At 50.2% G+C, this 57,671-nt stretch carries 50 protein-coding genes and 1 riboswitch (2 of these 51 cut by a window edge); of the genes, 23 read left to right on the forward strand and 27 right to left on the reverse strand.

Annotated elements, in window-relative coordinates:
* From pxpB to glyQ, 3 genes are all read right to left on the reverse strand, one after another.
* Positions 1 to 95, reverse strand: the 5' end (the start) of a protein-coding gene (pxpB, locus tag L2712_RS14995) for a 5-oxoprolinase subunit PxpB (RefSeq protein ID WP_248978247.1). Its footprint begins 565 nt before the window's first position; the window shows 95 of its 660 coding nt (coding positions 1–95); its start codon is at positions 93 to 95; its stop codon lies off the left edge, out of view.
* Between the two features lie 126 nt (positions 96 to 221).
* Positions 222 to 2,291, reverse strand: a complete 2,070-nt coding sequence (gene glyS, locus L2712_RS15000) for a glycine--tRNA ligase subunit beta (protein WP_248978318.1) — start codon at positions 2,289 to 2,291, stop codon at positions 222 to 224.
* Between the two features lie 12 nt (positions 2,292 to 2,303).
* Positions 2,304 to 3,209, reverse strand: a complete 906-nt coding sequence (gene glyQ / locus L2712_RS15005; RefSeq protein ID WP_248978248.1) for a glycine--tRNA ligase subunit alpha — start codon at positions 3,207 to 3,209, stop codon at positions 2,304 to 2,306.
* A 109-nt stretch (positions 3,210 to 3,318) separates the two neighbouring features.
* Between glyQ and L2712_RS15010 the strand changes: the two genes are divergently transcribed.
* Positions 3,319 to 3,888, forward strand: coding sequence for a DNA-3-methyladenine glycosylase I (locus L2712_RS15010; protein WP_248978249.1), 570 nt, complete (start codon positions 3,319 to 3,321; stop codon positions 3,886 to 3,888).
* 5 nt (positions 3,889 to 3,893) lie between these two features.
* Here L2712_RS15010 and L2712_RS15015 read toward each other — a convergent pair whose 3' ends face one another.
* From L2712_RS15015 to fadB, 9 genes are all read right to left on the reverse strand, one after another.
* Entirely contained in the window at positions 3,894 to 4,532 is a 639-nt protein-coding gene (locus tag L2712_RS15015; protein WP_248978250.1) for a hypothetical protein, read from the reverse strand.
* Between the two features lie 236 nt (positions 4,533 to 4,768).
* Entirely contained in the window at positions 4,769 to 7,951 is a 3,183-nt protein-coding gene (locus tag L2712_RS15020; protein ID WP_248978319.1) for an amidohydrolase family protein, read from the reverse strand.
* 229 nt (positions 7,952 to 8,180) lie between these two features.
* Positions 8,181 to 8,615 carry an MOSC domain-containing protein gene (locus tag L2712_RS15025; RefSeq protein ID WP_248978251.1) on the reverse strand — a complete coding sequence of 145 codons (435 nt, stop codon included), beginning with the start codon at positions 8,613 to 8,615 and terminating at the stop codon, positions 8,181 to 8,183.
* A 177-nt stretch (positions 8,616 to 8,792) separates the two neighbouring features.
* Positions 8,793 to 9,038: a sulfurtransferase TusA gene (gene tusA / locus L2712_RS15030; RefSeq protein WP_033538934.1), complete on the reverse strand. Its 246-nt coding sequence runs from the start codon at positions 9,036 to 9,038 to the stop codon at positions 8,793 to 8,795.
* Between the two features lie 150 nt (positions 9,039 to 9,188).
* Entirely contained in the window at positions 9,189 to 10,307 is a 1,119-nt protein-coding gene (locus tag L2712_RS15035) for a GGDEF domain-containing protein (protein ID WP_033538933.1), read from the reverse strand.
* Between the two features lie 101 nt (positions 10,308 to 10,408).
* Positions 10,409 to 10,873, reverse strand: a complete 465-nt coding sequence (ybaK, locus tag L2712_RS15040; RefSeq protein WP_248978252.1) for a Cys-tRNA(Pro) deacylase — start codon at positions 10,871 to 10,873, stop codon at positions 10,409 to 10,411.
* Positions 10,874 to 10,883: 10 nt separating this feature from the next.
* Positions 10,884 to 11,345 (reverse strand): GNAT family N-acetyltransferase, encoded by a 462-nt coding sequence (locus L2712_RS15045; protein ID WP_248978253.1) that lies wholly within the window; start codon positions 11,343 to 11,345, stop codon positions 10,884 to 10,886.
* A 169-nt stretch (positions 11,346 to 11,514) separates the two neighbouring features.
* On the reverse strand, positions 11,515 to 12,678 hold the full coding sequence (fadA, locus tag L2712_RS15050; RefSeq protein ID WP_088903470.1) for an acetyl-CoA C-acyltransferase FadA: 1,164 nt from the start codon (positions 12,676 to 12,678) through the stop codon (positions 11,515 to 11,517).
* A 21-nt stretch (positions 12,679 to 12,699) separates the two neighbouring features.
* A complete protein-coding gene (gene fadB, locus L2712_RS15055; protein WP_248978254.1) occupies positions 12,700 to 14,850 on the reverse strand; it encodes a fatty acid oxidation complex subunit alpha FadB in 2,151 nt (716 codons plus the stop codon).
* A gap of 279 nt (positions 14,851 to 15,129) precedes the next feature.
* Here fadB and pepQ point away from each other — a divergent pair, with 279 nt between their 5' ends.
* The 4 genes from pepQ to hemG (L2712_RS15075) all read left to right on the forward strand — a co-directional run bounded on the left by pepQ (position 15,130) and on the right by hemG (L2712_RS15075) (position 19,203).
* Positions 15,130 to 16,452, forward strand: a complete 1,323-nt coding sequence (gene pepQ, locus L2712_RS15060) for a Xaa-Pro dipeptidase (RefSeq protein WP_248978255.1) — start codon at positions 15,130 to 15,132, stop codon at positions 16,450 to 16,452.
* A 13-nt stretch (positions 16,453 to 16,465) separates the two neighbouring features.
* Positions 16,466 to 17,080 (forward strand): YigZ family protein, encoded by a 615-nt coding sequence (locus tag L2712_RS15065; RefSeq protein ID WP_248978256.1) that lies wholly within the window; start codon positions 16,466 to 16,468, stop codon positions 17,078 to 17,080.
* Between the two features lie 138 nt (positions 17,081 to 17,218).
* The gene (locus tag L2712_RS15070) at positions 17,219 to 18,676 is read left to right on the forward strand and encodes a TrkH family potassium uptake protein (RefSeq protein ID WP_033538927.1); all 1,458 of its coding nucleotides are present in this window, start codon (positions 17,219 to 17,221) and stop codon (positions 18,674 to 18,676) included.
* Positions 18,676 to 19,203, forward strand: coding sequence for a menaquinone-dependent protoporphyrinogen IX dehydrogenase (hemG, locus tag L2712_RS15075; protein WP_033538926.1), 528 nt, complete (start codon positions 18,676 to 18,678; stop codon positions 19,201 to 19,203). Before L2712_RS15070 ends, hemG (L2712_RS15075) begins: the two co-directional genes overlap by 1 nt.
* A gap of 21 nt (positions 19,204 to 19,224) precedes the next feature.
* Here hemG (L2712_RS15075) and L2712_RS15080 read toward each other — a convergent pair whose 3' ends face one another.
* A complete protein-coding gene (locus L2712_RS15080; RefSeq protein WP_033538925.1) occupies positions 19,225 to 19,530 on the reverse strand; it encodes an ArsR/SmtB family transcription factor in 306 nt (101 codons plus the stop codon).
* Between the two features lie 273 nt (positions 19,531 to 19,803).
* Here L2712_RS15080 and hemG (L2712_RS15085) point away from each other — a divergent pair, with 273 nt between their 5' ends.
* Both hemG (L2712_RS15085) and L2712_RS15090 read left to right on the forward strand, forming a co-directional pair.
* Positions 19,804 to 20,340 carry a menaquinone-dependent protoporphyrinogen IX dehydrogenase gene (hemG, locus tag L2712_RS15085; RefSeq protein WP_088905831.1) on the forward strand — a complete coding sequence of 179 codons (537 nt, stop codon included), beginning with the start codon at positions 19,804 to 19,806 and terminating at the stop codon, positions 20,338 to 20,340.
* A gap of 104 nt (positions 20,341 to 20,444) precedes the next feature.
* Positions 20,445 to 20,978: a thioesterase family protein gene (locus tag L2712_RS15090; RefSeq protein ID WP_033538924.1), complete on the forward strand. Its 534-nt coding sequence runs from the start codon at positions 20,445 to 20,447 to the stop codon at positions 20,976 to 20,978.
* Between the two features lie 305 nt (positions 20,979 to 21,283).
* Here the strand turns inward: L2712_RS15090 and L2712_RS15095 are convergent, their stop codons facing one another.
* Both L2712_RS15095 and L2712_RS15100 read right to left on the reverse strand, forming a co-directional pair.
* Positions 21,284 to 21,931, reverse strand: a complete 648-nt coding sequence (locus L2712_RS15095) for a glutathione S-transferase family protein (RefSeq protein WP_248978257.1) — start codon at positions 21,929 to 21,931, stop codon at positions 21,284 to 21,286.
* Between the two features lie 81 nt (positions 21,932 to 22,012).
* On the reverse strand, positions 22,013 to 22,918 hold the full coding sequence (locus L2712_RS15100; RefSeq protein WP_248978258.1) for a LysR family transcriptional regulator: 906 nt from the start codon (positions 22,916 to 22,918) through the stop codon (positions 22,013 to 22,015).
* A 185-nt stretch (positions 22,919 to 23,103) separates the two neighbouring features.
* On the opposite strand from L2712_RS15100, the gene L2712_RS15105 reads away from it, so the two are divergent.
* The gene (locus tag L2712_RS15105; protein ID WP_248978259.1) at positions 23,104 to 23,793 is read left to right on the forward strand and encodes a DNA-3-methyladenine glycosylase I; all 690 of its coding nucleotides are present in this window, start codon (positions 23,104 to 23,106) and stop codon (positions 23,791 to 23,793) included.
* Between the two features lie 202 nt (positions 23,794 to 23,995).
* Here the strand turns inward: L2712_RS15105 and L2712_RS15110 are convergent, their stop codons facing one another.
* Positions 23,996 to 24,742 (reverse strand): TorF family putative porin, encoded by a 747-nt coding sequence (locus L2712_RS15110; RefSeq protein WP_248978320.1) that lies wholly within the window; start codon positions 24,740 to 24,742, stop codon positions 23,996 to 23,998.
* A gap of 436 nt (positions 24,743 to 25,178) precedes the next feature.
* Between L2712_RS15110 and L2712_RS15115 the strand changes: the two genes are divergently transcribed.
* From L2712_RS15115 to L2712_RS15125, 3 genes are all read left to right on the forward strand, one after another.
* On the forward strand, positions 25,179 to 26,339 hold the full coding sequence (locus L2712_RS15115; RefSeq protein WP_033538920.1) for an efflux RND transporter periplasmic adaptor subunit: 1,161 nt from the start codon (positions 25,179 to 25,181) through the stop codon (positions 26,337 to 26,339).
* A gap of 9 nt (positions 26,340 to 26,348) precedes the next feature.
* Positions 26,349 to 29,498, forward strand: coding sequence for an efflux RND transporter permease subunit (locus L2712_RS15120; RefSeq protein WP_248978260.1), 3,150 nt, complete (start codon positions 26,349 to 26,351; stop codon positions 29,496 to 29,498).
* A gap of 121 nt (positions 29,499 to 29,619) precedes the next feature.
* On the forward strand, positions 29,620 to 31,461 hold the full coding sequence (locus L2712_RS15125; RefSeq protein WP_248978261.1) for a M14 family metallopeptidase: 1,842 nt from the start codon (positions 29,620 to 29,622) through the stop codon (positions 31,459 to 31,461).
* A gap of 48 nt (positions 31,462 to 31,509) precedes the next feature.
* Here L2712_RS15125 and L2712_RS15130 read toward each other — a convergent pair whose 3' ends face one another.
* On the reverse strand, positions 31,510 to 32,301 hold the full coding sequence (locus tag L2712_RS15130; RefSeq protein WP_248978262.1) for a class I SAM-dependent methyltransferase: 792 nt from the start codon (positions 32,299 to 32,301) through the stop codon (positions 31,510 to 31,512).
* Between the two features lie 268 nt (positions 32,302 to 32,569).
* Between L2712_RS15130 and L2712_RS15135 the strand changes: the two genes are divergently transcribed.
* Positions 32,570 to 33,280 carry a DUF4097 family beta strand repeat-containing protein gene (locus tag L2712_RS15135; protein WP_346347569.1) on the forward strand — a complete coding sequence of 237 codons (711 nt, stop codon included), beginning with the start codon at positions 32,570 to 32,572 and terminating at the stop codon, positions 33,278 to 33,280.
* Positions 33,281 to 33,372: 92 nt separating this feature from the next.
* Here the strand turns inward: L2712_RS15135 and L2712_RS15140 are convergent, their stop codons facing one another.
* The 4 genes from L2712_RS15140 to L2712_RS15155 all read right to left on the reverse strand — a co-directional run bounded on the left by L2712_RS15140 (position 33,373) and on the right by L2712_RS15155 (position 37,599).
* Complete coding sequence (locus L2712_RS15140; protein WP_248978264.1) at positions 33,373 to 34,194, reverse strand: phosphatase PAP2 family protein; 822 nt, start codon at positions 34,192 to 34,194, stop codon at positions 33,373 to 33,375.
* 75 nt (positions 34,195 to 34,269) lie between these two features.
* Positions 34,270 to 35,088, reverse strand: coding sequence for a phosphatase PAP2 family protein (locus L2712_RS15145; protein WP_248978265.1), 819 nt, complete (start codon positions 35,086 to 35,088; stop codon positions 34,270 to 34,272).
* Between the two features lie 161 nt (positions 35,089 to 35,249).
* The gene (locus L2712_RS15150) at positions 35,250 to 35,537 is read right to left on the reverse strand and encodes a GIY-YIG nuclease family protein (protein ID WP_346347570.1); all 288 of its coding nucleotides are present in this window, start codon (positions 35,535 to 35,537) and stop codon (positions 35,250 to 35,252) included.
* Position 35,538: 1 nt separating this feature from the next.
* Positions 35,539 to 37,599 (reverse strand): S9 family peptidase, encoded by a 2,061-nt coding sequence (locus L2712_RS15155; RefSeq protein ID WP_248978266.1) that lies wholly within the window; start codon positions 37,597 to 37,599, stop codon positions 35,539 to 35,541.
* Positions 37,600 to 37,737: 138 nt separating this feature from the next.
* Positions 37,738 to 37,923: riboswitch (FMN riboswitch) on the forward strand.
* 159 nt (positions 37,924 to 38,082) lie between these two features.
* On the opposite strand from L2712_RS15155, the gene ribB reads away from it, so the two are divergent.
* Entirely contained in the window at positions 38,083 to 38,736 is a 654-nt protein-coding gene (gene ribB, locus L2712_RS15160) for a 3,4-dihydroxy-2-butanone-4-phosphate synthase (protein ID WP_033538911.1), read from the forward strand.
* A gap of 344 nt (positions 38,737 to 39,080) precedes the next feature.
* On the forward strand, positions 39,081 to 42,296 hold the full coding sequence (locus L2712_RS15165; RefSeq protein WP_248978267.1) for an EAL domain-containing protein: 3,216 nt from the start codon (positions 39,081 to 39,083) through the stop codon (positions 42,294 to 42,296).
* A gap of 38 nt (positions 42,297 to 42,334) precedes the next feature.
* Here the strand turns inward: L2712_RS15165 and ftnA are convergent, their stop codons facing one another.
* On the reverse strand, positions 42,335 to 42,859 hold the full coding sequence (gene ftnA / locus L2712_RS15170; protein ID WP_033538909.1) for a non-heme ferritin: 525 nt from the start codon (positions 42,857 to 42,859) through the stop codon (positions 42,335 to 42,337).
* A 495-nt stretch (positions 42,860 to 43,354) separates the two neighbouring features.
* Between ftnA and moeA the strand changes: the two genes are divergently transcribed.
* Positions 43,355 to 44,602 (forward strand): molybdopterin molybdotransferase MoeA, encoded by a 1,248-nt coding sequence (gene moeA, locus L2712_RS15175; RefSeq protein ID WP_248978268.1) that lies wholly within the window; start codon positions 43,355 to 43,357, stop codon positions 44,600 to 44,602.
* Between the two features lie 11 nt (positions 44,603 to 44,613).
* The gene (gene moeB, locus L2712_RS15180; protein ID WP_428848621.1) at positions 44,614 to 45,381 is read left to right on the forward strand and encodes a molybdopterin-synthase adenylyltransferase MoeB; all 768 of its coding nucleotides are present in this window, start codon (positions 44,614 to 44,616) and stop codon (positions 45,379 to 45,381) included.
* A 118-nt stretch (positions 45,382 to 45,499) separates the two neighbouring features.
* On the opposite strand, the gene folM is transcribed toward moeB, so the two are convergent.
* Positions 45,500 to 46,207, reverse strand: coding sequence for a dihydromonapterin reductase (gene folM / locus L2712_RS15185; RefSeq protein WP_088903488.1), 708 nt, complete (start codon positions 46,205 to 46,207; stop codon positions 45,500 to 45,502).
* A 381-nt stretch (positions 46,208 to 46,588) separates the two neighbouring features.
* Here folM and L2712_RS15190 point away from each other — a divergent pair, with 381 nt between their 5' ends.
* A complete protein-coding gene (locus tag L2712_RS15190; RefSeq protein ID WP_248978270.1) occupies positions 46,589 to 48,160 on the forward strand; it encodes a BCCT family transporter in 1,572 nt (523 codons plus the stop codon).
* A 68-nt stretch (positions 48,161 to 48,228) separates the two neighbouring features.
* Here the strand turns inward: L2712_RS15190 and L2712_RS15195 are convergent, their stop codons facing one another.
* The 4 genes from L2712_RS15195 to L2712_RS15210 all read right to left on the reverse strand — a co-directional run bounded on the left by L2712_RS15195 (position 48,229) and on the right by L2712_RS15210 (position 52,715).
* Positions 48,229 to 48,948 (reverse strand): 3'-5' exonuclease, encoded by a 720-nt coding sequence (locus L2712_RS15195; protein ID WP_033538904.1) that lies wholly within the window; start codon positions 48,946 to 48,948, stop codon positions 48,229 to 48,231.
* 7 nt (positions 48,949 to 48,955) lie between these two features.
* On the reverse strand, positions 48,956 to 50,845 hold the full coding sequence (locus tag L2712_RS15200; RefSeq protein ID WP_248978271.1) for a putative nucleotidyltransferase substrate binding domain-containing protein: 1,890 nt from the start codon (positions 50,843 to 50,845) through the stop codon (positions 48,956 to 48,958).
* Positions 50,846 to 50,939: 94 nt separating this feature from the next.
* Positions 50,940 to 51,845, reverse strand: a complete 906-nt coding sequence (locus L2712_RS15205; RefSeq protein WP_033538902.1) for a substrate-binding domain-containing protein — start codon at positions 51,843 to 51,845, stop codon at positions 50,940 to 50,942.
* 24 nt (positions 51,846 to 51,869) lie between these two features.
* Positions 51,870 to 52,715, reverse strand: coding sequence for a formate dehydrogenase accessory sulfurtransferase FdhD (locus tag L2712_RS15210; protein ID WP_088905832.1), 846 nt, complete (start codon positions 52,713 to 52,715; stop codon positions 51,870 to 51,872).
* 295 nt (positions 52,716 to 53,010) lie between these two features.
* On the opposite strand from L2712_RS15210, the gene L2712_RS15215 reads away from it, so the two are divergent.
* The 6 genes from L2712_RS15215 to L2712_RS15240 all read left to right on the forward strand — a co-directional run.
* A complete protein-coding gene (locus L2712_RS15215; RefSeq protein ID WP_248978272.1) occupies positions 53,011 to 53,481 on the forward strand; it encodes a DUF3305 domain-containing protein in 471 nt (156 codons plus the stop codon).
* Entirely contained in the window at positions 53,481 to 54,068 is a 588-nt protein-coding gene (locus L2712_RS15220) for a DUF3306 domain-containing protein (protein ID WP_248978273.1), read from the forward strand. Before L2712_RS15215 ends, L2712_RS15220 begins: the two co-directional genes overlap by 1 nt.
* A 186-nt stretch (positions 54,069 to 54,254) precedes the next feature.
* Positions 54,255 to 55,925: a 4Fe-4S binding protein gene (locus tag L2712_RS15225; RefSeq protein ID WP_248978321.1), complete on the forward strand. Its 1,671-nt coding sequence runs from the start codon at positions 54,255 to 54,257 to the stop codon at positions 55,923 to 55,925.
* A 10-nt stretch (positions 55,926 to 55,935) separates the two neighbouring features.
* A complete protein-coding gene (locus L2712_RS15230) occupies positions 55,936 to 56,601 on the forward strand; it encodes a TorD/DmsD family molecular chaperone (protein WP_033538897.1) in 666 nt (221 codons plus the stop codon).
* Positions 56,602 to 56,772: 171 nt separating this feature from the next.
* Positions 56,773 to 56,973: a twin-arginine translocation signal domain-containing protein gene (locus L2712_RS15235; RefSeq protein ID WP_248978274.1), complete on the forward strand. Its 201-nt coding sequence runs from the start codon at positions 56,773 to 56,775 to the stop codon at positions 56,971 to 56,973.
* 50 nt (positions 56,974 to 57,023) lie between these two features.
* A protein-coding gene (locus L2712_RS15240) for a formate dehydrogenase subunit alpha (protein ID WP_088903494.1) crosses the window boundary here: on the forward strand, positions 57,024 to 57,671 show its start. It continues 2,202 nt past the right edge of the window; 648 of the gene's 2,850 nt are visible here — the first part of the coding sequence; it begins with the start codon at positions 57,024 to 57,026; the stop codon falls past the right edge of the window.

The following is a 57,671-nucleotide window of genomic DNA, read 5'->3' on the forward strand; positions in this document are numbered from 1 at the left end:
TTGGCTTGTAGCTCCCAAGATAGGTGCTCGAGGGGGGAGGGATCTAATACGAGAGCGCGTTCGCCTAGGGGATAGATTTGAGTCTGTAACGCCACAACTTAACCTGCGAGTGAATATGATGGATTTAGTCTAACCAGCTTGCGTCGCAATAGCCATTATTCCATGTCCGGACATAAAAAACGCATCCCTGAGGATGCGTTTTTTGTTTCACCGGCAGAGAGTTACTGCAGCAGCGAGATATCGGCGGCGTGCAGGAACTGGGCTCTTAATTTTGCCAGCAGCGCCAGACGGTTTTGCTTGAGTGCTTCGTCATCAGCCATCACCATCACATCTTCGAAGAAGGTGTCGACGCTTTCACGCAGGCTAGCCAGCAGGGCCAGTGCCTGTTGATAATCAGCATTGGCAAACAGGGGCTCAAGCTGAGGTTGTAGCTCGTTAAGCTTGTTGGCCAGAGCTTGTTCGGCGCTCTCTTGTAGCAAACTACTGTCGATATCGCTGGCGATATCACCCTCAACCTTGGCCAGAATGTTGGATACACGCTTGTTGGCAGCGGCCAAAGCGGCAGCTTGTTCCAGGCTTCTGAAGTGGGTAACAGCCTTGATGCGGCTGTCAAAATCGGCTGGCGAGGTTGGACGACGAGCCAGTACCGCCAGGATCACATCGACGCTGATGCCTTGATCTTGGTACCAGGCGCGGAAACGACCCATCAAGAACTCTAGTACCTGCTCTGCGGTGTCGGCATTGCTGAGGTTATCACCATGAAGCTCTTGTGCCTTGGCAATCAAATCGACCAGGTCTAGTGGTAAATTGTTTTCGACGCAGATACGCAAAATACCGATAGCAGCGCGGCGTAGGGCGAACGGGTCAGCAGCGCCTTTAGGGGCCTGACCAATACCGAAGATACCCACTAAGGTATCGAGCTTTTCAGCCAACGCCACAGAGATAGAGATAGTGGCGGTCGGTACAGTATCGCCTGAGAATTTCGGCTTGTACTGCTCTTCAAGTGCCAGTGCAACCGCCTCGGTTTCACCATCCAGGCGAGCATAATGCATGCCCATGGTACCCTGCAGATCGGTAAACTCCATCACCATGTTGGTCATGAGATCTGACTTAGAGAGCAGGCCGGCGCGTGCTGCCTGTTCGCTATCGGCGCCAATACCTTGTGCCACAAATGCGGCGAGGGCAGAGATGCGCTCGACTCTGTCTTTGATGGTACCGAGTTGCTGCTGGAAGACCACGGTTTCAAGGCTGGCGAGACGTGATTCCAGGCTATGCTTCTTGTCGGTTTCAAAGAAGAATTCGGCGTCGGCAAGGCGTGGGCGAACCACTTTCTCGTTACCCGCGATGATCTGTGCCGGATCTTTCGATTCTATGTTTGTCACGAAGATAAAGTGAGGCAGCAGGGTGCCGGCGTTATCGAATACCGGGAAGTATTTCTGGTCGCCTTTCATGGTGTAGACCAAGGCTTCTGCTGGCACGTCGAGGAACTTCTCTTCGAAGTTAGCGGTAAGAACCACGGGCCACTCGACTAGAGAGGTAACCTCTTCCAGTAGATCATCATCGATTTCAGCGATACCACCGATGGCGCTGGCTGCCGCCTGGGCATCGGCTTTGATCAGGGCCATACGCGCCTGATAATCAGCCTTTACCTTGCCCTGGGTTTCCAGTGCAGTGAGATAGTTGTCGGCATGATCTAATTCAAAGGTGTCGACACCCATGAAGCGGTGGCCGCGGATGGTGCGCGCCGACTCAATACCCAGTAACTCACCAGGGATCAGCTCGCTGCCCATCAGCATGGTAACTGTATGTACCGGACGAATAAATTGGGTCTTGCTGCTGCCCCAACGCATCGGCTTAGGGATCGGCAGCTTATCTAGGGCGCGCTGAGCCATGTCGGCAACCAGTGACTTGGTTTCAACACCGACCACCTTGGCCTTGTGTAATAACCATTCGCCTTTGTCAGTGGTCAGACGCTCGGCCTGCTCGACTGTGATGCCATTACCACGAGCCCAGCCCATAGCGGCTTTGGTCGGGTTGCCATCGGCATCGAAGGCTTGGGCGATTGCAGGGCCGCGCTTTTCGACGACTTTGTCGGCTTGAGCTGATACCAGGGCATTGATCTTTAACGCCAGACGACGAGGCGCAGCATACCAGGTTGCCGATTCGTAGCTTAATTCAGCCTTCTGTAGCTCTTCTTCAAAATTGGCCAAGAAAGATTCGGCTAAGGTTTTTAGCGATTTTGGCGGTAACTCTTCTGTGCCTACTTCAATGAGTAAGTTTTCAAATTTCATCTTCATATACCTCTACTTACACATTGGGAAGCCGAGTGCTTCACGGGCTTGATAATAGGACTCAGCCACTGACTTGGCCATGGTGCGTACGCGCAGAATGTAACGCTGACGTTCGGTAACCGAAATAGCGTGGCGCGCATCGAGCAGGTTGAAGGCATGCGAGGCTTTCATTACCTGCTCATAGGCAGGCAGGGGAAGTGGCGTTTCTAATGCCAATAGCTCGTTACAGGCCTTCTCGCAATCGTCAAATTGTCTGAACAGCACCTCGACGTTGGCGTGCTCGAAGTTGTAAGTAGATTGCTCGACTTCGTTCTGATGGAACACATCGCCGTACATGATCTTGCCCATAGGACCATCGGTCCACACTAGATCATAGACACTGTCGACTTCCTGGATATACATAGCCAGACGCTCAAGACCATAGGTGATCTCGCCTGTTACAGGGCTACATTCCAGGCCACCGACCTGTTGGAAGTAGGTGAACTGAGACACTTCCATGCCGTTAAGCCAGACTTCCCAGCCAAGGCCCCAGGCACCCAGAGTTGGGGATTCCCAGTTGTCTTCAACGAAGCGAACATCATGAATGCCCATGTCGACCCCTAGTGCCTCTAGAGAACCTAGGTAGAGTTCTTGGATGTTACTTGGAGAGGGCTTGAGAACCACCTGGAACTGATAGTAGTGCTGCAGGCGGTTAGGGTTTTCACCGTAACGACCATCGGTAGGACGGCGACATGGCTGAACATAGGCGCTGCTCATCGGCTCAGGGCCAAGAGAACGTAAGAATGTCATGGGGTGGAAGGTGCCCGCACCTACTTCCATGTCCAGCGGCTGAACGATGGCGCAACCTTGCTGCGCCCAGTATTCCTGCAGGGTTAAGATGAAACCCTGGAATGTTTTTACGTCATGTTTCGTCGTCATGTCTACTACTGTCGGCTTGTGATAGAAAATGGTTTCGATTATACCTTGTTGAAAAAGGCTTATGTAGGTTATTTTTTACCTTAACGGCGGAAAATTGGGAAAAAACACCATGGATGTAAAGCGTTGTGGCTGGGTTAGCGAAGATCCGCTTTATCAAGCCTATCATGATAAGGTTTGGGGTCGTCCCGTGTATGACAGTAAAGAGCTGTTTGCCAAGCTCTGTCTGGATGGTCAGCAGGCAGGACTCTCCTGGATCACCATACTCAAGAAGCAACAAAATTATGAGGCGGCATTTGCCGATTTTGACCCCTATGTGATCGCTCAGTTTGATGAGGCTAAAGTAGAGGAATTACTACAAAATCCCGGCATAATTCGTAATCGGCTCAAGATCAATTCCATCATCAAAAATGCCAAGGGATATATCGCTTTTGTCGAGCAGGGCAATGATTTTTCTGAGTTTCTCTGGAGCTTTGTCGGCGGGCAGCCCACGCTCAATCATTTTCAACGATTGGATCAGCTTCCGGCGCAGACGCCAGAGTCTGAGGCTATGTCAAAGGCGTTGAAAAAATTAGGATTTAACTTTGTTGGGCCGACTATCTGCTATGCCTTCATGCAGGCGGTGGGCATGGTGAACGACCACACCGCCGACTGTTTCTGCTATCAAGATAAGCCTAACTAAGGTGCTTAATAACCTTTAAATCGCATAGTGGACGGGTCATCTGTTTGTAGATAGATGGCCTGAAACAGTGTCTCGCCAGTGTCGAGTTGAGTCTGCTTGATAAATGCATAGTTCTTATCAAATTCACTTAATTTATCAATGCTTTGTTGACTCATTGTGTCGGTTGTTAGGCTTAAGGTGCAGATTCGCCCCGCACAGGCGTATTTTTCACTATATATGGTCTCTTGCAGGTTGGCCAAGCTGTCTGCTAATGAAGACTGGCGTTTACTCCCCATCTCGTCCTGGTTTTCCTGGGACTGGATAAGATCGACATAGTCAGCGAAATCACCGTTAAGTAGTTTTGTAACCTGTTCCCCATCAATAATGTCATTGTCATCTATCATCTGAGCAACCAGTTGTTTCGATGAGGTGATTACCAAAGGTGCCTGATTGTCACTATGGTTATCATCTGATTGTGGTTGTGAGATCCCTTGCTCAGTGGGTAAGGCCTCGCTTGCAAACTGCTTTGTTTTTTCGCTCGTGGGGCTGTTGGTCTCGGTGGCAAGTTTGTCTTGAGACTGACCATCTTGACGCTCTTCAAAGATCAGGTAGGCAATGGCTGAGAGGCTTAAGAGGAGCAATAAGGTGAATGTGATAGATTTCATCGTTTAAATTCCTTTTCGGTGGGGCTCTTCCGATTGAGCCGAACAGTCGATTAGCTTAGGCTGATTTACCATCAGATGTAAAGATGTGAGACCTGATTCCAATGAAACATAAAAAAGGGTGTTCCACGTGGAACACCCTTTACCTGTTCATAGACTCATTTTTGAATCAATTTAAAATTTTTATGAAATTAAAATTTGTGGCTTATCTAAGCCAGATTTTAAAATTAAAAATTGATCTAAAGTTCGAAGAAAAACGGTTTGCGCTGCGTTTTGTCTCCATTGAGTTGGTTCATCGATTCGGCGTCGAACAACTTGCCGTTCACCATGGTATAGGTCACCCTGTCGGTTACGCGAATATCTTCCAGCGGATTACCATCGATGACGATTAGATCTGCTAACTTACCTGCTTTAATGGAACCTAGCTGGTGATCCATACCAAAGGTCTCTGCCGGATTAATGGTAGCCGTCTTGAGCACTTCCATATTACTCATGCCCCCCTGAGCAAACATCCACATCTCCCAGTGGGCTGCTAAACCTTCGCGCTGACCGTGGGCACCAATGTTCGGCTTAACGCCGAGCTCGTTGAGTTCATTTGCGACACGGGCAACATTGAAGTGGTTATAGTGACCATCGGGCGCAGTAGGGCGACGCATCGAGCGCGCCTGCAGCAGATCGCCTGGCACATACTTAGATAGGCGCGGGTGAGCCCAGACATCTGTCTTGTCGTACCAATAGTTCTCACCCGAGATGCCGCCATAGGCCACAACCAGTGTTGGGGTGTAGTGAACATCGGTATGGCTCCAGAGCTGTTTTACGTCACTATAAATGGCACCCGCCGGTAGAGAGTGCTCAACCGTGGTATGGCCATCGGCGATCATGGTGAGGTTATGTTGCAGCAGGCTACCGCCTTCTGGTACCACCATCATCTCCAGCTCTCTGGCCGCAGCAATTACCTGCTGACGCTGGTTACGTCTTGGCTGGTTGTAGCTCTTAACGCTAAAGGCGCCGACCTTCTTGAGGCGTTCCAGGTGGAACTTGGCATCGTCCAAGGAGTCGATGTGAGAGGTGTAGCCCGGCATGTTGGCACCGTAGAGAATTGTGCCGGTAGAGAAGATTCTCGGGCCGACTATCTTCCCAGCCTTCTGCTGCTCAGAGGCGGCGAAGATCTCAGTGGTGTCGTTTGAAGGATCGTGAATGCTCGTCACTCCCAGCGCTAGGTTGGCGTAGAGTTCCCAGTTTTGCTGTGGGATGATCTCATTTTCACCTTGAGAGCCGTGAGCGTGGGCATCGAACAGTCCCGGCATGATGGTCTTGCCTTTGATGTCGATTACCTGGGCTCCTTTAGGAATCTGGGTGTTGGCATCACCTACGGTAAGGATCTTGTTGTTCTCAACGATGACGATACCATTGTCGATCACCTTGTCATCTTCCATGGTGATCACCTGACCGCCGACAAAGGCAACTGTTCCACGTGGAACATCAGCCTTCTTCTCGAAACCTATTTGGGTGATCTTGGGCTCAACAGGAGCCGCCTTTTCATCTGCCTGATAATCGGCATCAACATCCATCTGGTACAGTTCTGGGCCTAGGCTCCAGTAGAGTTGGTCGCTCTTGCCACTCCAGCTGATGCTTTCACCGGCGCGAACACTTAACTGAGTCACTGGCAAATTGTCTGCCTTAGGGCCTATCTCTATGGTTTCGCCATGCTTGGCGAAGGGCGTTACCCAAACCTTGAAACGTTCGGCGAAGGCCAATTGTTTACCATCTGGAGAGACTCTAAATTCGGTGGCATGCTTGCTAGTGTAATGCACCCGCTTCTGGAAACCGTGCAGGTTGATTGAGGCTAGCTGGGGTGTTTCGCCGTAGTCCATGAAGTAGACACGGTCTGATTCGGCGCCAAATTGTGGTTGATAGCCATCAGGAGTGATCTTACGGCTCTCTTTGCCTTTGGTATCGACAACATAAAGCCCTGGCTCTTGTGACCAGGTGCGTGGGGTAATGTTACCGCCTTTGATTTTGCGATAGACCACTTGCTCACCGTCGGGTGAGAAGGTGGGTTCGACATATTTCCCAGGTTCTTGGGTCAAGGTTTTGCTGCGTCCACCTCGTGCATTGACTATGCGCACACTGCCTTGGTTTTCATCGTCCCAAGTAGTGAAGACGACCTTCTTACCGTTGCGAGACCACTGAGGGTATAGTTCTCTAATATCGTCATCAAGGTCCGTTAGGCGAGACACCTTTCCATCAGGCAGGCGCTTAACCCATAATTTCCCTAGCGCCTCATAGATAACCTTCTCGCCATCGGGTGACACCTGTGCCATGCGCAGCATCTTAACGTCAAAGCTATCCAGGTCGATATTCTGTTTGAAGCGCACAGAGGGTTGTACAGCAAGCTCAGTTTTGACCTTGAAAGGGATCTCTTTAACTGACTTGCTCTCTACATCTAAGCGATTGATCTTACCACCAGCCCAGAACACCAACTCCTGATTATCGGCAGTCCAGCTCATGGTGGGGTAAACACCATGGATGGCCCAGGTTTCCTGCATATCACGATCTAACTTGTCATACAGCTTGGTTTGCTCGCCCGACTTTAGATCCAGAAGGTATAAGGTCGATTGGAAGCCGTCGCGCTTAATATAGGCCAGCTTAGTTCCATCTGGGCTAGGGGTTGGCCGAATCGCGCCGCCGGTACCCTCAATCAATACCTCTATGTCACCGGTTTGGGTGTCGTAACGTTTGATCTTATAGATGCCTTTGACAGAGTCTTTAGAGTAGTGAAAGGTCTTACCCGGTGTCGCGTCCTGGCTGAAGTAGACATAGCGACCATCGGGTGAGTAGGCCGGTTCACCCAAATCTTTCTGCTCGTTTGGTCGCTCGGTTAGTTTTACTCCTGTGCCGCCGGCAACATGATATAGCCAGACTTCGCCTGCTCCCAGACTACGACTGCCGGTGAAGTGTTTACGACCGATAAGGTATTGAGAGTCTGGGCTCCACGCTGGGCTGTTTAGCAGGCGGAAGGTTTCTTTGGTGACAGGGCGAGGGTTGCTGCCATCGGCATTCATCACCCAGATATTGTCTCCGCCATCTTCATCTGACGTAAAAGCAATATATTTACCATCTGGACTGTAGACGGGTTGCATCTGCCAGGCGATGCCTTGGGCTAAGGGTTTGGCTTCGCCACCTTCGATAGGCATCTGATAGATATCGCCTAAGAGGTCGAACACTATATGTTTGCCGTCTGGACTGACACTGACGTTCATCCAGGTACCTTCGGTGACGTCAATTTTCACCTGCTCAAACGGCGCATTTGCCGGAGCATTGACTTGCCATCTTGGGGTATCAGTTTCTGTGGCCCAGGTCGGTAGCGAAAAGCTTAGAGCGATTGCCGCGCATAGAGGTGTGATTTTTTGTTTTAGCATAGGAGTTCCCAGTTTCATTATTATCCTTAGTTGGGTGCTTAACACGAATACAGAGGGGGAGTGTATACAATCAGCGTTAGTTATCGCATAAATTTGATAACAGTAAAACCTAAATTCTGTGACATTTAGTGAATGTAATGACAGTTATAGCGGATCGTGGTGAGCGTAAAGAGAAAGCTAGGCAGCCTAAGAAAGGCTGCCGGCAGAAAGGGCTTTGTTGCGCCGAATGCTAGAGGGTGACGGTATCACCGATACTTATTTCGGCATCATTGAGAACGCGGCAGGTTACGCCACCACGCCAGTCTGGACGTAAGGCAGCTTCTAATCCTTGGCTGACTTTTTCCATCTTCTTACAGGGATCTGTCTCGCCAGTGATCTCTAGCTGCAACGCGCCGATCTGAATGATTTTACCCTTGTCCTGTGGACCGAAATTGATGCCATCTATGAGTAGATTGGCTCTGCGGGCTGTCCAGGGGAGATCGACACCTAAGTCATTGCAGGCCTGCATCCACTGGTGGGATGAAAGCAGGGTGACTTGCCGTTTGCCTGGTTTACCAAAAACGTCCTGTGCGACTCCTGTACTTGTAGTCACTAATGCCGCCGAGGTTTCAAGCATTGGACCACCCTTTACAACCTTGTAGCTAATGCCTTGTAAACTTGCCATCTTATCTCAATCCTTTTGAAAGCCGACTATCAGTGTAAACTGCGACTCAAACCGCTGGCAAGCGCTATCGGTGGGACTAATCCGGGGGGACTAAGCCTATGGCAATCACTGGGTGTAAGTCACTGCAGAGTGTTTGCGAAGGGGATAGAAGAGTGGTTAGCTGTTAAGGTTAGCGGATCAGAGCCCTTTTTTGATCAGATAGCGATAGGGCGTCGATTCGGTCTGGCTCGCAATCAGGGTGTGGTCCATAAATTCGCAGAAGCTTGGGATGTCCCTTGTCGTGGCCGGGTCGTCAGCGATGATTAACAAGGTTTCGCCCTCGCTCATCTTACGGACAGACTTTCTCACCATCATGACAGGCTCTGGACAACGCAACCCAAGGGCATCGAGTTGGTGTTGTGCTTGTGCAAAGGGATCGCTCATATCATAAACCTTAACTGGTGTGAGACCTGGTTAAACAGAAGGGACTAATATTACGCTAGCCACACCGTTGTGCCAAGTTGCGTTCAGGATTTTGTGAGCTATTACTGATAGGGATAAATCATAGCGGAGTGTTTCACGTGGAACATTGGATTAACGTTTTATTGAATCCAATTTCACGAGGTTCTTTTTGTCTGTACTTGCCGGTATAGATTTCAAGTTTCGTTTATGTTGATACATTTTGCTGTCTGCAAGGTTAATTATTTCGCTGGCTTCCATATAGTGTTGTGGGCCAGTATCTACGATCCCATAACTGAGCGTCACAGGAACCAACTCTTGTTTAAGTTTTTTTTCTAATCTGACTATAAATTCATTTTGAACGTCTGTTGCATTACAGTTTGGTAATACAATACAAAACTCATCTCCACCGTAACGGAAGCAACAATCTTCTCCTCGTACCGCGCTTGCAATAATTTTGGCAATATTTTGCAGAATATTATCGCCAGCCTGATGTCCTTGAGTGTCGTTTATCTTTTTGAAATCATTGATATCAATATAACAGATACTAACGGGCTCTAATCGACGCTGTGCTGCTCTAAGAATTCTGGTTACTATCTCGTTTAGATGACGTACGTTTAGTAATCCTGTAAGCGGGTCTGTACGTGATAATTCTTCAAGTTGTTGGGTTCGCTCTTTTACTTTTGTCTCCATGTTGTTGGCATATGTCTCAGCTTTTTGTTTTGCCGTTTCTATTTCTGATACTAGGCTTCTGATGTAAGTGTCGAAAACCAGGCTAACGTCGAAGAGGATTAATTTGTCGAGAGCGAGTATAACGGCTTCAGCTTTAGCCGGATCTTTTTTAAAGGCCTTATTTATATTCTTATTAATTAAATTTTTAAGGGTATGTACTGCGGATAGATAGAGCTTGGGTTCAACTCCGATACGCTTATGTACTAGGCCTATTCTCAATCGATTATTAACATATTCGAGATCGTATTCCCCTAGAAATAAATCTTGTACATATCGCTTTTGTGCAGCCCGCAGACGCTCTAAAGTGTCTGAGTCACCAATTAATAAGGCTATCTCAGACACATCAGTTTGCATCGAGTAAAACTCTTCGACAATATCATCGATATATAATTGAATAGTTGGCCGGCAAGACGCTAATAGTTTGGTATCTTGTGTTGTAAGAAGAAAAAGTGATTTACGAAACTCTATTTCTAGTTCGGTAATCCGCATCTGTTCAAAAAGAGTTTGATTAGTTTGATTCATTCCAACTCCATTTGCTATGAATGTATCTATCAATAATTTTAAATTGCACTTAAGTTTTTATAGTATAGCTAACTTAACGTTGGATGAAGTTGTTTCCTTGTCTATGTCAAATCTACCATTGTTGCATGAGTTAAAGCTTGTAGATCTTGGGGCGAGAGTTGGATATCTAAGCCGCGACGGCCGCCACTGACGTAAATGGATTCTAGAGTTTCTGAGCTGGCATGGATAAAGGTGGCTAGGCGTTTTTTTTGACCGATAGGGCTGACGCCGCCGAGAACATAACCTGTAGAACGTTGCACCTTGTCCGGAGCTGCCATAGCCGCTTTTTTTGCCTTTGCGGCCTTGGCCAGCTGTTTCATATTGAGCTTTTTATCGACAGGGATGATGGCCACAACGAGAGCGCCACTATCGAGCTCGGCTACTAAGGTTTTAAATACTTGATCTGTGGGTAAATTAAGTTTCTCTGCCGCTTCGAGACCATAGGCGCTTGCACTGGCATCATGTTGATATTCATGTATTTTGTAGGCTATTTTAGCCTTGTCTAACGTTTTGGTAGCGGGTGTCATGGAGCTCTCTTTACAGGTTTTTGGCCATTACATTAATTGTGAGGTCACAGTGGCTTAGTGTAGCGACAATTTGCCAGCCTAGGTTGTGATAGAGGGCGAGGTTTTTCGCTTCGGTTTGTAGGTAGAGTGTCTTAACGTTAAGGCTGGCTGCATAGTCTTGTGCCTCGCGGACCAGCTTGGTCGCCACTCCTTGTCCTCTGTGTTGCTCCACCACATAGATACCTCCTAGCCAGACGCTATCAGAGGGATAGTTGCTGTTCTCTTGGTATCTTAATTGTATGGCTCCAATGGGTTGGTTTTCATCCTGCGCAAGCCAAAGCTGTGGAATCCCCTGATATTGCAAGTATTGGCTCAGGCTATGAACCAGTTCGGACTGGGTTCGATTGCTGCCCAAGTGCCCCCACTCATTATGATACCAGTAGGCGAGTTGATCGATCGCCTCTGGTTGCTCTATCAGCTTTATGATCTTCACTGCTCATTTTACCTTAACCGGGTGAACTCAAGTCGATACTACAGCAGTGAGAATTAAGATAAAGGGATACAGGGGATAGGTAATGCTTTTCGGTTTGTGGTTTCACGTGAAACAAAAAAATGGAGCGACAGAGCCGCTCCATTTTTAACGCTAAAGGGTAGGGGAAGCGTTAAACGCGTTCAAATACCGTCGCGATACCTTGGCCAAGACCGATACACATAGTTGCCAGACCTAGGCTCGCATCTTTGCTTTCCATCAGGTTGATCAGTGTGGTCGAGATACGTGCGCCTGAACAACCCAGTGGGTGACCCAGCGCGATGGCGCCACCATTGAGGTTCACTTTCTCGTCAACCAGATCCATCAGGCCAAGATCTTTTACGCAAGGCAGTGACTGCGCGGCGAAGGCTTCGTTTAGCTCGATAACATCCATATCTGCAATGGTGAGGCCTGCACGCTGCAGTGCCTTTTGAGTCGCCGGAACCGGGCCATAGCCCATAATGGCAGCATCACAACCAGCTACGGCCATGGAGCGAATACGGGCGCGAATCGGCAGACCTAAGGCCTTGGCCTTTTCTTCTTCCATCACTAACATGGCAGATGCGCCGTCAGACAGTGCCGAAGAGGTGCCTGCGGTGACTGTGCCGTTGGCTGGGTCGAAGACAGGGCGTAGTGCCGCTAAAGACTCTAGCGAGGTTTCTGGGCGAATCACTTCATCGTGCATCACCTTGATCAGCGCGCCGTTGGCGTCATGACCTTCGATAGCATGGATCTCGTTGGCGAAGCGTCCTTCGAGAGTTGCCGCGTGGGCGCGTTGGTGCGAGCGTACGGCAAATTCATCTTGCTGCTGACGCGTGATGCCATGCATCTTGCCCAGCATCTCGGCGGTGAGTCCCATCATGCCCGAGGCTTTGGCGACATTGTTGGCCAGGCCTGGGTGGAAGTCGACACCATGATTCATCGGGACGTGCCCCATATGCTCGACACCGCCAACAATAAAGGTATCGCCCATGCCTGTCATGATGGCGCGAGCCGCCTGATGAATAGCTTCCATCGAAGAACCACACAGGCGGTTTACCGTGACAGCGCCGGCTTGCTTAGGTATACCCGCCAGTAGCGCTGAGTTACGTGCAATGTTGAAGCCCTGTTCCAGCGTCTGTTGTACACAGCCCCAGATAACGTCTTCTATGGTGTTGGGATCGAGCTGAGGGTTACGCACCAATAGGGCCTTCATCAGCTCGGCAGACAATGTCTCTGCGCGTACGTTTCTAAATACTCCCGCCTTAGAGCGGCCCATGGGAGTACGGATGCAATCTACAATAACTGCTTGTTTCATTATTCTATTCCTTCCGGGTGATTAGGCTGGGTAGTAACTGCCGTTGTTGGCAGCCAGTTCACGCATCTTGTCTGTCACCTGATACAGGCCGCCTAGGTGGGCGTACTTGTCTGCTAGGGCGACAAAGTTGGCAACACCTAAGGTGTCTAGATAGCGGAACACACCTCCTCTAAATGGAGGGAAACCGAGTCCGTAAACCAGTCCCATGTCGGCTTCGGCCGGCGAGGCGATAATACCTTCTTCCAGACAACGAACCGTTTCGATGATCATAGGGATCATGGTGCGTGCGATGATCTCATCACTGCTAAATTCTTTCAGCTCACCAAAGGCGTTGCCCAGCAATTCATAGCTTAGAGGATCAACGTCTTTCTTTGGCTTACCGCGGCGATCGACTGAATATTGATAGAAGCCTTTGCTATTCTTTTGACCGAATCGCTCAGCTTCGAACATCACGTCAATAGCATCTTTACCCTGTTTGGCCATTCTGTCAGGGAAACCTTCGGCCATCACCGCTTGTGCATGGTGACCCGTGTCCAGACCAACCACATCCAGCAGATAAGCTGGGCCCATTGGCCAGCCGAACTGCTTCTCCATTACCTTGTCGATGGCTGCGAAATCAGCGCCATCCTCTAGCAGGCCACTGAAGCCAGCGAAGTAGGGGAAGAGCACTCGGTTGACGAAGAAACCTGGGCAATCGTTGACCACGATAGGCGTCTTACCCATCTTGGCGGCGTAAGCGACCACAGAGGCGATGGTTTCATCTGAGCTATGCTCACCGCGAATTACCTCAACCAGCGGCATTTTATGGACCGGGTTGAAGAAGTGCATACCACAGAAGCGCTCGGGCTTTTGCAGGCTCTTGGCCAATAGGTTGATGGAGATGGTCGAGGTGTTCGAAGTGATAATGGCATCTTCGCCCACGACTTGTTCTACTTCGGCCAATACGCTTGATTTCACTTTAGGGTGTTCAACCACGGCTTCAACGACAACGTCGGCCTGTTTAAGCGCGTTATAATCCAGTGTCGCTGTAATATTGTTTAGCACGCCCGCCATTTTAGCTGGGGTAGAGCGACCACGGTTGATCTGCGCCGTAAGCAGTTTAGCGGCTTCGCCCAGACCAAGATCTAACGCGGCCTGATTAATGTCTTTCATCACAATGGGGGTGCCTTTACTCGCACTCTGATAGGCGATGCCGCCACCCATAATGCCTGCACCCAACACTGCTGCCGAGTTTACCGCCTGTGCTTGTTTAGCTGCCTTCTTCGCCTTACCTTTAACCAGCTGGTCGTTTAGGAAGATACCGATAAGTGCCTTGGCCACATCTGTCTTGGCGAGCTTGATAAAGGCTTGATGCTCAACCTGCAGCGCCTGGGCGCGTTCACTGGTGGCCGCCTTTTCGATAACATCCACAGCCGCCATAGGCGCGGGATAATGTTTGCCAGCGACTTTGAATACCATGCCTTTGGCGGTAGCAAAAGACATCATGGCTTCCAGTTTCGGCAGCGTAAGGGGTGACAGCTTGCGCTGGCGACGTGCTTGCCAATCGATTTTCTCGTTGATGGCATCATGTAGCATCTGCAGTGCTGCACTTTCCAGTGCTTCAGGGGCGACAACCGCGTCGATGGCGCCAACCTTAAGGGCTGACTCAGGGCGTTGATCTTTACCTGTGGTGATCCACTCCAGGGCGTTGTCGGCACCGATTAGACGAGGCAGACGCACGGTACCGCCAAAACCTGGGATGATGCCAAGTTTGGTCTCAGGCAGACCGATTCGAGCCGTTGTATCTGCGATACGTAGGTCGGTTGCTAGGATAGTTTCGCAGCCGCCGCCCAGGGCAAAGCCTTTGATAGCCGAGATGGTAGGGAACGGCAGATCTTCTAATTTATTGAATACCTTGTTGGCATCTTCGAGCCAGCCAAGTAGCACACTGTCTTCCTGTGCAAAAAGTCCTAAGAACTCTGTGATATCGGCGCCTACGATGAAGGCGTCTTTACCCGAGGTGAGCATTAGCCCTTTGACCTCTTGGGTTTGCTTTAGGGCATCGAGTGCGTCGCTTAGTGCATTGAGGGTTTCTCTATCAAACTTGTTGACTGAGCCCTCGGCGTTAAAACAGAGCCGAGCGATATTGTCTTCAAGTAATTCCACTTGAATCGTAGGACTTTGGTAGATCATTGCTTGCTTCCTTATTGCTTAAAGAGCGCCACCTACTATTGGGTTTTTATCTTGTAGGTATAATCTCTATCTTACAGCAGGCCATCATTTGACCAGTTGCTGCTCAGTGTGCGTCTAAATCAACTAAATTTCAACACCCAATTTAAACACTTGTTTAATTTTGTTCCGTTAGGGGGATTTTTGCCCTTTATGTTAGACTCACTAGATCATAGTCTCTGTGCTAAAAACAGGTCCTTTTTAGCTAAAAAGGTGCCGCAGAAGAATAACAGGAAGCCTAATATGGAAAACTTAGCCCCCCTCTATCCCGCCCATATCGCCGAGCTAAATCGACGCGTTGCCGAGATCACCGCAAGAGAGCAGCTAGCTGGCTTAGTGATACATTCAGGGCAGCCCCATCGTCAGTTTCTCGATGATCTGGATTACCCTTTCAAGGTCAATCCGCATTTCAAGGCCTGGCTTCCTGTTATCGATAACCCCCACTGCTGGTTGGTGGTTAATGGTCGCGATAAGCCACAACTGATCTTTTATCGTCCAGTGGACTTTTGGCACAAGGTTGCCGATTTTCCCGATGCTTTTTGGACCTCAGAGGTAGAGATTAAGCTGCTGACCAAGGCCGATAAAGTGGCCGAGTTACTGCCAGACAATATTCAGGATTGGGGCTACATAGGTGAGCATTTGGATGTTGCCGAGGTGCTCGGTTTTACCTCCCGAAATCCAGAGTCGGTGATGAGTTATCTTCACTATCACAGAGCCACAAAGACACAATATGAGCTGGCTTGTATGCGCCGCGCGAGTGAGATTGGCGTGCGTGGTCATGTTGCGGCAAAAGATGCCTTCTATGGCGGCGGTAGTGAGTTTGAGATCCAGCGGGCCTATCTGGCGGCTACAGATATGGGTGAGAATGATGTGCCCTACGGCAATATTATCGCCTTAAACCAAAATGCAGCCATATTGCATTATACGGCGCTCGAGCATCAGTCGCCTAAGCAGCGACTGTCATTTCTAATTGATGCCGGTGGGAGTTTCCATGGCTATGCCTCGGACATTACCCGTACCTATGCTTTTGAGAAAAACCTGTTTGGTGATCTGATTGCCGCCATGGATAAGCTGCAGTTGTCCATCATAGATATGATGCGCCCTGGCGTGAAATATGTGGATCTTCACTTGGCTACCCACGACAAACTGGCGCAGTTGCTGCTCGATTTCAAGCTGGCTAACGGTGAAAAGCAAGCCTTGATAGAGCAGGGTGTTACCAGCGCCTTCTTCCCCCATGGGCTCGGGCATATGCTGGGTTTGCAGGTACATGATATGGGTGGCTTCTTGCATGATGAGCGCGGTACTCATATTGCCCCACCTGAGGCTCATCCGTTTCTGCGTTGTACCAGAACCTTGGCGGCCAACCAAGTGCTGACCATAGAGCCTGGACTTTACATCATCGACAGCCTGCTTAACGAGTTAAGACAGGATGGCCGCGGTAATCTGATTAACTGGCAAACGGTCGATCTGATACGTCCATTTGGCGGTATACGTATCGAAGACAACGTGATTGTTCATAGCGATCACAATGAAAATATGACTCGCGATCTGGGTCTGCAAGGATAAAAGGTAAGGGTTGTTGAGCGAGAGTTATCCTATTCCGGCCGAGCCGATCACCATAGAAGAAGAGATAAAGCATAGCCGCTTTATCTCTTTTCTATTTCACTGTCCATCGGAAAAATCGCTGAAGTGTGCACTCACTAACATCAAGGCGCTATACCCTGGAGCAAATCACTATTGCTATGCTTTTATCGCAGGTGCGCCTGACAATAACGTGGCCATGGGCAGTAGTGATGATGGCGAGCCCTCAGGTAGTGCTGGGCGTCCCATGTTGGCCACGCTGCAAGGGGCTAAAATGGGAGAGATTGGTGCCATCGTTGTGCGCTATTTTGGTGGCACTAAGTTGGGAGTGGGCGGCTTAGTACGGGCCTATAGCTCGGGGATAAAACAGGGACTGACTCAGCTGCAAACTGAGATCAAGCTGATCCGCTATCCGGGTCGCCTCGTATGTGACTATCACCAACTCAAAGATGTAGAACATTTTCTGCAACAGTGTGAGGCTGAGGTGAGTGATAAAGTGTTTACCGATAAGGTGACATTGACCTTTGAGATGCCAAAAGCGATGCAGGCAAGATTCAATCGTGATCTGGCGACGTTAAGTCAGGGCCGATTAGAGGCGGATTTCGCCGATTAGCGCTGGTCTAGTTCAGGGCTTTCGGTAAATATTTTCCTTTTGGCGATACGGACCCAATAAATTTTATACAACAGCGTGGTTAAACTATGCGAGAATGCGCAAGTGCGTCATCGCTAACGGAATAATAAAAACGCCCTAATGCAATATAGAACCATTATAAGAATTACAGGCCTCTTGATGGGGTTGTTTTCTTTGTCGCTTCTGCCGCCAGCGCTGGTTGCCGTGATCTACAAAGATGGCGGCGGTACCGCCTTTCTTCAAGCCTTTGTTCTTAGCTTGTTACTTGGTTTTGTGTTCTGGTATCCCAATCGTCGCCACAAGAAAGATCTGCGAACCCGAGAAGGCTTTTTGTTGGTGGTGCTTTTCTGGGGCGTACTGGGATCTATAGGTGCCGTGCCTTTTATCTTTTCCAGCCAACCCGATCTCTCGTTAACAGATAGCTTTTTCGAATCGTTTTCCGCATTAACCACCACAGGGGCAACGGTTTTAGTTGGCCTGGACAGTTTACCTAAGGCAATTCTCTTCTACCGCCATCTACTTCAGTGGCTCGGTGGCATGGGGATCATTGTATTGGCGGTGGCCATTTTGCCAGTACTCGGGATTGGCGGGATGCAGCTCTATAGAGCGGAGATCCCTGGGCCTGTAAAAGACAGTAAGATGACGCCGCGGATCGCCGAGACCGCTAAGGCGCTCTGGTACATCTATCTTGCCTTGACCATCGCCTGTGCCTTTGCCTATTGGATTGCGGGTATGGATGTGTTTGATGCCATCTGTCACTCTTTTTCGACCATTGCTATCGGCGGTTTCTCGACCCATGATGCGAGCATGGGCTACTTTGATAGCACGGCGATCAACATGGTGTGCGTGGTGTTCTTGTTGATCGCGGCGCTGAATTTCAGCCTGCACTTTGCCGCCTTTACCCGCCGGGGCATTAATCTTAAGGTTTATTTTCGAGACGCCGAATTTAAGGCCTTGATTGTGATTCAGCTGGCGCTGACGCTGATCTGTTTTGGCACTCTTTATCAGTCCGGTATTTATGACAGCGCCGAGGAGACATTTGACTTTGCCCTGTTCCAGGCGGTTTCTATCTCTACCACTGCCGGTTTTGGCACAGAAAGCTTTCATATGTGGCCGCTATTTCTGCCCATGTTATTGATATTCTCAAGTTTCATTGGGGGATGTGGCGGTTCAACTGCGGGTGGCATCAAGGTGATGCGGATGATCTTACTCTTGTTACAGGGCTCCCGTGAACTGAAACGCCTGGTGCACCCAAGAGGCATGTTTTCGATACGTATTAGTGGCAAGGCCTTGCCCGATAGGGTTATCGATGCCGTGTGGGGGTTCTTCTCTGCCTATGCCCTCGTTTTTGTGGTTTGTATGTTGATCCTGATGGCGCTGGGCATGGATAATATTACGGCTTTTAGTGCCACGGCGGCCTGTTTGAATAACCTGGGGCCAGGGCTCGGCGAAGTGGCCAGCAACTATGCCAGTATCGGTGATGGTGAGAAGTGGGTGCTGGTGGTGGCCATGCTATTCGGGCGGCTGGAAGTGTTTACCTTATTGGTGTTGTTTACGCCGACTTTTTGGAAGAATTAATGAGTCGTACCCTAATTATATATTCGACCGTAGATGGTCAGACGAAAGCCATCTGTGATCAGATTGCCGAGCAGTGCAAGTCTGATACTCAATTGGTAACCATGGTTAGCCTGGAAGAGGCGCAGTCGGTTAACCTTTCCTATTTTGATAAGGTCATCATAGGGGCCAGTATACGTTATGGTAAGCACAGACCTGAGCTGTTCCAGTATGTGAATCGTCACAGAGCCGTGCTTAACAGTAAGAAGAACGCCTTCTTTACTGTGAATGTGGTGGCCAGAAAGCCAGAGAAAAACACGCCAGAAACCAACCCTTATATGAAGAAATTTTTGCAGCTGTCATTATGGCAGCCGCAGCAACTTGGGGTGTTTGCTGGCAAGATCGATTACCCCAAATATCGCTTCTTCGATAAGTTTATGATCCGTTTTATCATGTGGATCACTAAAGGCCCGACAGATACCTCTGGTACCTTCGAGTTTACCGATTGGGACAAGGTGCGGGAATTTGCGAAAGCCTTTAGCGAGCGTTAAAGGCTTTCTATTTCGCAAGGGCTATGCGCAGTAGCGCTTGTAGAGAATCGAAATCACCTCGGTGACTTGCTCGTTCTTCAGGGTGTAGTAGACGATCTGTGAACTCTTACGAGTGGCGACCAGATCTTCGGCGCGCAATACCGCCAGGTGTTGTGACAGTGCAGACTGGCTCAAGGGCACGTTTTCATTTAGCTGAGTGACGCTAAGTTCATTATCGAGCAGCTGGCATAAGATCATCAATCTATATGGATTTGCTATCGCTTTAAGCCATTTTGCTGCGCTTTGAGCATTGGTGACCATTGCATTTACATCAATATCTTTTTGCATACGGCAACTCTCTTGTACTCTTTTAATTAGATAATTCTAATTGAATTAGGAAGTGGAAGCAATGATACTTAGCACGGATTGATAACTCAAACCTACGCCGACTCGTGTCTTATGTGAATTGCTCTATATTTTGCGTCTATTTTACCTTGAGTAAAATATCTAATTGGTGGTGTATTTCACAAAATCCTTAACTAAATTGTGATCCAATTTGATGTTTCTGCGGCACTTTACTGCAACAATGTGGTTATCTTTTCCGATACAGATGAGTCGTTTATGGCTTCAGTACTAATTGTTTACTATTCTCGCGGTGGTCATACGGCCAAGATAGCCCAGGCGATGGCGACGCACTTGAGTGGGTTAGGCCACAGCTGTGATGCCCTGCGTATTGGCGAGTTCGACAGTATTGATTGGGGTAAGTATGACTATGTCGCTCTAGGGGCCTGTGTACTTTACGGTAGTTATCATAAGTCTGTGTTTGAATTTGCAACCCGTTATCAGGCTGAATTGGCGGCCAAACCCAACAGTTTCTTTAGTGTAAACGTAGTCGCGCGCAATCCTGAGAAGCGAGTGCCAGAGAACAACAAGTATCTGCAGAAGTTTATCGAACTCTCACCCTGGAAACCCAATGACGTTAAGGTGATTGCCGGTAAGGTGGATTATCCCTCCTGGCGTTGGTATGACAGATGGATGATTCAGCTGATCATGAAGATCACCGACGGCCCGACCGATCCGAAAGCCGTTATCGATTACACTGACTGGGATGACGTCAAGGTGTACGCCGAACATCTGCTGACTCTGAAAGCCAAATAGTATTGATAGCGTCAGAGGTGGTTTACCACCTCTGTACGATCTTGCTTGTCTCCTGGTCTGACCTCTGTTAGCCTTTTTGCCTTCATTTTTGGGGGCAGAGTGAGATGAATCTTTATTTTCGTTTGTTTTGGTTGATGTTTTGGCGTGTGCGTCACTGTGGTCGTATCGATTTTTTGGGAACGAGCAAGATCAGTTATCGTGCCTTACCGTTGGATTGTGACATTAACTTTCACCTGACCAATTCTCGCTATCCTGCGCTGATGGATCTAGCGCGCACCTATATGCTTGCCGAGATGGGATTGCTTAAGCGTTTTTTGAAGCTTAAGTGGTTGCCGATCGTTAACGCCGCCGAATTTACCTATATACGTGACATCAAACCTTTGCGCCGCTTCGATATCGAGAGCAAGGTCGTGGGCTGGGATGAGAAATATTTCTATGTGGAGCAGCGCTTTGTCAGTGAAGGTACGCTGCACTGCATAGTGCATGTTCGCGGAGTCTTTGTGAATAACCGCAAACAGGTACCTATTGAAGAGATGTTGAAAGAGGCGGGGTTTGACGGTCCAGCGCCCAGCCTGCCGCCGGAAGTGGAGAAATGGAAGGCATTCCTCACGCTTAAAAAAGAGAGAAACCTTGCTTAGGAACAGTTTATCTTTCAGGTTTGATTTCTGTTCAAGCTAAACGGGTTTTGTTCGCGGCGCGAGCCATGCTACTTAATTTGACTATATAAATGGTGAGCAGTAAGAGATCGTTAGGAACGATTTTTTACTGCTTGGCTGGACTGACGCTGAAAAGCTGGATGCTTGTCATATTAAGTAGTACAGGTTGAGGTTAACCCTTTGGTCTGCGTATGTTGTTTATCTCTTCTTTGCTATCTCTGGCTTGGTTTGCCTATATAGATCGATTTCAAACTGGCGAAGAAACAAATGGTAAAGGTTAGCTGACCCTAGGGAATGGGGCGGAAGCCGGCTTGCACTGCGGCCTGTATTAGGTCTATCTCCTCTTGCACTTGAATCCAGGCTCCCCGAATATGGGCTTGATTCAGGTATCTGTCTAAGGGATCGAACTGGTAGAGTTTAAAGCGATGTTTGGCATGGATCAGGCAGGGTATCAAGGCACAATCTGCCATGGTGAAAGCGTCACCGCAGAGCCAGTGATGTTCCATTAATTTGTTGTTCAGCTCGCTTAGCAAGTGAGTGATATTTTTTTCTAACTGCTTTACTTTTATCGGATTTTCCTCTTTCCGCGCATCAATTTGCTCCAATAGATAGAGTTGATTATTTAAGTCGTTGTCTATGATGCGATCATATAGACGCACCTGAAGTCGCTCGGCATAACTCTGGGGAAGTAGTTGAGTGCCTGTGGCAAACTCATGATCTATGTAGTCTATGATGATGCTGGATTCGGGTAATAACTCTCCGGTGCGAGTCTTGAGCAGTGGTAGCTTACCCAAGGGAAATTGCTGCTTAAATTCATTACGCGAAAAGGGATCGCTGAGCTCGATCACCCTAGGATAAAAATTGGCTTGTTTCTCGTAGAGGGCAATCAAGACTTTTTGGGAATATCGTGACAAGGGATGGTAAAACAGTTCCATCAAATGCACCTCCCATTTGCCCAGAACCAATAAGTTAATGGTAGTTCGAAATCCATTATCTGGCCTGCTTTTTATCGCTGTTTAAAGCTCTTCAGCCGTTGTCAGTCGCTCGCTAAGCAAGCTAATCATAGCCATGACTCTGGGGGGGATCACTTCTGCATAGGGGTGAACCAGATAGAGCGCGGCACATCCTATATGGTAGTCGGGTAAGAGCAGCACTAGATCCCCATTGGCTAAGTAGGGTTTGATCACTGGGTCGGGCAAGAGTGTCAGCCCCAGCCCTTGGCATGCCAGGCTTAGACTTCCCTGTAGGCTATTGCAGTTGATAAAAGGGGTGAGTTGCAGTTTGAAACTGTCGCCATCGCTATTTTCAAATTGGCAGTGTTTGGGCAATTGATTATTGGACAGCAAGATCCATTGATGGTGGGCCAGGTTGTCCGGGTGCAAGGGGGCGCCGTGACGTGAAATATAATCAGGGCTCGCGACTAAGCGTTCGTGATACTGGGTCAGCTTAGTTGCCCTGGTTTCTGCACCATTGCTCTTGCCGATTTGAATGGCGATATCTATCTGATGTTCCGCCAGGTCAAGCTGGCTATCTTGGAGTAATAGAGACAGGTGCACCTGAGGGTAACGCTGGTGGTATGCCTTGAGGATTGGCGCGATAATCTGTTCACCAAGCGATTCAGGTACGGTGAGAGTGACGCTGCCTTGCAGTTGGTCGTTAGCGGGAATAATAGAAGCTTCAGCCTGCTTGGCGAGTTTGAGCAACTCGGCGCAGTAGTAATAAAAGGCTTCACCTTCCTGAGTGAGTGTGATTCGCCGAGTGGTACGATGTAACAGGCTATACCGACAGCGATCTTCTAACCGCTTGAGGTGTTGGCTGACCATGGAACGGCTGATGTTGAGTGAATCTGCCGCTCGTGTCAGCGATCCCTGTTCTACGACGCTGGCGAAGACGAGCATGCGATAGAGTTGAGCAGCATCCATGGAAACCTCTCTGCCAAGGCGAATTTTCGCCATAAATAGGGGTTATTGTTTACTATAGTTGTAAAAACATCCGATAACATGAGTTATTTGCCTTGCTTGTAAACCAATTGAGCCAATCAGGCTGATCTTAGTGGCGGCAGGGTGCGTATCGGAGAATATCTAGCTAATAAGGAAAAGCAGTAAAGATGGCGCGACAAGAAACTTTCGATAGCCTCTACCAGCGTGCTTGTGAGCGCAAGGGAGGAGAGCTGGGACTGGCCGAGCGGCTGCCTGAGGTTATAACGCAATCTCAGATTGCTCAATATTCAGATGCCGAACTCTTATCTGAGCTTAGCAAGAAGGTGTTTCAGTCTGGGTTTGTGTGGCGCATTGTCGAGAACAAGTGGCCTGCCTATGAAGAGGCGTTTTTCGGTTTCGAACCTCATAAAATCTTAATGCTGTCACCCGAGCAGATTCAGCAGCGCGCCAGTGACCCCAGCTTGATTCGACACCTGAAAAAGACCATGGCGATTTATGATAATGCCTTGATGATCCATGAGATTAAGCTGGCTCATGGTAGCTTTGCCAAGTACATCGCCGATTGGCCCTGTGACAATATCATAGGCTTGTGGAGCGAACTGAAACGTTTAGGTTGTCGTCTGGGGGGAAATACCGGCCCCTATTTTTTACGTACCATAGGCAAAGATACCTTTCTTCTGAGCGAGGATGTTAAAGGGTATTTTCAGGCCCATAAGCTTATCGACTATGGATTTACCTCTAAGCGGGGGTTAGAGCAGGTGCAGGCTGTCTTCAATGAGTGGCAAGCGCAATCGGGCCGCTCGCTGGCCGAGATCAGTCGTATTCTTGCCTGCGGCGTGGGTGATAACCGTATTTAGCTATATTACTCCATGTGCACTGATATTCTTGGATAAAGGAAATACCACTTGATGCCGGGAACACCAAAGGCCTTGAGCACCGGGGATAAATATTCTGACCCTCATGGAAGGGGAAATGCCCTCTCTGTCCATCCATGTGCAAAAAAGCCAGCCTTTTTAGGGGCTGGCAAAACGTGCAGAGATGGAAACTATATTACTGTGACTAAAAGCTCTTACTAACGCCGATGACTACTCGGTCATCAAAAATCTTGGTTTGTGTGCCGTAGACTTTATGGCTCTCATCTACCGTACTGCCGTGGTATCTAAGATCGAAACTCAGGCCGGCAAACGTTTTGCTGACACCTAGGTTCCAATGTCCCCAGCCTTCGGCGCCGTTACCGTCTAAATCCTGATAGCCGACACTTGCCGAGAGGTTAATGCCATTGTCGAACTGGTAACTTGGGTGGATGGCGTAGTTGACCCCTTGCCAGCCATCGACACCAAACCAGTCATCGACGGTGGGCGTCACTTCCAGTTGTAAGTTGGTTCGGCCGAACTGCTTACCGACCTTAAGCCATAACTCTGTGTAGTTGGAGTAGGAGGCGCCTGGGTAGAGGTAGGAGAAGAGCATGACATCATAGGTAATACCTGAGTCGCCGAAGGTGCCCGCCTTACCAATATAAGGAGCCGTGACTATTTCGAGGTTGGGATCGGCAAACTTAATATTTGAGGCGTACACGCCGCCATACCATCCCTTATCGTTACCCCAGCCTAAGGTGCCTTGTACAACAGGGACATCGCCGTCCATGGTTTCTGATTCACCACGAAAGACATAGTCTGAAGCGAATGTCAGCTTGCCGGTTACCGTGCCGCCCAATACTTGCGAGTCTTGTGGCGTCGCCATAATGCCAGCAGATACCAGTAGGCTGCCAAGGAGAAGCGAGTATTTTATCTGGGTTAAAGTCTTCATCATCATTATCTCATCTAGCGGGTTATTTGGCCGATGAGTCGACTATAAGGAGAAGTTGTGAACGGCCTTATCGCAGCAGATGAACTGATGAAATAAAGATGTGAAAAAGTATGAATATATAAGGCTAAACGCCATATATATTTTGGTGTTGCTTTTCATCATCCAAGAGGGAGATAGATCACAAGGTAGACACAAAAAACACTAAAACGGCGGAATAATGCGCCATATTTAACTATGTTTTTACAATGTGGCGTGATTAAAAATAAAAATTTGCATTAACTTACAATATCTACACCCTTAAGTTCTTGTTGCCCCCAGCAAGGTATGAGATAAATAGTCATCTCGATCTATTTTATAAACTTGCTTATACAAGACAACCCCATAGCACTCATTTGTGCATGGGTGTTTTTTGTTGCGGCTTTGATTAGGAGTTCTCATGCGGCAAATAGTGAAAATTGCCTCGTTAGTTAGTGTGGCGTTATGGATAACAGGTTGTGGCCAAGACGAGAACCAAGGTCAGTCTGCTGCAGCCCCTCAGAGTATGGAAGTTGGCGTGGTAAAGGTTGTTGAGCAACCTCAGGCTATTCAAGTGGAACTACCGGGTCGCAGCAAAGCGTTTCTTGAAGCGGAAGTACGCCCCCAGGTCACAGGTATCATTACCGAGCGTGGCTTTGTTGAAGGGGGAGAGGTGACCGAAGGTCAGTCGCTCTATCAAATCGACTCTTCTACATACAGGGCTGCTTTGGTTAGTGCCGAGGCGGATCTGGCGAGAGCCAATGCCGGTTTAGTATCGGCTAAGGCTAAGGCTGCAAGATACAAGGCATTGATTAAGACAGATGCCATTAGCCAGCAAGATTTTGATGAAGCCGATGCTCTTTATAAAGAAGCTCAGGCTAATGTGACTGTGGCTAAAGCGGCTATCAATACCGCTAAGATCAACCTGGAATACACTCAGGTGAAGGCGCCTATCTCTGGCCGTATAGGTAAGTCATCGGTGACCGCAGGTGCCCTGGTGACAGCCAATCAGAGTGCTGCACTGGCGACGATCCAGCAGTTGGACCCCATCAATGTTGATATCGCTCAGTCAAGCGCCCAGTTATTGCGTTTAAAAGCCAAGCTTAAGCAGGGCCAGTTGCAGGCGGCCGATAACGCCGATGTGCGTCTGATCTTGGAAGATGGCACAGTATATGAGCATATGGGGTCTCTTAGATTCGCCGAAGTCAGCGTGGATGAGAATACCGGTTCTGTGACATTAAGAGCTGAATTCCCTAATCCAGATGGTGTTTTGCTTCCTGGTATGTATGTTCGCGCCGTGCTCAATGCGGGCACAGATCCTAAGGCTATCTTGGTACCACAGTCGGCGATAACCCGTAATACCAAGGGCCAGGCCGTCGCCATGGTGATTGGTGCTGATAATAAGGTTGAGCCAAGAGTGGTAACCACCGCTGAGGTGATTGACCATCAGTGGCGTATTACCAGTGGCCTCAAGGTTGGTGAGCAGGTGATTGTCGAAGGGCTACAAAAGATTCGTCCGGGTGCTCCCGTGGTGGCTAAGCCGTTAAGCGAGACGCAATCAGACAAGCAACAACAAAAGTAAGGTAAAGTTATGGCTCGTTTTTTCATCGATCGCCCTATCTTTGCCTGGGTGATTGCAATTATTGTTATGTTGGCCGGGGTGCTTTCTATTATGAAGCTTCCCGTGTCTCAATACCCGAGTATCGCGCCGCCAACAGTGACGATTAGTGCTGTTTATCCAGGCGCATCAGCTAAAACCATGGAAGATACTGTGACTCAGGTGATCGAGCAACGTATGACGGGTATTGACCATCTACGTTATATCTCGTCAACCAGTGACAGCTTTGGTAATGCTCAGATCACCTTGACCTTTAATGCCGAGGCAGATCCTGATATCGCTCAGGTTCAGGTGCAGAACAAGTTACAACTTGCTATGCCTCTGTTACCTCAAGAAGTGCAGGCGCAAGGGGTTAAGGTTAACAAATCCAGCTCGGGTTTCTTGATGGTATTGGGCTTTGTTTCAGAAGATGGTTCTTTGGACAAGAATGATATCTCTGACTACGTGGGTTCCAATGTCTTGGATCCTATGAGTCGTGTCGCGGGTGTGGGTGAGATCCAGCTGTTTGGTGCTCAGTACGCCATGCGTATATGGCTCGACCCACTTAAGCTGACGCAATACAACCTTACCAGCCTTGACATCATAGCCTCGATTCGTGAGCAGAATGCTCAGGTATCTGCCGGTCAGCTTGGGGGGGCGCCATCCATTGCGGGTCAGGAGCTAAATGCTACTGTGACAGCTCAGAGTCGTCTGCAGACGCCAGAAGAGTTTGAGAAGATTATCATCAAGTCGGACACTTCTGGTGCCAAGGTTTTCCTCGAAGATGTTGCGCGTGTCGAGCTAGGTGCAGAGAGTTACTCGGTCGAGTCTTTCTATAACGGCCGCCCAGCGGCAGGTATAGGCATCAAGTTGGCTACCGGTGCGAACGCCTTGCAGACCGCCGAGCTAGTGCGTGAAAAAGTTGATGAGATGAAACCCTTCTTCCCTCAGGGGCTTGAAGTCGTTTACCCATATGATACAACTCCTTTCGTTGAGAAATCGATCGAGGGCGTAGTGCATACTCTGTTAGAAGCTGTGGTCCTGGTGTTTGTGATCATGTACCTCTTCTTGCAGAACTTTCGCGCCACCATTATCCCGACTATTGCGGTACCTGTGGTGTTGCTCGGTACCTTTGCTATCTTGTCGGCAACCGGCTTCTCAATTAATACCCTCACCATGTTCGCTATGGTATTGGCCATCGGTCTGCTGGTGGATGATGCCATCGTGGTGGTGGAGAACGTCGAACGTGTGATGTCAGAAGAGGGTTTGAGCCCTATTGAGGCCACTAAGAAGTCGATGGATCAGATCACCGGCGCCTTGGTGGGTATCGGTCTGACACTGTCGGCGGTATTCGTGCCTATGGCGTTTATGTCGGGTTCTACCGGTGTTATCTATCGTCAGTTCTCAGTGACTATTGTATCGGCGATGGCGCTCTCCGTGATGGTAGCGATTATTCTGACGCCGGCCCTGTGTGCCACTATGTTGAAACCTATTGCTAAAGGGCACCATGGCATCGAAACTGGTTTCTTCGGTTGGTTTAACCGTAGCTTCGACAAGATGACCTCGCGTTATGAGGCGAGTGTCGCGGCGATGATCAAGCGCGCCGGACGTGTCATGTTGATCTATCTGGCCCTGACCGTTGCTGTGGGCTGGATCTTCATGCGCATGCCGACAGCCTTCTTGCCTGACGAAGACCAAGGTATTTTGTTTACCCAGGCTATTTTGCCGACCAACTCTACTCAGGAAAGCACCAAAAATGTGATGGATAAGGTCACTGACTTCTATCTCAATGAGACGGGAGATAGTGTTAAGTCGGTGTTTAGCGTATCGGGCTTCAGTTTTGCTGGTAGTGGGCAAAACATGGGTATTGCCTTCATTGGCTTGAAGGATTGGTCAGAGCGTACTGGGCCTGGACAGGATGTGAATTCTGTTGCTGGACGAGCCATGGGCATGTTCTCGCAGATTAAAGAAGCCTTTGTATTTGCCTTCGTGCCACCTGCGGTGATCGAGCTGGGTACGGCAAACGGTTTCGATTTCTATCTGCAAGATAGAAATGGTCAAGGTCATGATAAGCTGCTCGAAGCCCGTAACATGTTGCTGGGTATGGCTGCACAAAATCCAAACCTGGTGGGCGTCCGTCCTAACGGTCAGGAAGATGCGCCTATGTATCGTATTCATGTCGATCACGCTAAGCTTCGCGCCTTGAGCATCGACATCGACGCCGTGAACAGTGTCCTGGGGACCGCCTGGGGTGGTAGCTATGTAAATGACTTCATCGATCGTGGTCGTGTGAAGAAAGTTTATGTACAGGGCGATGCCGAATACCGCATGCAGCCAGAAGATCTTGATACCTGGTATGTGCGTAACAGTCAGGGCGAGATGGTACCATTCTCTGCCTTTGCAACTGGCAGTTGGGAATACGGTTCACCGCGTCTTGAGCGTTTCAACGGTCTACCTGCGATGAACATCCAGGGTGGTACGGCTCAGGGTTACAGTACGGGTGCGGCTATGGCTGACATCGAAGCTATGGTGGCTAAGTTACCACCTGGATTTGGTGTTGAGTGGAACGGCCTCTCTTATGAGGAACGTCTCTCGGGTAACCAGGCGCCAGCCTTGTATGCCTTGTCTATTCTGGTGGTCTTCCTGGTACTGGCGGCTCTATATGAGAGCTGGTCTGTACCCTTCGCGGTGATCTTAGTGGTACCGCTGGGGATTATCGGTGCCTTACTGGCGATGAATGGTCGCGGTTTGCCCAATGACGTATTCTTCCAGGTGGGTCTGCTGACGACCGTGGGCTTGGCAACCAAGAACGCCATCCTGATCGTTGAGTTTGCCAAAGACTTTTACGATAAGGGCGCTGGATTGGTGGAGGCAACTCTGCATGCGGTGCGGGTACGTTTGCGTCCTATCCTGATGACCTCACTGGCCTTCGGTCTTGGTGTTGTCCCGCTGGCGATCAGTTCGGGCGTGGGTTCGGGCAGTCAGAACGCCATCGGTACAGGTGTATTGGGCGGTATGATGAGTTCGACCTTCCTGGGGATCTTCTTTATCCCTATCTTCTTCGTGATCGTCGAGCGTATCTTTAGTAAGCGCGAGAAAAAGGGTGCGGCGCAACAAGCTGCTGAGTCACCCTCTGAAGAATAAGCGTTAGCGAGTTAATCAAAAAGCCCGGTTTAAGCCGGGCTTTTTATTGCCTAAGGTATTGCACTTGCAGGTTATTTATTGAAAGATAATCGGCTAATAATAAGCCGTTAGGTAATCTAAGATGTCCCTATATTCTCGCGCTACACTTCTCTGCCTTGCCGCCTTCGGCGCATCTGCCATGGCAGAAACCAGCGATCCACAAGTGGCTCAACCCGCGTTAAAGAGTACTTTTGTTAATGATGCCATCCTGCCGCCGACCATCACTTGGCAGGGGGCTAGCGAGACCTTGCTGCGTGGATTGGATGACCCTTGGGCAACGCCCTTCGAGTTAGGGGGATTAAAAACCAGCCCCAACTATGACGAGACCTTTAGCTGGTTGGATAAGCTGATTGCCACCAGCGACAAGCTGCACAAGGTTTCGCTGGGCAAGAGCCCTCAGGGGCGGGATATCTGGATGATAGTGGCATCGCAAGAGGGCGTTAATACTCCTGAGGAGATGCTGGCTAACGGCAAGCCCAGCTTGCTGGTGCAGGCAGGTATTCACTCGGGTGAGATTGATGGCAAGGATGCGGGCATGATGTTGCTGCGCGACATGGTTATGGGAGATAAGCAGGCCCTGCTAGATGGGGCGAATCTTCTGTTTGTACCTATTTTCAGCGTCGATGCCCATGAGCGTAGCGGGCAATTTAATCGCGTGAATCAACGAGGCCCGGTGGAGATGGGCTGGCGCACCACGGCCAACAACCTCAACCTCAACCGTGACTATGCCAAGGCCGATAGCTTAGAGATGCAGCATATGTTGGCGGCGATTAATCGCTGGCAGCCGGATCTCTATATCGATGTGCATGTTACCGACGGTATCGACTATCAATATGACGTCACCTTTGGCTACAACCTGGCTCAGGGACTTAGCCCGGCCAGTTATCGCTGGCTCAATGATAAGTATCGACCTTTGGTCGAACAGGCGCTGACAGCTCAAGGGCATGTGCCCGGCCCTTTGGTGTTTGCCATCGACAATCGCGACATGAGTCAGGGCATGTCCCTGTGGAATGCGAGCCCACGTTACTCAAACGGTTATGGTGACGCACGCCATCTGCCCACCATATTGATCGAAAATCACAGCCTTAAGCCCTTTAAGCAGCGGGTACTCGGCACCTATGTGATGCTAGCATCTACTCTGGAGATCTTAGGTGAGCAGGGCACGTCGCTGCGCAGTGCCATCAAGCAGGATAGCTACCGCTATAGCGATCGTATCACTCTGACCTGGCAGTCGGAGAAGCAGCCTAAAGGATGGGACTTCAAGGGGATCGACTATCGCCTGGAGCAGAGTCCCATTAGTGGTGAGACGGTAGTGCGTTGGACCGGCGAGCCCAAGCTATATGAGAATTTACCCGTTATCGGTAATACCCAGGCAGAGATTAAGGTGAATCGCCCTTCGGCTTACTATATTCCACCCCAGTGGCAAGAGGTGATCGAGCGCCTGAGCATTCATGGCATACGCATGACGCGTTTGGAGCAGCCTACCGAGTTGACCCTGACCCAATATCAATTTGGGGAGCCGACGTTTGCCGCTAAGGATTACGAGGGACGCCAGCGGGTCTCTGCGCCCGTATCGAGCCATAAGACGAAGCTTGAGCTGCCTGCTGGCACTGTAAAGATCAGCACACAGCAGCCACTCGGCGATCTGGCCATTCTCTTGTTGGAGCCGCAATCACCCGACTCGCTGCTACAGTGGGGCTTCTTTAATCCCATATTTACCCGTACCGAATATATCGAGCATTATGCGGTAGAGCCTTTGGCGGTTAAGATGCTGAAAGAAGATCCAGCCCTAGCGGCCGAGTTTGAGGCCGCGTTACAAGATCCTGAATTCGCCAAGGACGCCGAGGTGAGACTGCGTTGGTTCTATGAGCGTAGCCCTTACTATGACAAGCAGTACAGGGTTTATCCCGTGCTGCGAGACTAAACAAAAAAGCAGGCTTAGCCTGCTTTTTTTATTCCAAGGAAAAGTTCGCTACTCGGGTTTGCTGGCCGACACGCTGAACACCAGAGGAATGGGCTTGCCCTGATGCAATTGATAATATCTGGGTCTGTCACTTGGGAGTCCCAGACTTTCACCCGTCACCAGATTGTCAAAGGTGTCATAGGGGCTGAAAGGATATTCCTGTATGGCGTCGATTCTCAGCCCTGCGCCAACTAAAGCGTTTATCACATCGGCCAGAGAGTGTGGCCAGGTCACCATGGTGTGTTTGTTGTCGCTGGCATTTTCCGTATAGGTGCCTTCCTCCTCCACATCTGGCTCTTGCTGGGCAAAGTAGCTGTAGCCTTCCATCAGCGCCTGTACCGGGTGAAACTCCACCATATAAAACTGGCCACCGGGCTTTAGCGACTGATGAATCAGCTTGGCCCAGCGGCTGAGATCCGGTAGCCAACAAAGGGCGCCATAGGAGGTATAGACGATATCAAATTGTTGTTGCAGTCGATCGGCGGCCTCGTAAAGATCGCAACAGACAAAGTCAGCGGTTAGCTGGCAGGCATCGGCCAGTCGTCTTGCATGATGGATGGCGGTATCGGAGAGATCCACCCCTGTTACCTTGGCACCCATGCGCGCAAAGGAGAGGGTATCCAAGCCGAAGTGACATTGCAGGTGCAATAGGCTTTTCCCGTTCACTTCCAGGTCGGCCAGTTCTATCTCCTGCAGCGAGCTGCTGCCGGCAAGAAAGCCATCCACATCGTAGAAGCTTGAGTCCAGATGCTCTAGGGTTCTGTGGTTCCAGGCTGTTCGGTTGAGGGTTAAATAGTCCATGCCTTTGCCTTATAAGTTGATGATGTATTTCACTAAATAGTAACTAATCCCACGATTGAGATGGTGATATATCCTTAGCGAAATGCCACCCAATGGATAATAACATATTAAAAACAACTAGATAACTTTTGGCATGCTATCTGCTTTAGATGAGCTAGCAAAGCGCTGCGGCGTTTGGAATTTTTAGCAGATATTAAGGAAGGTTTTTATGTTGGCTCGCTCACTGGCTATGGTTACGGCTCTGATTTTCGGACTCACAGGATGTATTGTGAATGTGAATAGCGCGGGAAGGGATAGCTTCGACTATCACAAGCAGGTGCAATTGACATTGGCAGCGAGTGAATTAGATACCCTGGTGGCGCACACCGGTGCCGGTGCCCTGAAGGTGATCGGAGATGCGTCGGTAGAGAGTATTACTTTGGATGCAGACATTTATGGTTATGACGGCGCCGAGCCACAATTAACCTTAGTTCGTTCTGGTAACAAGGCTAAGCTGGTTGCTAACTTCGACTCATTCAGCCGACTCTCTTTTTCGAGCAGCCGTTCTCCTTACATAGACCTCGTGGTCAAGGTGCCAGCCCACATGCAGCTGGATATTAATGATGGCTCAGGTGCCATAGCGATTCGCGGCGTGCTGGCGGATATGCAGATTGAAGATGGTTCTGGAGCGATAGATATCGACGGTGGCAAAAAGCTCAGTATCGACGATGGTTCTGGCAGTATTACCCTGACTAATGTGATGGGGGATATCGATATCAATGACGGCTCAGGTAACCTTAGCATAGCGTTGGTCAAGGGTGATGTGACGATTGAAGACGGTTCTGGTGGCATCGAAGTAAGAGAGGTTGAGGGTAAGGTGACCATAGATGATGGTTCAGGCGGTATTCGCGTCGCGGGCTCTCAAGGTTTGCACATCATAGAGGCGGGTTCTGGCAGCCTTAGCTTCGACAATATTCAGGGCCAGGTCAGCATAGACTAAGGCTAGGACTTCCCGGCGCAGAGGCTAATCTAAGGTCTGAATTTGAGTCCTTGGTTAGCCGCTGCCCACCCCTTTACTATTAGGCAAGTGGGTCAGGCTTTCGCCCATTTACCTAGTGTCAATTGCTGCTGAGATCTCAGCTGCTGTCTGATCAGCAGTGCCGTTGCCAGCATCAGCAATCCCCAGCGCAGTCCAATGATCTGCCACGCCATATGCGATGAAGTCTCTTTAAACTGGCACACCATCAGGGTGATAAGTAGTATGCCTAAGATGATTCGCCAGTGCCTGTCGCTGACGCGCAGTAGAGGAACGAACGAAGCCAGATAAGCGCAGCTAAGTCCCAACAAGGCGCCAGCCAGTGTGTCGATTGGCCAGTGAGCACCGACTAAGATGCGCGATAGGGCGATCAGGCTCGCTCCGAACAGGAGTGCCAGCTTAATTTTATTTTGCTGCGCCACCATGAGAAGGGTGCCTGCAAATAGAAAGGCGCTGGTACTGTGGCCCGAGGGAAAACTGTAGTTCAGGCGCGTTTCGCCAACGATATAGAGAAAATCGAGGGTCGCAGCGGGTCTAGGGGCATCAAAATATTGTTTCAACAGTGGCACTAAGATCATCGATAGCAGGCTAGCGACTAATACTCTGGGCATTAACTCTGGGCGGCGCAGCAGACAGATGAGCACTATGGTGCCTAAGGTGCTGCCGTGGCCTAAATCGGTAATCCCAAGTTGCAGCCATTGAGGAAGATGTGGTGACAGGCCGTTGATGGCGGCAAAGAGCCCTTGGTTGAGCTCCTTATTCAAACAGAGCAGCATCAGGATGCCGAAGAGGAACAGCAGCATGCCATAGTGGTTGCGGTCAGTGGTCAATGCCTGCGGACTGTCCCTGCTGGTCAGTGTCTGATTTGGTTGAAACATCACATATCTCTTCATCTAATAAGCGCCTAGTGTAGGCTGCAAAGTGTGAAGAAAGCGTGAATGTTACCTTAAGCGTTAGCTCTGTGTGGCTAGCCAGCGTTTAACCCGTTGCGCGGTGCCATACTCTCGCCAGATCAAGATTGCGGCCGTGCTCAGTAGTCCCCATCTTAATGTCAGGATTGACCAAGTGACCTCTTTATCGAAACTCTTGTCTAACTCACTTACGACTAACACACACCAGAGAAAGCTCAGAATGAGGGCCTTGTGGCGCTGAGATAAGCTGATTTCGGGACAATGCGCCGCGGCGTAGGCACAAAAGAGACCGACGAAGGCGCCCATCACCACATCTTCTGGCCAGTGAGCCCCCACAACAATGCGGGATAGACCTATCAGGGCGGCGAAACTGATTGCCAATAGCTTGATTTGTGTCTGCTTGTAAGCAAAAAACAGGGTACCGGCAAATAGAAAGGCGGTGGCGGTGTGGCCAGATGGAAAACTGTGCGTGAGACGGATTTCGCCGACAATATTCAGGGTTTCCAGCAATGCGGCTGGGCGAGGAGCGTCAAAGGTCTGTTTTAGCAGAGGTACCAAAATCAGCGACAGTACGCTAGCGATAATGACCCTGATTAGCAGCTCGGGGCGCTTGATCAGACAGCAGAGGGTGATCACCCCTAAGGTGACGCCATTACCAAGATCAGTGATGAGCAGGAGCAGGTCTACGGGCGCAAAAGCCGCGATGCCGTTAAAGAATCTAAACAGGGATAGATTGATCGTGGTGTCTAACAGCACGAGGTGCAGACAGAGCAGAATCAATAGTAATCCAATAAAGCCGCGTCCCTGGTAACTGTCTTGCGCAGGCATTCCCATCGCCTTTGCTTGTTTTAGTAATTTCATTGTTTTTCCACATAAACGCGCCCGCCTAAGATAGAGGTTTGTTATGGGGAAGTAAAGGTGTTTAGCTTGTGTTAAATCTTTGATTAATATCTCTTTGGGTTTGGCTATTTGGTTTGTTTCACCCTTAATCTATGATTTTTAGTTTTTTATCCACATAGATGTCATGGCTTTTCGGTATTTGCATCAAATTGTATGAGTGCGAGTTTTTGTGTTTTTGTGAGCCTTTTCACGGCTATTTCACGCTTTAGTGCCGCCGAGTGGCTACCCACCTGTTCACGGTAGACTAAGGCCAGGGGCCCCTTGCCCCGCAGAAACTTGGCGGTCTTGGGGCCGTTGTCGCTATGCTCCTTGAAACGGCGGTCTATATCTGTGGTGATGCCGGTATAGAGTTGTCCCTTGGCGCAGCGGATCATATAAAGACTCCATAGCGGAGCAGCTGTCTGGGTCATATTACGCCAGCCCCAGCAGGCCGAGGAAAAAGGCATACTCTTCGGCCGTGTCTTCATAGTGACGGTAGCGGCCGCTTTTGCCGCCATGACCCGCGTCCATATTGATATGAAATAAGAGTAGATGATCGTCAGTCTTATATTCTCTAAGCTTCGCGACCCATTTGGCGGGCTCGAAATATTGTACTTGAGAGTCATGTAACCCTGTGGTCACCAGCAGGTGAGGGTAGGCCTGCCGACTGACGTTATCGTAAGGCGAATAGCTCAGCATAGTGTGGTAGGCCTCGGCCTCGTTAGGATTTCCCCACTCATCATATTCATTGGTGGTTAGTGGCAGCGATTCATCTAACATGGTGGTGACGACATCGACAAAGGGTACATGGGCCCCGACAGCAAAATAGTGCTGTGGAGCCTGGTTGATCACGGCTCCCATTAGCAGTCCACCGGCGCTGCCACCGCTGGCGACCACCTTATCTTTGGCGCAATAGCCCTGTTCAACTAAGGCTTGGGTGACATCGATAAAGTCGTTGAAACTGTTCTGTTTGTGCATGAGTTTGCCCGCCTCATACCAGGGGCGTCCCAGCATCTCACCACCACGCACATGGGCGATAGCATAGACGACGCCTCGATCCAGCAGACTGACAATGGCGCTGTCGAAATCTGGTTCTATAGTGTAACCGTAGGCGCCATAACCATATTGATACAAGGGGTTGCTGCCATCCTGGCGGAAGGTGTCTTTGCGATACACTAAGGTCACTGGCACCTTGGCGCCGTCTCTGGCATCGATGAAGAGTCGTTCAGTCTGATAGTCTTGGCTGTCGAAACCACCGAGAACCTTCTCCTGCTTCAACAATTGTCTGGCCGTTGTCTGGGAAAGATCCAGTTGGTAGATGGACTCGGGTGTAGAGAGGCTGGCGTAGTAGATCCGCAGATAATGGCTATCCTGGCTGGGGTTGACGTCTAGCCCTACCACATAGGCGGCGTCGTCGAAGGCAAGCTCATACTCAGGTTGGCCGTTGAGGGGCAAGATGCGTATTTGACTCAGTCCCTGATGGCGATACTGCACCACCAGATAGTCTCTCAGTACTAAAAGATCTTCCAGGCGGCGAGCGTCATCGGCCGCGATCACCTCCTGCCAACGGTTTTTATCGCCGATCTCACTTTCCTTGGCTTTCATCAGACGGAAGTTGACCGCCTGCCAGTTGGTGAGTATGTAATACTCATCGCCGCGCTTGGCCACCGAGTATTCGTGTCCGGTCTCACGCGCCAGTAGAGGCTCAAATTGCCCATTACTCAGATCGGCATTGAGCACCGAGACTTGGCTGGTGGTTGTGCTCTCGTGAGTCAGTAAGATACGCGACTCATCCAGGCTTTTTGAAATCGACAGATAGAAGCTGTCGTCGCTTTCCTCATAGACCAGACGGTCGCTCGATTGTGGCTCACCCAAACGGTGGCAATAGACACGATTACCTAATAGGGTTTGCGGATCTTTGGCGATATAAAATAGGTGCCGGTTATCGTTGGCCCACACTATTTCGCCATCGGTATCAGTTAGCGTGTCATTGAGCCATTCATCGGTGTCCAGGCGTTTAATGCTGATGGTGTAGATGCGCCGACTCAGGGTATCTTCACTGATGGCGAGCAAGGACTCGTTGGGGCTGACACTAAGAGCTCCCAGGCTATAAAATTCCTGGCCTTCCGCTCTAAGATTGGCATCCAGTAGCAGCTGTTCATCGCCCTCCTGTACAGGTTTTCGGGCAAATAGCGGGTATTCCCCATCGCCTTGATAACGCTTGTAATACCAATGGCTGTGCCAGCGATAGGGTACGCTCGACTCATCCCTGTCCAGACGGTTGATCAACTCGTCAAACAGCTGTTGCTGCAAAGGCTTAAAGGGAGCAAAACAGGCTTCATGGTAGCGGTTTTCCGCCTCAAGATGTGCCAATACCTGGGGAGACTGGCGAGTATCGTCTCTGAGCCAAAAGTAGTTATCAATACGCTCACCGCCATGATGCTTGAGTCGATGGGGGTGTTTGTGGGCGATGGGGGGATTTATCCCTGGCATTGGGCAGACCTTGTATTAGCAAAAAGAGAGCTGAGCTTGAAGCATGAGCTTAGGTGATCTGCCTTACACTTGTCACCCCTTGGACTTGTACTTTGGTGGATTTAGGCGCACCATAGCGGCGCTTTCCTGCGATGGAAAGTAAGTTCTCAGGGCGGGGTGAGACTCCCCACCGGCGGTGATCATCTTATAAGATGTAAGCCCGCGAGCGCCTATCCCAGTGGGATAGGGTCAGCAGATCTGGTGACGTGCGCGACTAGCCACCTATTCCAGAGCCGACGGTAATGAGCACCTAGGTGCACTAAGTCCGGATGAAAGAGAATATAAGATAGCGTGACCGTGAGCAGCCTGGCGAATGCCTGGATGATGCTTGCGTCTGTACACCTCTTATTCGGCGAGTCTGGGAGTCTCATCCTGGCGCAGCCATTTTCTGCATGCCCTGATTCTGGAAAAAACCATTTTATTAGTCTTACTAAGGATTTAACCATGAATCAGTCTCTACTTTCTCCTTTTGGTGATGCCATTACCCGTGTCGAAGCTGCCTTAACGGCGCTGCGTGCCGGCCAAGGTGTATTGGTGGTCGATGATGAAGATCGCGAAAATGAAGGCGACCTTATCTATAGCGCCGAGCATCTTACTAATCAGCAGATGGCCCTGCTTATCCGTGAATGCAGCGGCATTGTCTGTCTCTGTCTGACCGACGAACGGGTAAAACAGCTGGACCTGCCACCTATGGTTCAAGACAACTCCAGTCAGTATGGCACCGCCTTTACTGTGAGCATCGAGGCAAAGGTTGGGGTGACAACCGGGGTTTCTGCCGCCGATCGCGTTACTACCATCAAGGCCGCGATAGCCGATGACGCCAAGCCAAGCGACCTTGCACGTCCTGGCCATGTTTACCCACTAAGGGCACAGCCGGGTGGTGTATTGACCCGCCGCGGGCATACAGAGGGCACCATAGATCTGATGAAGCTGGCCGGCCTTAAGCCTGCTGGTGTGCTTTGTGAGGTCACCAATGTCGACGGCACCATGGCGCGACTGCCTGAGATCATCGCCTTCGGCCAGCAGCATCAGATGCCGGTACTGACCATAGAAGATATCGTCTGCTATCGTAAGTCTTTGCTTGAGAAAGTGAGTTAATTAAAAGCGAGTTAATTAAAAATAAACAAAGAGCCAATATTTGGCTCTTTGTTTATCAATATAAGCTAAAAATATAAGCTAAAACCCCTGTTCAATTCATCGACAATCAGGGATAAGCATGTCTCTTGTTTGTTGGTATCGGTAGCCGTTCTCTTATTCGCTTCCCTAAATGCCAATTAAAAATAACAACTTAGTATACATTGTATCCTAGTGCTTCTATTTTCGTGACCTAGATTAGACTTTGGTGAAATAGGTATGACGCCAACGTTCGGCTATGTTACTACTCTCAGACCCTATTTTTCGTAGCGTCTGCTTTTGTGGTTATCGAGCAAGGAGCGCTTTAGATGTCATCTATGCTGAATCGGTATAGTCTGAGCCAGAAGTTAATTTTGCTGGCGACTATCCCTATGTTGCTGCTGTTGATCTTCGGCAGCTTGCGTATGTTCGATCTTGTTGAACGCCAGCAGACGGCACAGCGTAACGCCCTTGGTGTTGTGATCACCGAGCAGAGCCAGAAATTGATCTTTGCTCTGCAAAATGAACGTGGCTTGTCTGCGGGCATAGTCGCCAGTCAGGGGGCTCAGTTTCAGCAGCGTCTTTTAGCTCAGCGAAGCCAAACAGACAAGCTGTTGCATGAGCTGTTAGATGCGCCCGACATTGCCGCCTTAAATCGCTCCCTCAATGATGTTGACCGGCCCAGCGTTAATTTGCAGCAGAGTGTCGCAACCATTCATGCCTTAGCCGACCGGCTAAAGACGATTCGCCAGGATATCGACAGGGGCGATGAGGGCGTAAGCTTTAACTATTACAGCGAGTTTACTCAACACCTCTTGGTGCTCATCTCTCAGATTCAATCTCAGGTGCAAAATATTCAACTGGCTAAGGCCTATAACGATCTAATCCATATGTTGAAGTTGCAGGAGCTGGTGGGAAAAGATCGTGATCTGATGAATCGCCTCTTGTCTGCCGACAGCCTGGACTCTCAAGCCTATCTCTCTCAGTACGCGATGAAAAATGATCTGCTTGATGCCTTTCATGAGATGTTGTCGACAACCTCTGCCGCCGACCGCGCCTTAGTCGAGGAGACCCTAGATAACGAAGCGCTTCAGGAGCTGAATGAGATTAAGGAGCGAGTGAGAGGACAGGTAAGTCTGATCTCTATGGCGAACCAACTTAGGAATCGACTCGGCTTTGGTGGATTGATCGATCACTATCAGGATTTCTTGCTCTCGGGTGAAGAGGCTCACCTGCTGCTGTTTGCCGAAGATAGCCTAGCGATTCAGGCGCTATTACAACAGGCTCAAACCTTGCCTTACCTCACCTTGCATCAGCGTCAGGCACTGCAAACCATTGCCAGTACGGTGGAGCAGTATCGTCAGTCGGTCGATGCCGAGCGGGCACACAAGCGGGCGGGGAATGCTGGTCCACTGCCTGAACTGCTCCGCTCCGGCACAGAAGATCAAGCTATGTTAGCTGCGTTGGCACAGCTGCAACAGCAAGCACCTATCGTCAGTAGTGAATCTTGGTGGGTATTATCCAGCGATGCCTTGGGGCTGATGAATCAAGCCAGTTTAACTTTGAGTAGCAATATCGCCCGAGTCGCTGAACGTCAGGGGCGTGAGGCTGAGTTACTCTTGCTGTTAGGCATAGTGGCGGCCCTGTGTAACTTTTTATTTTTGGTGATCTTGGGGCGAATTATTGTCAATAATCTGGTGACCCGTATCGGTACGGTCGCCTCTTTGATGCAGCGTATGGCGCAGGATACCCAACTGCAACTCTCTGTGCCCGTGGATGGCAATGATGAGGTGGCCAAGATGTCGATGGCGTTAAACGCTATGTTGAGCGAGCGTCAGAAGGCCAATCGCGAACTCTCTTTGGCCTCTGCGGTGTTTGAGTATTGCACCGAAGGCATTGTCGTTACTGACAGGGATAACCTTATCGAGGCGGTTAACCCCGCCTTTACTCAGATCACGGGATATAGCCTGGAGGAAGTCAAGGGGCGCAGTCCGGCGATTCTCAACTCTCATCAGCAGCCCCGCCACTTTTACGAGCAGATGTGGCAGTCACTTAAGCAGTATGGTAAGTGGCAGGGGGAGATCTGGAACAAGCGAAAGAATGGCCAGATCTATCCCGAATACCTCGCCATTACGGTAGTAAAGGATGACAAGGGGCGTGTGGTGCAACACATAGGTCTATTCCTGGATATCAGTAATCGCAAGAAATATGAACAGGATATCTGGTACAAGTCTAACTATGATGCCCTGACCAACTTGCCCAATCGTCAGCTCTATAACGCCAAGTTGTCGCAGATGTTACAACTCGCCGAGCAGCGTTGCTGCGCCGTGGCCGTGCTATTTATCGATCTGGACAGGTTTAAATACATTAACGATATCTATGGCCATGCGGTGGGTGATGAGCTTCTGCAGGTTGCCGCCGCCAGGCTTGAGTCATTGCTTGAGCAACACGATTTCGTGGCGCGTCTCAGTGGTGACGAATTTGTGGTGGTGATGGGGCATACTCAACATCAAGGGGAGATAGAGCAGCGTGCAAAGCAGATCTTGCAGCATCTGTCCTCGCCCTTCGGTATCAATCGCAACGAGCTGTTGATCTCCGCTAGTGTCGGCATCAGCTGTTATCCCGGTAATGGCAGTAGTGTGGAGGTGTTAACGCGCAACGCCGAGACCGCCATGTATCAGGCTAAACAGGATGGCCGTAACTGTTTCGGCTATTTCTCTGCCGACATGAACAGTAATATGTTAGCACGTATTACGCTGGAACAGTCGTTACGCAGCGCCGTACTGCAACATGAGTTTTGCTTGCATTATCAGCCGATTGTCGAGACCAGTAGTGGTGAGGGCGTAGCCGTTGAGGCGCTGCTGCGTTGGCATCATCCCAAGAAGGGACTCGTGTCGCCCGATGAGTTTATCCCCATTGCTGAGGAGACCGGGTTAATCGAACCCATAGGCGAGTGGGTTATCCAGCAGGCGCTGCGGGATTTGAGTCATTGGCATAGCCAGGGACTGATGATCGACATGGCCATCAACGTTTCTAGTCGTCAGCTCAACCATAGCGATCCAAATCATTTTGCCTGTATGCTCAACGGCTTGCTGCAGAAGTATGATGTGGCCCCTCAATATGTACATATAGAGATCACCGAATCTATCCTGATGGCCGATACCGAACTGTCCCTTAAAGCTTTAACGGCCATTCGTCATCTTGGGGTCGAGATCTATCTGGACGATTTTGGTACGGGCTACTCTTCCCTCAGCTACCTCAAGCAGTTCCCCATCTCTGTGATTAAGATAGATAAGAGTTTCGTCTACAACATGATGGAGGATAGGGCGGATGCCAACCTGATCAAGGCGATCATCAACATGGGGCAGAGCTTGGATATGCGCCTGGTGGCGGAAGGAGTAGAAACCGAATCTCAACGTAGTTTTCTGCAGGGGTTGGGTTGTGATTTCGTTCAGGGTTATTTGATTTCAAAGGCAATGCCGCTGGAGGCGATAGAACCCATATTACGCGGCATGGTAAAAACCAGCCCTGTGCTTCAGTCCTAAAACGGCAGAACGCGGGGCCAGTTGACCCCGCTGACGGCTTATTCGCCTGCAGTCATCACGCTGCCAGACTCTTGCTGCGCCATCTGCGCCAGATCTTTATCGACAAAGAAGAGCGCCTTACCATCTTCGCCAACCAGACGGATCTTATCGACGATAGATTTAAACAGCTTCTCCTCTTCATGCTGCTCAGACACATACCATTGCAGGAAGTTAAAGGTCGAATAGTCCTGATTGGTAAAGGCGGTGTGAGCCAGGGCGTTGATCTTGCTGGTGATCATCTGCTCATGCTCATAGGTGTATTCAAATAGTGCCAGCAGTGAGTCGAACTGTGACTCAGGAGCCTCAATGGCGCCCAGTAGTGGCATGCCGCCAGTTTCGCTTACGTAGGTAAACAGGCGATGCATGTGCTGCATCTCCTCATCGGCGTGCGCTCGCATAAATTTTGCGGCACCCTCAAAGCCCTTGTCTTCGCACCAGGCGCTCATCTGCAGGTAGAGATTAGAGGAGAAGAACTCCACATTAATTTGCGCGTTCAACTGATCTATCATCGTTTGTGCCAGCATAGTTACATCCTCGTTGTGGTCATCTTTTTATGCCCGGCTATTGTGTTTAAGCCGCCGATGAATTGCAACCATATTTACTTAACTTAATGTTTTTAAATACAAATAATTATCGTTCGAGGCCCGGTGCTATATCGCTCGGTTGTGTTGTTGCATTGACCATCCTATTGGAAGGATGAGTATTTTGTCTTTAGGTTTTAGGGTATAGAAATCAAGGTCATAACCCCCATATAGCCAGATAACCCTCGAATGGGAGAAAAGATGTTCCTCAACAAGTTAAGGTTAAAGGCAAATACTTCGGCATAGGTTAGCGCTGATCTATGCCTTTAGGGATAAGTCGTATAGAGGCAGTAGGAGTTGGTGGCTGTTTTTGGTTAAATAGGGGCTGGCTGCCGCCAAAAACTGCCGTTGAGATCATAGTCTTCTGATCTGAGCGTGGCATAATGAGCGGCAATATTCGCTTTTACTCATATCCTACAGTTAACGCTAAGGTACATTATGTCTATGCAAGCCGATCCCTGTGCAAAACCCAGCCTAATGCATCCCGATGAAGCCATCATCAAGCTATTGGAACAAGTTCGTCCGCTGGAAGAGTCGGAAATGGTGCAGCTGCCCCACGCCTTGGGACGTGTGTTGGCAGAAGATTTAGCGTCTAGCATAGATCTGCCACCCTTCGATAACTCGGCAATGGACGGATATGCCTTCCGCTTCGAGGATCTGGCTCAGGGAAATCGTTTCACCTTGATAGGTCAGTCCTTTGCCGGGCATCCTTTTGAGGGGGAAGCCAGGGCTAATACCTGTGTACGTATCATGACGGGTGCACCAGTGCCACCGGGTTATGACACAGTGCAGATGCAGGAGAAGGTAGAGGTTGATGGTGACGACATCGTTATCGAGGCGCCCAAGGCGTTAGGTGCCAATGTGCGCCTTCGCGGTGAAGAAGTGAAGAAGCATTCTAAAGTGCTTTGCGCCGGAACTCAGATAGGCGCTGCCGAGATGGGGGTGCTAGCGACCATAGGGGCAAATCAAGTTCGGGTGACTCGTCAGGTCAAGGTTGCCTTCTTTTCGACCGGTGATGAGCTGCGTCCAGTGGGCAGCGAGTTGGCACCGGGTCAGATCTATGACTCAAACCGTTACAGCATTCAGGGGTTACTGAGCCGCGCCAATGTGGAGTGGATGGATCTTGGGGTTATTGAAGATGATCCCGAGGCGATCCGTGGGGCTTTTCGTCACGCCGCAGCCAATGCCGATATGGTGCTCACCTCGGGTGGCGTTTCCGTCGGGGATGCCGATTATACTAAGCAGATCCTCGACGAAGAGGGAGAGATCACTTTTTGGAAGCTAGCCATCAAGCCAGGTAAACCCTTTGCCTTTGGCCGTCTCGGCCAGGCGGTATTCTGTGGTCTGCCGGGTAATCCTGTTTCCTCTATGGTGACCTTCTATAAGCTGGTGTGGCCTTTGCTGAACAAGATGCAGGGTTTGCCTCAGGTGAAGCCGTTGCAGTTGCAGGCCAAACTTAAGGGCAATCTGCGTAAGTTCCCAGGGCGTGTCGAATACCAGCGCGGTGTGCTCAGTCAAAACGCCCAGGGCGAAGTCGAGGTAAGTGTTACCGGCGGCCAAGGCTCTGGCATGCTCACCTCTATGAGTCTGGCGAATTGCTTCATTATTTTGGCCCAGGAACAGGGTGATACCCCTGAGGGCAGCCTGGTCACGGTTGAGCCCTTCAACTCAGTGCTGGCACTGTAGGGAGGATGGCGATGGAGCCTAACACACAAGAGGATATCCTCTCCGACGAGGAGATATTACGCTATAGCCGTCATATCTCGATCAAGGCGATGGATTTCGAGGGGCAGGAGCGGCTTAAGCAAGCCAAGGTGCTGGTGATAGGTGCCGGTGGTTTAGGCTGCGCCTCGACACAATATCTGGCGGTTGCCGGGGTGGGTCAGATGACCCTGGTGGATTTCGATACCGTGGAACTGTCCAATCTGCAGCGTCAGGTTTTGCACCATGACGCCAACATAGGTCAGCCTAAAGTAGAATCGGCAAAAGAGTCCCTGCTACAGCTCAATCCTCATCTAAAGGTTGAGACCATCAACGCCGTACTCGATGATGAGCAGATCCTGGCGCTGGTAGCCGAGCATCATCTGGTGATGGATTGCACTGACAATATCGTGGTGCGCGAGCAATTGAATCAGGCCTGTTTTAAGTACAAGATCCCCCTGGTATCTGCCGCTGCTATTCGTATGGAAGGTACGGTAACCGTGTTTGATTATGGTGAGCAGAGCCCCTGTTATCATTGCTACAGCAAGTTATTTGGCGATCAGCAGCTGACCTGTGTCGAGTCAGGTATCCTGGCACCTGTGGTCGGTATGATAGGCTGTCTGCAGGCGGTCGAGGCGATCAAGGTATTGACTAAGATGGGGAAAACCCTCAGTGGTCGTATTTTGATGATAGATGCCATGACCATGGAATTTCGTGAAATGAAGCTCCCTAAGCAGACTGCTTGCCCTGTATGTCGGGAGTAAGTGTCGATTTACGCTTGCTGTGATTAAAGAGAGCGAGGCATGAGCCTCGCTTTTTTGTGCCTCAATGATTGATCGGTACCTGAGTTTGCCCTGCTGTTTCAGTGGTCATTTAAAGCGGCTATTTGAGGTGCCTGCCGCCATCCAGCGCCAAGCTACGGCCGGTAATATATTGACTCTGCATCAAGTAGTCGATCGCCTGTAACACCTCTAATTCACCGCCCTCTCGGGCCAATACCGACTTGGCCAACGCTTTTTCACGATAGTCGGCGTCATCTTGCTCGTTGAAACAGATCAGTGCAGGTGCAATAGCGTTTACCTTTACCTTGGGTGCCAGCTTAGCGGCGAAGGAGAGGGTCATGTTTTCCAGCGCCGCCTTACTGGCTGCATAGGCGATATGTTTCTTGCTGCCCTTTTGTGCCACATAGTCGGTCAGATGGATGATATCGGTCAGTTTATCTTGTCGCTGCAACAGCGGCGCTAATGCCTGATTGAGTTGGTAAGGGGCATACACATGTACCTGCATCATCTGTTCAATAATTTTATCGGCACCTAAAGGATCATCGTCGCTTAGCCAGAGTGAAGCATTATGGATCACAGCATCTACACTTTGATAATGCTGCAGCAATGTCGCTATCAGCTCATCAATTTGGATTTGGTCAGTAAAGTCGCAAGGGTAGAGATCGGCGCCCTGGGTTCGTAAAGTCTCTATGCTGGGATAGTGGCGACGATAGGTGCCAATCACCTTGTCTCCCCGAGCAATAAATGCCTGCGCCAGGTAGAGACCTATGCGTTTGCCAACGCCTGTGATGAGTATGGTGTTTTGCATCCTTGTCCTTTTAATCGACGTAAGTGAGTGACCTTGATAGTAGCGGTGGCGCAATCGGGCTTTCAAGTGATTTGTCGATAGAAGAGAGTGTCAGTGTGCTGCTGGCTTGTCTCTTTACTGCATGTTTATCTATTGCAAAAGCAAGCCTTATTGTTAGTGCTCAAACAATGAGTCATGGTAGTGACTGTGTCCTTAATAGACGTTGTAGCACCTTTTTGTGTCATTAATTGGCTAAAAAATAGGGATCTATTGGACGTAAGCGTCTATGGCGTTACAATAGATGCGATTATTCCTACCATATTGCTATGAGTTCAAATCATTTTAGTCAAATCTAAATGATTGCCTGGTGGTGATTCTTTGAGGTTTTAACGGAGAGAATCGATGACGAAAGGTATTGATAAATACAGCATAGAAAGTACCGACTATACGATCGGCCAGGATAATGTGCAGAAGTGGGGTTTTGATGTGCATAACCCCGTGTTTGGGGTCAGCGCAGGTCTCATTGCCGCCTTTTTGCTGGCCACCTTGATAACTGATGCCGAGACGGCCAAGTCTGTGCTGGACGGTATCAAGTGGAAAATTATTGGTTCCTTCGACTGGTTATTTATCTGGTCGGGCAATGTTTTTGTACTGTTTTGCTTAGGCTTAATTGTTTCTCCTTACGGTAAAATCCGATTAGGCGGAAACGAGGCGACGGCAGACTACTCCTTCCTCTCTTGGCTATCTATGCTGTTTGCAGCAGGGATGGGAATCGGCCTGATGTTCTGGAGTGTGGCCGAACCAGTAGCCTACTTTACCGGCTGGTATGAAACGCCCTTAGGGGTTGAGGCCTACACACCAGAGGCGGCAAAAATGGCTCTGGGTGCCACTATGTTCCACTGGGGTCTACACCCTTGGGCCATCTATGGTGTCGTCGCGCTGTCATTGGCCTTTTTCGCCTATAACAAGGGGATGCCGCTCTCTATTCGCTCCATCTTTTACCCATTACTTGGGGATAGAGCCTGGGGCTGGGCGGGACATATTGTCGATATCTTGGCTGTGCTGGCTACCCTGTTTGGTCTGGCGACCTCATTAGGCTTGGGGGCACAGCAGGCCGCTAGTGGTATCCATCATGTGTTCGGTTTGGATGCTGGTATCGGGTTGCAGATCATTGTGATTGTGGCCGTTACCCTACTGGCAGTGGTCTCTGTGGTCAGAGGCATAGATGGTGGCGTTAAGGTGATCAGTAATGTCAACATGATAGTCGCCTTTGTGCTGCTTATCATGGTTGCCATGATAGGTTACGCAGTCTCCTTGGGGACGATTCCGACGACGCTGATGGCTTATGTAGAAAATATCATTCCCCTGAGTAATCCTCATGGGCGTACAGATGAGGCGTGGTTCCAAGGCTGGACTGTCTTCTACTGGGCTTGGTGGATCTCTTGGTCTCCTTTCGTGGGTATGTTTATTGCCCGAGTATCTAAAGGGCGCACCGTACGTGAGTTTATTACCGCAGTCCTGCTGGTGCCGACTTTTGTCACCCTGATTTGGATGTCGGTATTTGGTGGTATGGCGATCGATCAGGTGGTCAACAAGGTGGGTGAGCTCGGTACCAAGGGCTTAACCGATGTGCCTTTGGCTATGTTCCAGATGTTTGATGTGCTGCCGTTCGGCACACTGTTATCCATTGTCGCCGTGGTCTTGGTATTGGTGTTTTTTATCACCTCATCGGACTCGGGTTCTTTGGTGATCGACAGCATTACCGCGGGTGGTAAGATAGATGCACCCGTGCCGCAACGTGTGTTCTGGGCCTTACTAGAAGGGGCGATTGCGATTGCCTTGCTATGGATTGGCGGCACTGAGGCGATTCAGGCGCTTCAGGCCGGCGCTATCTCGACTGCGCTGCCCTTTACCGTGATATTGCTCTTGATGTGTGTCAGCCTGCTCAAGGGTATGCGAACCGAACGCTTCTAGTCACGACTCAGCGTTATAAAAAGGAGGCCATTGAGCCTCCTTTTTTATTGCCAGAACTAACACCAGAACTAGCACCAAAAGTCTTTGATGGGACGGTTGGGATCGAAATGATGGGCGATCTGTGCCTGTAACAGTTCGGCGCTGGCGATGGCGTCGGTGAGGGCATGGTGGGGAGGATAGCTGGGTAAGCCATAACGCAATCTGCTCAGTCCGAGCCTTACCGAACCGGGTTTCTCACCCTTGAGTCGTCGCCACAGACCGCCATGGTTTAGCTGCTGAATGCGCGATTCCAGCGCCATGGTATCTATTACCGGAAACTCTATTCCTTGGTGAATTCGCCGCTGCAGGGCACGTTCGAAAAACTGCCGTTCGATCGCTTGGCAATGCACGACCATTATCTTACCCGCCATCTGCTGCAGTACCTGCTCGAAGATGGCGGAGAGATCCGGTGCATCGAGAATGTCGCTGTGGGTGATACCATGGATGATCACCGACTCATCGGCCAGGTTGTCCCTAGGTCTTACGGTCCAGTGTTGGGCGCGATTGAGAAAAATCCGTCTTAAGGTGAAAGGCACTGTGCCTATACTGACAATATCGTCTTTGTCGGGGTTAAGGCCAGTGGTTTCAAAATCCATGGCAAGAAACTCGATCTCAGACAGCGGCGTATGTGGGTCGGGCAATGGCGTACTATAGTACTGCAGCAGCCCACTGTGCTGAGTGGTCTTAAGCTTCTGCTCAAACTTGCCCAGCCAGTCGATGCTTGGGGGCGACAATAGCTTCTTCAGCATGCTGGACTCACTTAAATTGGTTGCTAGCGTTGTAGCGGAACTTGAGGAAATTCTGGGCGTTACTCAAGATCTGGAACGCATCTTTGAGGTTGCGGCGCTCAAAATCGGACAGATGCTCAGGTTCTATATTGTTATCTGGTTCTATGCCTTGCTCGACATCAAAAGCTTGGTGGCGAATACGCACCATAGAGATAAATTCCATGGCATCACGCAGATCCTGGGCTCGGCCCTTGGGTAATATGCTGGCATTGATAATGTCGTCCAAACGCTCGAAAGAGTTGCGCGATCGCGAGCCTACCGCCAAGGCGTGCACCCTTATCAGATCGGCCAGTGGCGCCGTGCCGCGGCGTTTGAGATTGATGGAGTTGTTATGGCGGCCATCTTTCTCCATCACAAAGTCTTTAAAGAAGCCCAGTGGCGGCGTACGATTCAGCGCATTACGCGCCAGGCAGGCCAGAAAGCGGTTATTCTTACGCGCCCGGCGCACGATAAAGCCGTTGAGTTGTTCGGCCCACTTTAGGCGGCCATAGACACCATCGAGATCGAAAAAGATTGAAGCGTTAAGCAGCGCCTTAGGGTTGGGGTCATCTATCCAGTCGGCGAAGCACTCTTCCCACTCTTTGCGGGTCATGCGCCACATGGGATTAGTCGCCATGATGTCGCCAGTACAGTAGCTGTAGCCACAGAGATCTAATCCGTCGCAGACAAAGGTGGCCAGCTGGCTAAAGTACTCATCGTGTTTTGCTTTATCGAAGCTATCATCCAGTATGATGGCGTTGTCCTGATCTGTGACGATCAGCTGTTCGTCCCGCCCCATGGAACCGAGTGCCAGAAAGCAGTAGGGAATAGGTGGTGGCCCCAATTTCTCTTCGGCCATTTCCAGTATGCGCTGTTTAAAACTGCGGCCAATCACAGACATGGCGCTGCCGACCATGTGTGAGTTGGCGTCTTCGTTTACCAGGCGTACAAAGCTGTCTTTCACTTGAGTCGATAGGATTGCCAGCTCTTCCAGGCTTTGTTGCTGAAAGATACTGCTGACCAGCAGCAGCGAGTTTTGCGACTCGTAGCGGACGATATCTGTGGCTTCTATTATGCCAATGGGGTCGCGTCCCTTGAATACCGGCAGATGGTGCACGTTGTAACGCAGCATGGTGAGCATGGCTTCATAGACATAGGCGTTGTGGTCAAGGGTAATCAGCTCCGGGGTGACCACGTTAGCCAGCTCAGAGGAGGGATCTATCCCTTCTGCCAGCACCCGGGTACAGAGATCTCTGTCTGTAATGATCCCCATCAGCGGGGAGCTATCTGATTCTTCGTCGTCCAGTAAGTCTGGATCTATGACTAACAGGGAGGAGACATTTTCTTGTGCCATCAGGATGGCGGCCTGCTGAATGCTTTCGCCTTTATGGATGAAGGGGGCGTCACGGGTGAGCAGGGTACTCACCTTTGAGGTAGTCAAATCGTTCTGAACGTTGGAGTTTGAAACCGCCTGTCGCAGGCGGGCATTGTCTTCTACCTCGACGAAGTCGGCAAAGGTATCGTGTTGCTCGTACAGCTGCTGGAAGATCTCCTCAGAGATGCAATAGACCAAGGTGTCTTCGATGGCAGTAACCGGAAAGCGCACCTTGTTATTGGTGAGCAGTCCCATTTGACCGAATAGGTCGCCGCTGTCCAGGCGGTTATACAACTCACCCTTACGGCGATATACCTCTACCACCCCGCTGCGCACCATGTAGAGGTCGTGGATTTGGTCGCCAAAGTGAATGATGGGCGTGCCCTGGCGGTAGTAGGCGATCTCCACATGATGACTCACCATGCTGACCACCTCTTCGGGCAAGGCGTTAAACGGTGGATACTGGACTAAGAAGTTTTGGATCTCGTTTAACTCTGCTTCCATCAGCTTGCCTGCAAGGGTTTACTCCAACAATGCTTTACATACTAACCCATCGCCTTAGCTTTGTGAGGTGAAAGAGCTAAAAAGATCCCTTGCTTTAGTGCGCCGTCCATAACATCTGGCCACACTGACTGAGATCATAGCCGCCCAGCTGCGCCGCCAACTGGCGTGCTTGAGGGCTACCCAGCAGGTCAAACAGCGCCTGTAACTGGCGGCGGAAGTAGATCCCCTGGGGCATGACAAAATCGAATGATTCGGTCACCAGAGGTACGAAGCTCAGGCCACTCTCCAGAGCGACTGACTGACAACCGAAACCTATATCGGCTTCGTTGCGGGCGATAAAGCCCGCCAGCTCCCGCTCACTGTAAGCGGTTATCTGGGGATTAAGCTGAGTGATGCTAGCGCCTTGTTTCAAAAGCCAATGTTCCAGATGCTGCTGACTGCCGGCGCCCGCCTGACGGCCCACCCAGCGCCACGGAAGCGAGATCACCTTGTCTTCTTCCTGACACCTGTGGTGCATGTCACTGCGCATCATCAGACCTTGCTGGCGAGTGTAGCCGTGTACCATGACCCATTGCTGGTGGTTGGGATAGCCCTTGAGTAGCGCCGGATGCCGTATATTGCGCTCTTCGACATTACCCCAATGCAGAGTACAGACATCGGCATAGCCGCGAGACAGCAGGTCCAGCCCCATACGCGAGCCGGTAGCGCTATAGCTGATCAAATCGCTCTTGCCGATCTTAGACATGAGGCGTGCCACCAACATAGAGAGCAGCGGATCGTCACTGCCGGTGATGTGCATGCGATCCGACAGCATGCCGCTATGGCAAGAGTCCATGACCCAGCGGTCTATCAATATCTTTGGAAATAGCCATTTACCTGTAACTTTTGTCGCGGGCAAAATGCGGTCGTTGGCCATGGAATAGACCTTTTTCTCATTCAGATCGAGGTATTCGGCCACCTGTTTTGCACTCATATAGACGAGTTCGCTGGGCTCAGTCATGGATAATTCTTTACACCTCTACAGTTAACCTTGGTTGCGTTTCGGCGGCGTCGCATCGAATTCGATATTTTCTGCCCCATGGTAGATAAGGAAATGACGTCCCTTAGCCCGGGCTATCATAGTGATCCCCAGCTTCTGGGCTAACTCTAGTCCCATCTGGGTCGCGCCGCTGCGCGAAAGTAGTACCGGGATCCCCATTTTGGCCACCTTGATCACCATTTCTGAGGTAAGACGTCCCGTGGTATAAAACAGCTTGTTGCCGCCGCCTTGTTGTTTAAGCCACATCTCACCGGCCAAAGTGTCTACCGCATTGTGGCGTCCCACATCTTCGACGAAGCCGATGATCTGATCGCCTTCGCATAGGCCACAGCCGTGGACTGCGCCTGCATTCTTATAGGTTTCGTTGTAGGCGCTGATGTTGTTGAGTAGGCTGTAGAGCATGCTCTGTTTCAGCTTAGGTGTGGGCAGACGAATATCATCGACGCCATCCATAAAACCGCCATAGACTGTGCCTTGTCCGCAACCTGTGGTCACTGTCTTTTCTGCCAGTTTTTCATCGAGATGCTCGGTTGACTCTTTAGTGATCACAGCCGCCGAGTTAACCCCCCAATCGACGATCACAGACTCGAGCTGCTTAACATCGCTGATAAAGCCTTGGTTTTTCAAATAGCCTAGGGCAAGCGCTTCAGGACGGGCACCGAGTGTCATTAGCGTCACTATGGGACGCCAATTCAAATAGAGGGTGAGGGGGCGTTCGCAGGCGATAAATTTATCCACCAGTTCGCCCTGCTCGTTGACTGCCTTAACTGCCAGGGTGAGCGGCGCATCGGCCTGTGTCTTAACCAGAGTGGGATGTTTAGTCGTTGTCATGAATCTCATCTTGTTGCTTTGGGGCGCCTTCAGCATAGCAATTATCGTTCCTATGCAAGCAATTGGTGTGTAAATGCGTGATCTAGACGCCGACTTCGGTAGCGGTCGCCCTTTTATGTCCCTATCAAGATGGCATTTAGGACAAATTGTCCTACGCTTGGTAGGGATTTGATGATCCAGTTCAAACTATTTCGACTCTAGCGATGGCACGTAAATTGCTTCGGTAGGATATATCGCTAACCCAATGCCCGGCGCATCTTCTAAAGGCCGGCCAGTTAGGCAAAACGGAGACGGAATGCAACATACCGAAAGTCAATGGCCCATGTATGTTTCACTGAAAAAGGTGGAAAAACAGGTGGGACGCTGGACAGCTGAAAGTTGGGAATTAGATCAAATCGTTCCCGCCACTCAGCCAGCCCCCGCTGGAGCGCACATAGTCATGTTGGAGCTGCATAAGGATGAGCGTGGCAGCTATCGCATCAATCTCGATATGGACAATGCCATGCTGTACGTGGTGTGTGACGAGTTAGAAGATGGTACCTGGATACCCGCCTATATCTCGGCCGACCAAAATGTCGCAGCAGGTTGCCTCGAGGGGGACACCCCGGTTTTAAATTTCTCTATGCCCAAGGCGATCGCCTGCTGGATAGAAGCATACATTACTCGTCATGGTGAGGTGGAGATCTGCGCTCACCGTCGTAAGCATGTTAATCGCCGTAAGAACGAGGGGCCAAGCACCAATCCAAACCGGGGGATAGTGTCCTAATGAGTGATAAACCAAGCGGACTGTTCGCACGCTGGACCCAGCGTCGCCAAGAGGTAGAGGCGGAAGAGGAAGCGGCACGTCTAGCCGAACAGGCTCAAGAAGAGGCAGCCTTAGAGCAGCAAACTGAGGTGGAAACCAGCGCCGAGCAAGCTGAGCCTGTTCAACAAGATAAGCAGGTGTTAACTGCCGAGGAGCTGCCTGACCCTGAGAAGATTGAGGTCGGTGGTAGTTTTGCCAGTTTCATGGCCGACAACGTGGATCCTGATGCGAAAACCGCCGCCTTAAGAGCACTGTGGAAGCAGCCACACTATAGCGAGATAGATGGCCTGCTGGAATATGCACTGGATTATACCAACCAACCCAAATTGACTGCCGAAGTCTCCGCCGAACTGGCTAAGAAAGTCTTCAGGCACATCATGAAGGATGATGAAGAGGGTGAAGCAGAGGCTGAAACCCCGACCGAGCAACTGGCACTGCAGGGTGAGCAAGAGGTGTCACAGGTCGAGGACATTTTGGACAGAGACCCCGAGGAGGTGTCCCAAAATGAACCAGAAATACAAACAATAACTAAACCACCTGTTGTTTAAGGTCAGTTTAGAGTGCTTTTAAAACCATAATTTTGGTACGTGAATTGCTGTGTTAACCACAAGTAACAACGAGTTGTAACTCGTTGAAAATCGGGTGAAGCTGGCGCGAAAAGCGCATGCCGTAAGAGCACAACAGCCACCCGGGCTGATACAGCAGCCAATACTGCTTAGGAACGCAATGTGAGCATGCATTTAGAGACGAGCGACAACCTGGCCCACCTGAAACAGGTGCGTCAACAAGTGTTGGGACAGACGCAAATTCTTCAAAATCTGATCCCGCCAACGGTAAGTTACACTACAGAAGGCAATGTATTAGTCATTGGCCCGGAGGATTTGGCACGACTGGCAGCCGATAGACTGTCTAACATGGGCCAACGAGCTATCTTGGCCAATGAATCAATTACCAGCCAAGATGAAGACCATCTTGAGAAGGTGATGAATGCCGCCGAAGGGGTCGAGAGTTATTACAATAAACTCATCGATATCAAAGGTTTTTTGGGTCAGTTCCAAGTTAAGGTGGAGCATGATAACGGCACCGCCGATCTGAGTCTGGTGGCCATCCGTAAGGCCCACTTCGATCTGATCCTCGATTTAAGCCAATCTCCTTGTATTAACCTAGAAATGTTGCCTCCTGGCTACTTTTATGTGGGCCAGGATGAAGCTAAATTAGCAGACGCAATTGCCGAGCTGCCCGAGTTGATCGGGGAGTTCGATAAGCCGCGTTACGTTAAGGTGAACAGTGATATATGTGCTCACCACAGAAACGGTATCGACGGTTGTAACCGCTGTTTAAATTTCTGTCCCGCCGACGCCATTGCCAGTGTCGATCATAAGATAGAGATAGATCCATACCTATGTCACGGCGCGGGTAGCTGTACCAACGCCTGCCCAACCGGCGCGATTAGCTATGACCTGCCTACGCCACAGGCGTTGCACTCTTATCTCAATAAGCTAGTGACACGTTTTCGCAGCGCGGCGCAGACAGCTCCTGTGATCCTGTTTCACGATGTGGGTAAGGGCGCATCTTTGATCAACGACGACCTGCCAGGTGCGATTTTGCCTGTAGAGTTGGAAGAGATCACTGTTGCCAGTATCGACCACTGGATGTCAGCACTTGCATGGGGTGCCCGTCAGATCTTGATACTTAACACTGATGCTACCGCGCCGACTCTGACACAGATGCTAAATGGTGAGCTAAAGCTGGCGAGTGAGATCCTTGACGAGATGGGTCAGCCACAAAGAGTCAGCGTGATTAATGTCGAGCAGATGTCAGAGATTGCTGACCTGATTGAGCCTAGCGCGAGCTGGCCCATGATAGTCCCCGGTGAGTTTGCTGCGACCACTAAGCGTGAAACTCTCTATGCAGCGATCGATCATCTCAACAGTCAAGCGGCTGCCTCGGATGCCTGCCTGAGCCGGAGCAATATTCCTTACGGTAAGGTCAGTGTTAATACCGATAACTGCACCCTTTGTCTCTCATGTGTGTCAACTTGTCCAACTCAAGCACTGACCGACGGCGGCGAGAAGCCGGCGCTCTATTTTGTTGAGCAAGCCTGTGTGCAGTGCGGTCTATGTGAGTCAGCTTGTCCCGAGAAGGTGATCAGCCTGACACCACAAATTAACTTTGATGCGGCGGCTCGTCAGAGCCGTCAAACCCTGAATGAGGAGGCGCCGTTCGAATGTATTCGTTGTGGTACGCCTTTCGCCACCCAGTCCATGGTGCAACGGATGCTGGATGTAGTCGGTGGACACAGTGCCTTTAGTGCCAATACAGAGCGCCTGAAGATGTGTAGCGACTGCCGGGTAAAAGACATGTTTGAAGACATACTTCAAGATCCTGAAAAGCAACTGCGATAAGAGTTTAGCCATGACCGAATTAGTAAGAGAAGTTTCAGAAAACGATCAGTTAAGAGCCGATATTTACCAGCTTTTGGCGGCGCTATTACGCAAGCAGCCCAGTGCTGAACTGTTGCAGTTTCTTGCCAATCTAGAGATAGACGCAGATGACGACAGCGACATGACCAAAGCCTGGTTGGCGCTAAAGTTAGCCGCGGGCCAGTTTACCCCTGAGCAATTGGAAGATGAGTATTTCAACATCTTCCTTGGGGTGGGTAGCGGTGAGATCTTGCCCTATGGTAGTTGGTTTATGACAGGGTCTTTGATGGACAAGCCATTGGCTCTGCTCAGACAAGATCTGGCGCAGCTGGGCTTTGAGCGTAGCGAAGAGGTTAAAGAGCCTGAAGATCACGTGGCCGCCCTGTGTGAGGTGATGGGTACCTTGATCCTTGAAGCCCCAGGCTTCCGTCAGCTGGCCTTCTATCAGCGCCATATTGGTAGCTGGATAGATCGTTTCTGTGACCATTTGGGCAGGGCGCCGAGTGCCGCCTTCTATGCCACAGTGGCGCAACTGGCCAAGGCCTTCTTTGTTGTCGAAGCCAATGAATTTGAACAACTCCAATTAGATATTCCGGTGAACTGCCCTGGCAGCGAAGCGGAGAAGATTGAACCTACAGCCAGCGAACTCGCGTCCTAGGTTGTGGTTTAGTTTGGTTGTCGGCACGCAGTACAGTGCCGACATAATGAAACCGGGGGTTCGCCCCCAACAAGCGTCGGGTTCTGGTCTTAGTGTTAATTGGCAGAGTAAGCCGAGTTGACCGAGATGATGAGACTAGTGCCTAAATTGAGTCAACATTTAGGAGACACTATGAAGAAGCAAGCTTCCGATATGGGTCGTCGTCAATTGCTAAAAGCATTAGCTATAGGCAGCGCAGCGGGTGCCGTGGCAACCGTGAGTGGTCAAGCTATGGCAGCAACACCTGCACCTGAAAAAGATGCAGCAAAAGGCGATGGCTACCACGAGACAGATCATATTCGTAGTTATTACGCGTCATTACGTACCAAGTAAGCTTGGACGAGTAATTTCGCAGTAATTCAATAACATTAGGAGAGAGTGTGATGCGATTAACCCGCAAAACAGACCAGGCAGATGTCGCTAAAAAGCCTGCCCTAGGTCTCAGTCGTCGTCAGTTCCTTCAGTCTGCAGGTCTTGCAACTGGTGGTATTGCCGCGGCCTCTATGCTTGGCGCTGGTATGATGCGCAAAGCCGAAGCGAAAGAAGTGCCACATGATGCGCCAACTGAAGTGAAGCGTACCATCTGTTCTCACTGTTCAGTGGGCTGTGGTATCTATGCCGAAGTTCAAAATGGTGTGTGGACAGGTCAAGAACCTGCTTTCGACCATCCATTTAACGCTGGTGGTCACTGTGCTAAAGGTGCGTCACTGCGTGAGCACGGCCATGGTGAGAAGCGCCTCAAGTACCCAATGAAGTTAGAAGGCGGTAAGTGGAAGCGTTTGAGCTGGGAGCAGGCTATCAATGAAGTCGGCGACAAGATGCTTAAGATCCGCGAAGAATCCGGCCCTGACTCTGTGTACTTCATGGGTAGCGCCAAGTTCTCCAACGAGCAGGCATACATGTACCGCAAACTCGCAGCCATGTGGGGCACCAACAACGTCGACCACTCGGCACGTATTTGTCACTCTACCACTGTAGCCGGTGTTGCTAACACTTGGGGCTATGGTGCGCAAACCAACTCTTTCAACGAT

It is taken from the genome of Shewanella marisflavi (assembly GCF_023283925.1).
Lineage (GTDB): Bacteria > Pseudomonadota > Gammaproteobacteria > Enterobacterales > Shewanellaceae > Shewanella > Shewanella marisflavi.

Coding starts and splice junctions, on each gene's coding strand:
- L2712_RS15035 (WP_033538933.1), bottom strand. CDS start 10,307: ATGAATCAAACTAATCAAACTCTTTTTGAACAGATGCGGATTACCGAA.
- L2712_RS15200 (WP_248978271.1), bottom strand. CDS start 50,845: ATGGAAGCAGAGTTAAACGAGATCCAAAACTTCTTAGTCCAGTATCCA.
- L2712_RS15125 (WP_248978261.1), top strand. CDS start 29,620: ATGTCCCTATATTCTCGCGCTACACTTCTCTGCCTTGCCGCCTTCGGC.
- folM (WP_088903488.1), bottom strand. CDS start 46,207: ATGCAAAACACCATACTCATCACAGGCGTTGGCAAACGCATAGGTCTC.
- ftnA (WP_033538909.1), bottom strand. CDS start 42,859: ATGCTGGCACAAACGATGATAGATCAGTTGAACGCGCAAATTAATGTG.
- L2712_RS15015 (WP_248978250.1), bottom strand. CDS start 4,532: ATGAAATCTATCACATTCACCTTATTGCTCCTCTTAAGCCTCTCAGCC.
- L2712_RS15140 (WP_248978264.1), bottom strand. CDS start 34,194: ATGTTTCAACCAAATCAGACACTGACCAGCAGGGACAGTCCGCAGGCA.
- pepQ (WP_248978255.1), top strand. CDS start 15,130: ATGGAAAACTTAGCCCCCCTCTATCCCGCCCATATCGCCGAGCTAAAT.
- L2712_RS15110 (WP_248978320.1), bottom strand. CDS start 24,742: ATGAAGACTTTAACCCAGATAAAATACTCGCTTCTCCTTGGCAGCCTA.
- L2712_RS15010 (WP_248978249.1), top strand. CDS start 3,319: ATGGATGTAAAGCGTTGTGGCTGGGTTAGCGAAGATCCGCTTTATCAA.
- L2712_RS15230 (WP_033538897.1), top strand. CDS start 55,936: ATGACCGAATTAGTAAGAGAAGTTTCAGAAAACGATCAGTTAAGAGCC.
- L2712_RS15205 (WP_033538902.1), bottom strand. CDS start 51,845: ATGACTGAGCCCAGCGAACTCGTCTATATGAGTGCAAAACAGGTGGCC.
- L2712_RS15195 (WP_033538904.1), bottom strand. CDS start 48,948: ATGCTGAAGAAGCTATTGTCGCCCCCAAGCATCGACTGGCTGGGCAAG.
- hemG (WP_033538926.1), top strand. CDS start 18,676: ATGAGTCGTACCCTAATTATATATTCGACCGTAGATGGTCAGACGAAA.
- L2712_RS15025 (WP_248978251.1), bottom strand. CDS start 8,615: ATGGCAAGTTTACAAGGCATTAGCTACAAGGTTGTAAAGGGTGGTCCA.
- L2712_RS15145 (WP_248978265.1), bottom strand. CDS start 35,088: ATGAAATTACTAAAACAAGCAAAGGCGATGGGAATGCCTGCGCAAGAC.
- L2712_RS15220 (WP_248978273.1), top strand. CDS start 53,481: ATGAGTGATAAACCAAGCGGACTGTTCGCACGCTGGACCCAGCGTCGC.
- L2712_RS15070 (WP_033538927.1), top strand. CDS start 17,219: ATGCAATATAGAACCATTATAAGAATTACAGGCCTCTTGATGGGGTTG.
- ybaK (WP_248978252.1), bottom strand. CDS start 10,873: ATGACACCCGCTACCAAAACGTTAGACAAGGCTAAAATAGCCTACAAA.
- L2712_RS15120 (WP_248978260.1), top strand. CDS start 26,349: ATGGCTCGTTTTTTCATCGATCGCCCTATCTTTGCCTGGGTGATTGCA.
- L2712_RS15215 (WP_248978272.1), top strand. CDS start 53,011: ATGCAACATACCGAAAGTCAATGGCCCATGTATGTTTCACTGAAAAAG.
- tusA (WP_033538934.1), bottom strand. CDS start 9,038: ATGAGCGATCCCTTTGCACAAGCACAACACCAACTCGATGCCCTTGGG.
- L2712_RS15115 (WP_033538920.1), top strand. CDS start 25,179: ATGCGGCAAATAGTGAAAATTGCCTCGTTAGTTAGTGTGGCGTTATGG.
- L2712_RS15095 (WP_248978257.1), bottom strand. CDS start 21,931: ATGGAACTGTTTTACCATCCCTTGTCACGATATTCCCAAAAAGTCTTG.
- moeB (WP_428848621.1), top strand. CDS start 44,614: ATGGAGCCTAACACACAAGAGGATATCCTCTCCGACGAGGAGATATTA.
- L2712_RS15190 (WP_248978270.1), top strand. CDS start 46,589: ATGACGAAAGGTATTGATAAATACAGCATAGAAAGTACCGACTATACG.
- glyS (WP_248978318.1), bottom strand. CDS start 2,291: ATGAAATTTGAAAACTTACTCATTGAAGTAGGCACAGAAGAGTTACCG.
- hemG (WP_088905831.1), top strand. CDS start 19,804: ATGGCTTCAGTACTAATTGTTTACTATTCTCGCGGTGGTCATACGGCC.
- glyQ (WP_248978248.1), bottom strand. CDS start 3,209: ATGACGACGAAACATGACGTAAAAACATTCCAGGGTTTCATCTTAACC.
- L2712_RS15130 (WP_248978262.1), bottom strand. CDS start 32,301: ATGGACTATTTAACCCTCAACCGAACAGCCTGGAACCACAGAACCCTA.
- L2712_RS15155 (WP_248978266.1), bottom strand. CDS start 37,599: ATGCCAGGGATAAATCCCCCCATCGCCCACAAACACCCCCATCGACTC.
- L2712_RS15150 (WP_346347570.1), bottom strand. CDS start 35,537: ATGACCCAGACAGCTGCTCCGCTATGGAGTCTTTATATGATCCGCTGC.
- fadB (WP_248978254.1), bottom strand. CDS start 14,850: ATGATCTACCAAAGTCCTACGATTCAAGTGGAATTACTTGAAGACAAT.
- L2712_RS15210 (WP_088905832.1), bottom strand. CDS start 52,715: ATGACAACGACTAAACATCCCACTCTGGTTAAGACACAGGCCGATGCG.
- fadA (WP_088903470.1), bottom strand. CDS start 12,678: ATGAAACAAGCAGTTATTGTAGATTGCATCCGTACTCCCATGGGCCGC.
- L2712_RS15165 (WP_248978267.1), top strand. CDS start 39,081: ATGTCATCTATGCTGAATCGGTATAGTCTGAGCCAGAAGTTAATTTTG.
- L2712_RS15020 (WP_248978319.1), bottom strand. CDS start 7,951: ATGCTAAAACAAAAAATCACACCTCTATGCGCGGCAATCGCTCTAAGC.
- L2712_RS15225 (WP_248978321.1), top strand. CDS start 54,255: ATGCATTTAGAGACGAGCGACAACCTGGCCCACCTGAAACAGGTGCGT.
- moeA (WP_248978268.1), top strand. CDS start 43,355: ATGTCTATGCAAGCCGATCCCTGTGCAAAACCCAGCCTAATGCATCCC.
- L2712_RS15080 (WP_033538925.1), bottom strand. CDS start 19,530: ATGCAAAAAGATATTGATGTAAATGCAATGGTCACCAATGCTCAAAGC.
- L2712_RS15090 (WP_033538924.1), top strand. CDS start 20,445: ATGAATCTTTATTTTCGTTTGTTTTGGTTGATGTTTTGGCGTGTGCGT.
- L2712_RS15235 (WP_248978274.1), top strand. CDS start 56,773: ATGAAGAAGCAAGCTTCCGATATGGGTCGTCGTCAATTGCTAAAAGCA.
- L2712_RS15105 (WP_248978259.1), top strand. CDS start 23,104: ATGGCGCGACAAGAAACTTTCGATAGCCTCTACCAGCGTGCTTGTGAG.
- L2712_RS15100 (WP_248978258.1), bottom strand. CDS start 22,918: ATGGATGCTGCTCAACTCTATCGCATGCTCGTCTTCGCCAGCGTCGTA.
- ribB (WP_033538911.1), top strand. CDS start 38,083: ATGAATCAGTCTCTACTTTCTCCTTTTGGTGATGCCATTACCCGTGTC.